This is a genomic window from Pantoea sp. IMH, assembly GCF_000599885.1.
Classification (GTDB): domain Bacteria; phylum Pseudomonadota; class Gammaproteobacteria; order Enterobacterales; family Enterobacteriaceae; genus Erwinia.
Map to the genome: position 1 here is coordinate 517,404 of NZ_JFGT01000006.1, position 55,683 is coordinate 573,086.

At 55.1% G+C, this 55,683-nt stretch carries 58 protein-coding genes (2 of these 58 running past the window's edge); 28 read left to right on the top strand and 30 right to left on the bottom strand.

Annotated elements, in window-relative coordinates; all coding sequences use genetic code 11:
- Window positions 1-711, bottom strand: the 5' portion of a protein-coding gene (purR, locus tag EA20_RS0116870) for an HTH-type transcriptional repressor PurR (RefSeq protein ID WP_024967942.1). The gene continues 315 nt to the left of window position 1, outside the view; only the first 711 of its 1,026 coding nucleotides appear in the window; its start codon is at window positions 709-711; its stop codon lies off the left edge, out of view.
- Between the two features lie 296 nt (window positions 712-1,007).
- Between purR and EA20_RS20895 the strand changes: the two genes are divergently transcribed.
- Window positions 1,008-1,097 carry a YnhF family membrane protein gene (locus EA20_RS20895; RefSeq protein WP_152540249.1) on the top strand — a complete coding sequence of 30 codons (90 nt, stop codon included), beginning with the start codon at window positions 1,008-1,010 and terminating at the stop codon, window positions 1,095-1,097.
- A gap of 43 nt (window positions 1,098-1,140) precedes the next feature.
- Here the strand turns inward: EA20_RS20895 and EA20_RS0116880 are convergent, their stop codons facing one another.
- Window positions 1,141-1,956: a C40 family peptidase gene (locus EA20_RS0116880; RefSeq protein WP_024967943.1), complete on the bottom strand. Its 816-nt coding sequence runs from the start codon at window positions 1,954-1,956 to the stop codon at window positions 1,141-1,143.
- A 367-nt stretch (window positions 1,957-2,323) separates the two neighbouring features.
- Between EA20_RS0116880 and EA20_RS0116885 the strand changes: the two genes are divergently transcribed.
- A complete protein-coding gene (locus EA20_RS0116885) occupies window positions 2,324-2,662 on the top strand; it encodes a Grx4 family monothiol glutaredoxin (RefSeq protein WP_024967944.1) in 339 nt (112 codons plus the stop codon).
- 79 nt (window positions 2,663-2,741) lie between these two features.
- On the opposite strand, the gene rnt is transcribed toward EA20_RS0116885, so the two are convergent.
- From rnt to EA20_RS0116905, 4 genes are all read right to left on the bottom strand, one after another.
- The gene (rnt, locus tag EA20_RS0116890; RefSeq protein WP_024967945.1) at window positions 2,742-3,407 is read right to left on the bottom strand and encodes a ribonuclease T; all 666 of its coding nucleotides are present in this window, start codon (window positions 3,405-3,407) and stop codon (window positions 2,742-2,744) included.
- A 104-nt stretch (window positions 3,408-3,511) separates the two neighbouring features.
- Entirely contained in the window at window positions 3,512-3,919 is a 408-nt protein-coding gene (gene gloA / locus EA20_RS0116895; RefSeq protein WP_024967946.1) for a lactoylglutathione lyase, read from the bottom strand.
- Between the two features lie 149 nt (window positions 3,920-4,068).
- On the bottom strand, window positions 4,069-5,172 hold the full coding sequence (locus tag EA20_RS0116900) for an alkene reductase (protein ID WP_024967947.1): 1,104 nt from the start codon (window positions 5,170-5,172) through the stop codon (window positions 4,069-4,071).
- A 43-nt stretch (window positions 5,173-5,215) separates the two neighbouring features.
- Complete coding sequence (locus tag EA20_RS0116905; protein ID WP_024967948.1) at window positions 5,216-5,812, bottom strand: TetR/AcrR family transcriptional regulator; 597 nt, start codon at window positions 5,810-5,812, stop codon at window positions 5,216-5,218.
- Window positions 5,813-5,992: 180 nt separating this feature from the next.
- Between EA20_RS0116905 and EA20_RS0116910 the strand changes: the two genes are divergently transcribed.
- The 3 genes from EA20_RS0116910 to sodC all read left to right on the top strand — a co-directional run bounded on the left by EA20_RS0116910 (window position 5,993) and on the right by sodC (window position 7,873).
- Complete coding sequence (locus EA20_RS0116910) at window positions 5,993-6,232, top strand: DUF1289 domain-containing protein (RefSeq protein ID WP_024967949.1); 240 nt, start codon at window positions 5,993-5,995, stop codon at window positions 6,230-6,232.
- Window positions 6,233-6,371: 139 nt separating this feature from the next.
- Complete coding sequence (locus EA20_RS0116915; RefSeq protein WP_024967950.1) at window positions 6,372-7,268, top strand: aldo/keto reductase family oxidoreductase; 897 nt, start codon at window positions 6,372-6,374, stop codon at window positions 7,266-7,268.
- A 110-nt stretch (window positions 7,269-7,378) separates the two neighbouring features.
- The gene (sodC, locus tag EA20_RS0116920) at window positions 7,379-7,873 is read left to right on the top strand and encodes a superoxide dismutase family protein (RefSeq protein WP_038381742.1); all 495 of its coding nucleotides are present in this window, start codon (window positions 7,379-7,381) and stop codon (window positions 7,871-7,873) included.
- On the opposite strand, the gene EA20_RS0116925 is transcribed toward sodC, so the two are convergent.
- The 3 genes from EA20_RS0116925 to EA20_RS0116935 are packed head-to-tail and all read right to left on the bottom strand — an operon-like array spanning window position 7,866 to window position 10,986.
- Window positions 7,866-9,896, bottom strand: a complete 2,031-nt coding sequence (locus EA20_RS0116925) for an FUSC family protein (protein ID WP_024967952.1) — start codon at window positions 9,894-9,896, stop codon at window positions 7,866-7,868. The genes sodC and EA20_RS0116925 overlap by 8 nt on opposite strands.
- Complete coding sequence (locus EA20_RS0116930) at window positions 9,893-10,750, bottom strand: HlyD family secretion protein (RefSeq protein WP_024967953.1); 858 nt, start codon at window positions 10,748-10,750, stop codon at window positions 9,893-9,895. The genes EA20_RS0116925 and EA20_RS0116930 overlap by 4 nt, the downstream gene beginning before the upstream one ends.
- Complete coding sequence (locus EA20_RS0116935; RefSeq protein ID WP_024967954.1) at window positions 10,747-10,986, bottom strand: DUF1656 domain-containing protein; 240 nt, start codon at window positions 10,984-10,986, stop codon at window positions 10,747-10,749. The genes EA20_RS0116930 and EA20_RS0116935 overlap by 4 nt, the downstream gene beginning before the upstream one ends.
- Window positions 10,987-11,134: 148 nt before the next feature.
- On the opposite strand from EA20_RS0116935, the gene slyA reads away from it, so the two are divergent.
- A complete protein-coding gene (slyA, locus tag EA20_RS0116940) occupies window positions 11,135-11,572 on the top strand; it encodes a transcriptional regulator SlyA (protein WP_024967955.1) in 438 nt (145 codons plus the stop codon).
- A gap of 33 nt (window positions 11,573-11,605) precedes the next feature.
- Here slyA and slyB read toward each other — a convergent pair whose 3' ends face one another.
- Window positions 11,606-12,073: an outer membrane lipoprotein SlyB gene (gene slyB, locus EA20_RS0116945; protein ID WP_024967956.1), complete on the bottom strand. Its 468-nt coding sequence runs from the start codon at window positions 12,071-12,073 to the stop codon at window positions 11,606-11,608.
- Between the two features lie 284 nt (window positions 12,074-12,357).
- Between slyB and anmK the strand changes: the two genes are divergently transcribed.
- The 5 genes from anmK to pdxY all read left to right on the top strand — a co-directional run bounded on the left by anmK (window position 12,358) and on the right by pdxY (window position 16,879).
- Window positions 12,358-13,479, top strand: a complete 1,122-nt coding sequence (gene anmK / locus EA20_RS0116950) for an anhydro-N-acetylmuramic acid kinase (RefSeq protein ID WP_024967957.1) — start codon at window positions 12,358-12,360, stop codon at window positions 13,477-13,479.
- Between the two features lie 48 nt (window positions 13,480-13,527).
- Complete coding sequence (locus tag EA20_RS0116955; protein WP_024967958.1) at window positions 13,528-13,836, top strand: MliC family protein; 309 nt, start codon at window positions 13,528-13,530, stop codon at window positions 13,834-13,836.
- A gap of 63 nt (window positions 13,837-13,899) precedes the next feature.
- A complete protein-coding gene (gene pdxH / locus EA20_RS0116960) occupies window positions 13,900-14,553 on the top strand; it encodes a pyridoxamine 5'-phosphate oxidase (protein WP_024967959.1) in 654 nt (217 codons plus the stop codon).
- A 133-nt stretch (window positions 14,554-14,686) separates the two neighbouring features.
- On the top strand, window positions 14,687-15,961 hold the full coding sequence (gene tyrS / locus EA20_RS0116965; protein ID WP_024967960.1) for a tyrosine--tRNA ligase: 1,275 nt from the start codon (window positions 14,687-14,689) through the stop codon (window positions 15,959-15,961).
- A 57-nt stretch (window positions 15,962-16,018) separates the two neighbouring features.
- Window positions 16,019-16,879, top strand: a complete 861-nt coding sequence (pdxY, locus tag EA20_RS0116970) for a pyridoxal kinase PdxY (protein ID WP_024967961.1) — start codon at window positions 16,019-16,021, stop codon at window positions 16,877-16,879.
- A gap of 118 nt (window positions 16,880-16,997) precedes the next feature.
- On the opposite strand, the gene gstA is transcribed toward pdxY, so the two are convergent.
- Entirely contained in the window at window positions 16,998-17,621 is a 624-nt protein-coding gene (gstA, locus tag EA20_RS0116975) for a glutathione transferase GstA (protein WP_024967962.1), read from the bottom strand.
- 75 nt (window positions 17,622-17,696) lie between these two features.
- Window positions 17,697-18,638 carry a LysR family transcriptional regulator gene (locus EA20_RS0116980; protein ID WP_024967963.1) on the bottom strand — a complete coding sequence of 314 codons (942 nt, stop codon included), beginning with the start codon at window positions 18,636-18,638 and terminating at the stop codon, window positions 17,697-17,699.
- Window positions 18,639-18,733: 95 nt separating this feature from the next.
- Between EA20_RS0116980 and EA20_RS0116985 the strand changes: the two genes are divergently transcribed.
- Window positions 18,734-19,351 (top strand): glutathione S-transferase, encoded by a 618-nt coding sequence (locus tag EA20_RS0116985; protein WP_024967964.1) that lies wholly within the window; start codon window positions 18,734-18,736, stop codon window positions 19,349-19,351.
- A 2-nt stretch (window positions 19,352-19,353) separates the two neighbouring features.
- Window positions 19,354-20,235, top strand: a complete 882-nt coding sequence (locus EA20_RS0116990; RefSeq protein WP_152540250.1) for a pyridoxamine 5'-phosphate oxidase family protein — start codon at window positions 19,354-19,356, stop codon at window positions 20,233-20,235.
- 54 nt (window positions 20,236-20,289) lie between these two features.
- Here the strand turns inward: EA20_RS0116990 and dtpA are convergent, their stop codons facing one another.
- Window positions 20,290-21,783: a dipeptide/tripeptide permease DtpA gene (gene dtpA, locus EA20_RS0116995; RefSeq protein ID WP_024967966.1), complete on the bottom strand. Its 1,494-nt coding sequence runs from the start codon at window positions 21,781-21,783 to the stop codon at window positions 20,290-20,292.
- 752 nt (window positions 21,784-22,535) lie between these two features.
- Between dtpA and betI the strand changes: the two genes are divergently transcribed.
- From betI to EA20_RS0117015, 4 genes are all read left to right on the top strand, one after another.
- Entirely contained in the window at window positions 22,536-23,132 is a 597-nt protein-coding gene (gene betI / locus EA20_RS0117000) for a transcriptional regulator BetI (protein WP_024967967.1), read from the top strand.
- A gap of 25 nt (window positions 23,133-23,157) precedes the next feature.
- Window positions 23,158-24,615: a betaine-aldehyde dehydrogenase gene (gene betB, locus EA20_RS0117005; protein WP_024967968.1), complete on the top strand. Its 1,458-nt coding sequence runs from the start codon at window positions 23,158-23,160 to the stop codon at window positions 24,613-24,615.
- Between the two features lie 42 nt (window positions 24,616-24,657).
- Complete coding sequence (gene betA / locus EA20_RS0117010; RefSeq protein WP_024967969.1) at window positions 24,658-26,328, top strand: choline dehydrogenase; 1,671 nt, start codon at window positions 24,658-24,660, stop codon at window positions 26,326-26,328.
- 635 nt (window positions 26,329-26,963) lie between these two features.
- Window positions 26,964-28,412: an amidase family protein gene (locus EA20_RS0117015; RefSeq protein ID WP_024967970.1), complete on the top strand. Its 1,449-nt coding sequence runs from the start codon at window positions 26,964-26,966 to the stop codon at window positions 28,410-28,412.
- Window positions 28,413-28,466: 54 nt separating this feature from the next.
- On the opposite strand, the gene EA20_RS20945 is transcribed toward EA20_RS0117015, so the two are convergent.
- The 3 genes from EA20_RS20945 to EA20_RS0117030 all read right to left on the bottom strand — a co-directional run bounded on the left by EA20_RS20945 (window position 28,467) and on the right by EA20_RS0117030 (window position 29,139).
- A complete protein-coding gene (locus EA20_RS20945) occupies window positions 28,467-28,643 on the bottom strand; it encodes a hypothetical protein (RefSeq protein ID WP_161635083.1) in 177 nt (58 codons plus the stop codon).
- Between the two features lie 9 nt (window positions 28,644-28,652).
- Window positions 28,653-28,859 carry a hypothetical protein gene (locus EA20_RS0117025; protein ID WP_024967971.1) on the bottom strand — a complete coding sequence of 69 codons (207 nt, stop codon included), beginning with the start codon at window positions 28,857-28,859 and terminating at the stop codon, window positions 28,653-28,655.
- A 70-nt stretch (window positions 28,860-28,929) separates the two neighbouring features.
- Entirely contained in the window at window positions 28,930-29,139 is a 210-nt protein-coding gene (locus EA20_RS0117030) for a DUF1471 domain-containing protein (protein WP_024967972.1), read from the bottom strand.
- 359 nt (window positions 29,140-29,498) lie between these two features.
- On the opposite strand from EA20_RS0117030, the gene EA20_RS19845 reads away from it, so the two are divergent.
- Together EA20_RS19845 and EA20_RS0117040 are read left to right on the top strand one after the other, a co-directional pair.
- Window positions 29,499-29,966 (top strand): helix-turn-helix domain-containing protein, encoded by a 468-nt coding sequence (locus EA20_RS19845; protein ID WP_024967973.1) that lies wholly within the window; start codon window positions 29,499-29,501, stop codon window positions 29,964-29,966.
- A gap of 120 nt (window positions 29,967-30,086) precedes the next feature.
- The gene (locus tag EA20_RS0117040) at window positions 30,087-31,106 is read left to right on the top strand and encodes an alpha/beta hydrolase (RefSeq protein ID WP_024967974.1); all 1,020 of its coding nucleotides are present in this window, start codon (window positions 30,087-30,089) and stop codon (window positions 31,104-31,106) included.
- Window positions 31,107-31,297: 191 nt separating this feature from the next.
- On the opposite strand, the gene EA20_RS0117045 is transcribed toward EA20_RS0117040, so the two are convergent.
- The 11 genes from EA20_RS0117045 to ydgT all read right to left on the bottom strand — a co-directional run bounded on the left by EA20_RS0117045 (window position 31,298) and on the right by ydgT (window position 40,008).
- Window positions 31,298-31,795, bottom strand: coding sequence for a surface-adhesin E family protein (locus tag EA20_RS0117045; protein WP_024967975.1), 498 nt, complete (start codon window positions 31,793-31,795; stop codon window positions 31,298-31,300).
- Window positions 31,792-32,607 (bottom strand): hypothetical protein, encoded by an 816-nt coding sequence (locus tag EA20_RS0117050; RefSeq protein ID WP_235192664.1) that lies wholly within the window; start codon window positions 32,605-32,607, stop codon window positions 31,792-31,794. Before EA20_RS0117050 ends, EA20_RS0117045 begins: the two co-directional genes overlap by 4 nt.
- Window positions 32,608-32,668: 61 nt before the next feature.
- Window positions 32,669-33,301: an endonuclease III gene (nth, locus tag EA20_RS0117055; protein WP_024967977.1), complete on the bottom strand. Its 633-nt coding sequence runs from the start codon at window positions 33,299-33,301 to the stop codon at window positions 32,669-32,671.
- Entirely contained in the window at window positions 33,298-33,999 is a 702-nt protein-coding gene (locus EA20_RS0117060) for an electron transport complex subunit E (RefSeq protein ID WP_024967978.1), read from the bottom strand. Before EA20_RS0117060 ends, nth begins: the two co-directional genes overlap by 4 nt.
- On the bottom strand, window positions 33,992-34,621 hold the full coding sequence (rsxG, locus tag EA20_RS0117065; protein ID WP_024967979.1) for an electron transport complex subunit RsxG: 630 nt from the start codon (window positions 34,619-34,621) through the stop codon (window positions 33,992-33,994). The genes EA20_RS0117060 and rsxG overlap by 8 nt, the downstream gene beginning before the upstream one ends.
- Entirely contained in the window at window positions 34,621-35,682 is a 1,062-nt protein-coding gene (gene rsxD, locus EA20_RS0117070; protein ID WP_024967980.1) for an electron transport complex subunit RsxD, read from the bottom strand. The genes rsxG and rsxD overlap by 1 nt, the downstream gene beginning before the upstream one ends.
- A complete protein-coding gene (gene rsxC / locus EA20_RS0117075) occupies window positions 35,683-37,977 on the bottom strand; it encodes an electron transport complex subunit RsxC (protein WP_024967981.1) in 2,295 nt (764 codons plus the stop codon). It lies immediately after the preceding gene.
- On the bottom strand, window positions 37,970-38,545 hold the full coding sequence (gene rsxB, locus EA20_RS0117080) for an electron transport complex subunit RsxB (protein ID WP_024967982.1): 576 nt from the start codon (window positions 38,543-38,545) through the stop codon (window positions 37,970-37,972). Before rsxB ends, rsxC begins: the two co-directional genes overlap by 8 nt.
- Entirely contained in the window at window positions 38,545-39,126 is a 582-nt protein-coding gene (rsxA, locus tag EA20_RS0117085; protein WP_024967983.1) for an electron transport complex subunit RsxA, read from the bottom strand. Before rsxA ends, rsxB begins: the two co-directional genes overlap by 1 nt.
- Before the next feature lie 123 nt (window positions 39,127-39,249).
- Window positions 39,250-39,690, bottom strand: a complete 441-nt coding sequence (locus tag EA20_RS0117090) for a DUF2569 domain-containing protein (protein ID WP_024967984.1) — start codon at window positions 39,688-39,690, stop codon at window positions 39,250-39,252.
- 102 nt (window positions 39,691-39,792) lie between these two features.
- Window positions 39,793-40,008 (bottom strand): transcription modulator YdgT, encoded by a 216-nt coding sequence (ydgT, locus tag EA20_RS0117095; RefSeq protein WP_024967985.1) that lies wholly within the window; start codon window positions 40,006-40,008, stop codon window positions 39,793-39,795.
- 502 nt (window positions 40,009-40,510) lie between these two features.
- Between ydgT and ytfQ the strand changes: the two genes are divergently transcribed.
- The 4 genes from ytfQ to yjfF are packed head-to-tail and all read left to right on the top strand — an operon-like array spanning window position 40,511 to window position 45,040.
- On the top strand, window positions 40,511-41,467 hold the full coding sequence (gene ytfQ / locus EA20_RS0117100) for a galactofuranose ABC transporter, galactofuranose-binding protein YtfQ (protein WP_024967986.1): 957 nt from the start codon (window positions 40,511-40,513) through the stop codon (window positions 41,465-41,467).
- A gap of 58 nt (window positions 41,468-41,525) precedes the next feature.
- Complete coding sequence (gene ytfR / locus EA20_RS0117105) at window positions 41,526-43,052, top strand: galactofuranose ABC transporter, ATP-binding protein YtfR (protein WP_024967987.1); 1,527 nt, start codon at window positions 41,526-41,528, stop codon at window positions 43,050-43,052.
- On the top strand, window positions 43,045-44,064 hold the full coding sequence (gene ytfT / locus EA20_RS0117110) for a galactofuranose ABC transporter, ATP-binding protein YtfT (RefSeq protein WP_024967988.1): 1,020 nt from the start codon (window positions 43,045-43,047) through the stop codon (window positions 44,062-44,064). The genes ytfR and ytfT overlap by 8 nt, the downstream gene beginning before the upstream one ends.
- Window positions 44,057-45,040: a galactofuranose ABC transporter, permease protein YjfF gene (gene yjfF / locus EA20_RS0117115; protein WP_024967989.1), complete on the top strand. Its 984-nt coding sequence runs from the start codon at window positions 44,057-44,059 to the stop codon at window positions 45,038-45,040. Before ytfT ends, yjfF begins: the two co-directional genes overlap by 8 nt.
- Window positions 45,041-45,459: 419 nt before the next feature.
- Here yjfF and araA read toward each other — a convergent pair whose 3' ends face one another.
- Window positions 45,460-46,956: an L-arabinose isomerase gene (araA, locus tag EA20_RS0117120; protein ID WP_024967990.1), complete on the bottom strand. Its 1,497-nt coding sequence runs from the start codon at window positions 46,954-46,956 to the stop codon at window positions 45,460-45,462.
- Window positions 46,957-46,966: 10 nt separating this feature from the next.
- On the bottom strand, window positions 46,967-48,649 hold the full coding sequence (locus EA20_RS0117125; RefSeq protein ID WP_024967991.1) for a ribulokinase: 1,683 nt from the start codon (window positions 48,647-48,649) through the stop codon (window positions 46,967-46,969).
- A gap of 360 nt (window positions 48,650-49,009) precedes the next feature.
- Between EA20_RS0117125 and EA20_RS0117130 the strand changes: the two genes are divergently transcribed.
- From EA20_RS0117130 to EA20_RS0117150, 5 genes are all read left to right on the top strand, one after another.
- Window positions 49,010-49,993: an arabinose ABC transporter substrate-binding protein gene (locus tag EA20_RS0117130; protein ID WP_024967992.1), complete on the top strand. Its 984-nt coding sequence runs from the start codon at window positions 49,010-49,012 to the stop codon at window positions 49,991-49,993.
- A 76-nt stretch (window positions 49,994-50,069) separates the two neighbouring features.
- Entirely contained in the window at window positions 50,070-51,590 is a 1,521-nt protein-coding gene (gene araG, locus EA20_RS0117135) for an L-arabinose ABC transporter ATP-binding protein AraG (RefSeq protein ID WP_024967993.1), read from the top strand.
- A 17-nt stretch (window positions 51,591-51,607) separates the two neighbouring features.
- Complete coding sequence (araH, locus tag EA20_RS0117140) at window positions 51,608-52,594, top strand: L-arabinose ABC transporter permease AraH (RefSeq protein ID WP_024967994.1); 987 nt, start codon at window positions 51,608-51,610, stop codon at window positions 52,592-52,594.
- A gap of 13 nt (window positions 52,595-52,607) precedes the next feature.
- Entirely contained in the window at window positions 52,608-53,525 is a 918-nt protein-coding gene (gene araC / locus EA20_RS0117145; RefSeq protein WP_024967995.1) for an arabinose operon transcriptional regulator AraC, read from the top strand.
- Window positions 53,526-53,691: 166 nt separating this feature from the next.
- Window positions 53,692-54,732, top strand: a complete 1,041-nt coding sequence (locus EA20_RS0117150; RefSeq protein WP_024967996.1) for an oxidoreductase — start codon at window positions 53,692-53,694, stop codon at window positions 54,730-54,732.
- A gap of 100 nt (window positions 54,733-54,832) precedes the next feature.
- Here EA20_RS0117150 and add read toward each other — a convergent pair whose 3' ends face one another.
- Window positions 54,833-55,683, bottom strand: the 3' portion of a protein-coding gene (add, locus tag EA20_RS0117155) for an adenosine deaminase (protein WP_024967997.1). Its footprint extends 148 nt past the window's final position; only the last 851 of its 999 coding nucleotides appear in the window; its start codon lies beyond the right edge, outside the window; the stop codon is at window positions 54,833-54,835.

Genomic DNA, 55,683 nt, shown 5'->3' on the forward strand with positions numbered 1-55,683 from the left:
CTTAGCGGATAAAATTTGCTGCATGGCGCGATAGCCAGACTCCGGCTCGAAATCGCCCTGCACCAGCCACTCATCACGCAGAGTGATGCCCGCTTCAGCAAGCGCTTTAAGAAAACCGGCGTGACGACCACCGCCGGTATTCCGCTCCATCTGCCCGGGAATGGCGCCGATATCGCGATGACCACGATCGATCAGATAACGGCCCACCATATAACCGCCCTCAAAAGCGTTATCCAGCACGGTATCGGTAAAATCGCCACGGGATTCGCCCCAGTCCATCACCACCATTGGAATATTACGGCTGTCTTCAAGCATTTTAATCAGCTCATCGGGATACTCAGAGCACATGACCAGCAAACCATCTACACGTTTTTGCGCCATCATGGAGAGATAAGCCTGCTGCTTCTCTAAGTTATTATGGGCATTTCCCAGGATCAGCGTATAGCCCTTAGCGAAGCAGCGATTCTCCACCGCTTCGATAATTTCGGCGAAATAGGGTGCTTCGCTGGAGGTGGCCAGTAAACCGATGGTTTTGGTGTGGTTCACTTTCAGGCTGCGTGCCACGGCGCTGGGCGAATAGTGCAGCGCCTTAATCGCGTCCCAGACGGCTTCGCGCGTATCATCAGCGACAAAGCGGGTTTTATTGATAACGTGGGACACCGTGGTGGTGGAAACACCGGCGCGTTTGGCCACGTCTTTGATTGTTGCCATTAACTAGCTACTCCTTCGCTTATCGTAATCGCTTGATAAGTCAGTTGTTAATCGTTTGCCTGCTGCGGGCATTCTTCCTGACATCTGGGGGCGTTTTTATTAAAATCAGTCAGAGGTGTCAGGAAGGAAAGAAGACAATCGGGGTCCGCTGTTGCGCATTCAGGAATCTATCCGATCGTGCTGTTGCGCAACGAAAACGGGATTCTAACAAGGCTGGCGAGAGAAAACGAGATTTTTACCTGTAACTGTGGGAAAATCTAACCGTCATTAACTGTAAGGGTATTAAGGAGCGCGAAATGGATACCGATCTGAAATTTTCATTGCTGACCACGCTTGGCGCACTGCTGATGATTATTGCTTTTAGTTTTACTGCCGTTCTGCATTAAGTTCACCGGGCCAGCACCACGTCTGGCCCTGCCTCCGCAGCAATTAGCGAACGCTACCCGGCGTCATCACCCGACGCGCACCAATATAATGCTGCCGCCAGTAGTTATCCGCCAGCGCGCTCACCTGGATATCTTTGCCGGTGCTTGGCGACTGGATGAACTTGCCGTTCCCAAGATAAACGCCGACATGGTCGGCCATTCCCCGATCGTGGATGCGGAAAAATACCAGATCGCCTTTTTCCAGATCGCTGTGTTTTACCACCGCCGCATCGCGCAGTTGATACATCTCATTAGCGGTGCGGGGAATTTTAAACTTCACCAGGTCTTTGTAGGCGTACCAGACCAGGCCGCTACAGTCGAATCCGCTATCAGGCGATGCACCTCCCCGTATATAGGGCTTGCCCAGTTGCCCCATCAGCTTGCTCATGGCGGTCTCACGCGCCTTCATATAGCGAGCGCGTTGCGTTTTAGTGAGCCTGAGCGGAGCGGTAGCGTCATAGGTTCCAGCATGCCGGACGCGCCCTTTTGTATGGGGGCGGGCAGCGGCCTTTTTGCTGGCTTTATGCTTGCCAGTTAGCGCTTTGTTTCGTCCCGTGTTAGCTGGTTTCAGTGGGGCTGTAGCGGCTTTAAGCGGCCGGGCCTGCTTACGTTTTGCGTGCAACGGGGCCGTGTCCGGCACTTTACTTTTCCTGGCGGTGATCTGTTTCACTGGCCGCCGCTTGCGTCGGTCATCATCGCGGACGGATTTTCCGTCCAGGTTCTGCTGATTTGCCTTCGCCGTTGCGTGTGGCGAGGCGTGAGCCAGATGAAAAAAGAGCTGGCTGAAGACCAGCATAATAAGCAGGATGAGTGAACGCATCGTTACCGTTAACAGTTTGTGCTCCCGTTGCGGTGGGAAGCTGGCCAAATTTCAAGCTCTGCCTGGCAGCAGAGGGTCCTGGCAATTCTAATCTAACTCTTTCCGCGAAGGTAAGGCCTTTTTTGTATCAATGTTTCATCGTAGAAAATTAACGTAAAAATAAGCTAAATCAGTATGTTATATATACAGTAATGCTGACAGAGGCGATAATTAAGCCCTTCTTTGTGCCGCAATAAACCGTTCAGAGTTGCGTTTGTGCGCGTAAGCCGCACTCGCGTGGTGACCCCGGCTAAAAATGTCGTTTTCAACGGAGGGAGAGAGTCGCTACAATAAACAGACACGAAGTATCCGTTTAAGGAAGGCATTTATGAGTACTGTTGAAAAAATTGAGCGCCAGATTGCAGAAAACCCGATTCTGCTTTACATGAAAGGTTCACCAAAGCTGCCAAGCTGTGGCTTTTCTGCCCAGGCTGTCCAGGCGCTGTCCGCCTGTGGCGAGCGCTTTGCCTATGTCGATATCCTGCAAAATCCGGAAATTCGTGCCGAGCTGCCAAAATATGCTAACTGGCCAACCTTCCCACAGCTGTGGATTGATGGCGAGCTGGTTGGTGGTTGCGACATTATTATTGAAATGTATCAGCGTGGCGAATTGCAGCAGCTGATCAAAGAAACGGCGCAGAAATATCCTTCTGATGCGGCTGAATAAGCCTCAGAACAGCTCCACGGCGGAATAAACCCGTAAAAGATGCTGATGAACCCCACCGACAGGTGGGGTTTTTTTTGATTCAATCCTGGCGTTGCTGCGCGTCATTTTCCGCAACCGGCAGGGGCCAGCCACCCAATCGCTTCCAGCGGTTAACCAGCTCGCAAAACAGGTCAGCAGTCTGCACCGTGTCGTAAAGGGCGGAGTGCGCCTGACTGCTGTCAAAAGGCATTCCGGCCGCGAGACAGGCCTTCGCCAGCACGGTCTGACCCAGCACCAGACCACTCAGCGCGGCGGTGTCAAAAGTGACAAAAGGATGGAAAGGGTTACGCTTCAGCCCGGCGCGTTCGGCGGCGGCATTCATAAAGTTCAGATCGAAGGTGGCATTGTGGGCAACCATAATGGCGCGGTTGCATCCCTGATCCTTAATTCCTTTACGGACCAACTTGAAAATAGCGTGCAGCGCTTCATATTCGCTGACCGCTCCACGAAGCGGGTTGGCAGGATCGATGCCATTGAACGCCAGGGCTTCGGGCTGCAGAATGGATCCCTCAAACGGCTCAACGTGGAAATGCAGCGTCTCATCTTTTTCCAGCCAGCCATCTTCAGTCATCTTCAGGGTGACGGCGGCCACTTCCAGCAGCGCATTTGTTTTGGCGTCAAAACCGGCGGTTTCCACATCAATCACTACCGGATAAAAACCGCGGAAACGGCTACAGAGGGCGTTAAGTTCGTTCGGTTCAGACATCAGGATCTCACAGGCGAAAAAATGCAGGGCGTATTATGGCAAATTTCGGCGTGGGATGCAGCAGAGGAAGAGGGGAGAAGGGTGCATAAAGCACCCTTTACTGATCAGTTGCCGAGACCGTGTCCGGCCTGCTTGTTTTCAATCAGTTCAATTTTGTAGCCGTCCGGATCTTCGACAAAAGCGATAATGGTGCTGCCGCCTTTAACCGGACCTGCTTCGCGGGTGACGTTACCGCCATCTTTACGGATGCGATCGCAGGTTGCCGCGACGTCATCCACGCCCAGCGCGATATGACCGTAAGCGTCACCAAGGTTATAGCTATCCACGCCCCAGTTGTAGGTGAGTTCGATAACAGCACCTTCGCTCTCCTCGGTATAACCGACAAAGGCCAGCGTGTATTTGTATTCAGCATTTTCACTGGTACGCAGCAGACGCATACCCAGAACCTTGGTGTAGAAATCGACGGAGCGTTGCAGATCGCCAACGCGCAGCATGGTGTGAAGTAAGCGCATAACATCCTCTTTTGAGTCGCGTCATCGTCCGATGACGAAAAAACTAAGTATAGCGTTGATTTCTCAGGGCGTTAACCCCGATGCTGGCGGCCGGCATAAGCAACCAGTCAGGCTGCGCAACACGCAGCCGTTAACTCATCCGCTTCTGGTCAGCCAGCCAGGGTCGGATAGTCCGTATAGCCTTTCGCGTCACCGCCATAAAACGACTCGGGCTGAGGCTCATTCAGCGGAGCGTTAGTACGAAGACGCTCAACAAGATCCGGATTGGCGATATAGGCGCGACCAAAAGCAACTGCGTCAATCAAACCCTGTTCGATCAGCGTTTCCGCTTTTTCTGCCGTGTAAGCGCCGGCACCGATGATCACGCCAGGATAGACGGCACGAATGGCTTTGCGGAATTCATCGCTGTAAGGCTTGCCGCCTGCCCAGTCCGGCTCAGAGATATGCAGGAAAGCCAGGTTACGACGTGCCAGCTCACCGATAAAGTAAAGCGCCGCCTCTTCCTGATCTTCACCGTTATCCAGACCGTTAAACGGACCAAGAGGAGAAATACGGATCCCAATGCGATCGGCACTCCAGCCCTCGATAGCCGCATCAACGACTTCCAGCGCAAAGCGGGTGCGGTTCTCAATACTGCCGCCGTAAGCGTCGGTACGCTGGTTGGAGGCCGGCGAGAGGAACTGATGGATCAGATAACCGTGGGCGGAGTGCAGTTCGACCAGGTCAAAATCGGCCTCACGGGCATTAATGACGGCCTGGCGGAAATCATTCACCACGTCAGCGATTTCATTCAGTTCAAGCGCACGAGGTGTGGAGGTGGCTTCACGGATCGCCTGTCCTTTGTCGTCACGCAGCGAGGTCCGGGTTTCTGCATTAATGGCTGAAGCTGAGACGGGCGCTTTGCCGCCAGGCTGTACGCTGGTATGAGAGATGCGGCCGGTGTGCCACAGCTGCACGGCGCTGTGACCACCTTCCTGATGAATACCCTCGTTGATCGCTTTCCAGGCCGCAATTTGCTCAGAAGAATGCAGGCCTGGCGCACCCGCATAGCCTTTCGCCTGAGCAGAAATCTGGGTCGCCTCGGTAATAATCAGGCCGGCACTGGCCCGCTGACGGTAGTACTCGCCCATCAGCGGCGTAGGGATATCACCCGGTTCAATACTGCGCAGACGCGTCAGCGGGGCCATAAAGATGCGGTTTGGCACAGTGATAGCGCCGGTTTTCAGCGGGGTAAATAATTTTTTAATTTCCATAATACTCTCCTGGTAGACCGGTCTTCTAGTCAGGCTGCTTTTTTTAAAGCGGCGCGGGTAGCATGCGGTTAATTTCCTGCCAGGCGCTATTCAGCGGCATGATATCGCGGGAAATTTTACTCTGCAGGCTCGCACCCAGCCATAACATATAGATATTTTGCGCACACCCATCTGATGTGTTGCTTAACAATTTTACCGTCCCTTCACGCTCCGCGCGGTCAATGGCGACGGTAAGTGTAGAAATCAGCGCCTTCGAGCCCGCATTCAGTGCGTTCCGCATCGCTTCCGACAGGTCGCATACTTCAGCAGAAAGCTTCACTGACAGACAGCCTGAAAACGCATGATCCTGGCAGAATTCGGTCATCGACTGCTGATAATAGTCCAGAATACGCTGGCGCTGATTCAGCTGGTGATCGGCCATAAAAACGCTGAATCTCTGATGATAGCGGGCGAAATAGCGCTGAAGCATCGCAACACCAAACGCTTCCTTAGAAGCGAAATAGTAGTAGAAGGAGCCTTTAGGCACTTCAGCCACTTTCAGTAATTCGATCAGCCCCATGCCGGTAAAGCCGCGATGAACGCAGAGCTTTTCACCGGTAATCAGAAGATGTTCACGCGTATCCTGTCGGGTCGTTTTCATGCAGGCTACCTTAACAGACCGATCGGTCTGTTACAAATGCCACGCTGCCACGCGGCACATTCTGCTTAATGCATCAGTTCAGACGATAATGACGATAATAGTGAATTAATGGCCTTCCAGGCTTGCCAGGGCGGAAGAAGCGAACTTCAATTAAAGTCAGTCTATGCATAAGGAGTGACGGTGGCAGAACAGTTAGAGTTTTTTCCCGTACCCAGTCCCTGCCGGGGAATCTGTCAGTCTGACGAACGTGGCTACTGCCGGGGATGCCTGCGCAGCCGTGATGAGCGGTTTAACTGGATGCGCTTCAGCGATGCGCAGAAGCGTGAAGTGCTGCGGCTTTGCCGGCAGCGTTTTCTCAGGCTACAGCGCACCGGCAAACCCGATATGCCTGATGAACCCGAACAACCTTCGCTCTTCTGAGCGGAGCGGCTTCGCAAAACGCCTTCATCGTCAACATTCTTCCATGCTTTCCCGTTATTGCGCTGTCATAATCAGCAGAGCGCTACGGGCAGGGTTTTCCCGTTTTCAGCCAGTTAATCAGAATAATTAAGGATTTTTTATGCTGCAACATTCGCCTATTGCACCACAAGGGCCGGCATTTTCAGAAATGGTTATGGGGTACTGGCGGCTGATGTCCTGGTCACTCAGCCCACAGGAGTTGGTTACCTTTATTGAACAGCATCTGGAACTGGGTATCACTACAACGGATCATGCGGATATCTACGGTGACTATCTTTGTGAAGCGGAATTTGGCCGCGCGCTGAAGCTTGCGCCTGCGCTGCGTCAGCGACTGGAACTGGTCACCAAGTGCGGTATCGCCACAACGGCGGATCCCCGGAACCTCATCGGTCACTATATTACTGATGCCAGCCATATTGAAAAAAGCGCTGAGAATTCGCTTCGTCATTTCGCGACCGATTACCTTGATCTGCTGCTCATCCATCGTCCCGACCCGCTAATGGATGCGGACGAAATTGCGGAAGCCTTTACCCATCTGCATCAAAGCGGCAAGGTGAAGCACTTTGGCGTCTCCAATTTTACCCCGGCGCAGTTCTCACTGCTTCAGTCCCGCCTGCCGTTTACGCTGGCCACTAATCAGGTGGAAATCTCGCCGCTGCATCAACCCTTGCTGCTTGATGGCACGCTCGATCAGTGCCAGCAGCTACGCATCCGGCCAATGGCGTGGTCATGTCTGGGCGGCGGGCGGTTGTTCAGCGAACCGGAATATGGCCCTTTACGCAGGGAACTGGAAGCGGTCAGGGAAGAGTCAGGCGCAGAAAATATTGAACAGATCGTCTATGCCTGGATCTTACGCCTGCCGTCACGGCCATTGCCGGTGATAGGGTCAGGTAAAATCGATCGCGTCCGGACAGCGGTAGGGGCAACCCGCCTCGAACTTTCGCGCCAGCAGTGGTTCCGTATCCGGAAAGCGGCGATCGGTTACGACGTTCCGTAAAGATCTGTCAGCGTTAACGTTTTATCAGGCAAATTTCCTGAAAATGACCAGGCTTAAAGCTCCGGGAATAAAATGAAGGAGAGCCTGTGAAACGATTAACGCTGATTACGATGTTGCTGGCGACGAGCGCATTTGCCAACGCCGCCAGCGAAAAGGTGGACATCAAGCTAGCGACGCCGCAGGGCGCGGGAGAAAGCATCGGTTCCGTAACGGTTAACGAGACGCCCTATGGTCTGACGTTTACACCTGAACTGAAATCGCTGCCGCCGGGTATCCACGGTTTCCACGTGCATGCTAATGGAAGCTGTGAGCCGCAGACCAAAGAGGGTAAAGTTGTTGCGGCCGGCGCGGCTGGTGGTCATCTCGATCCCCAAAATACCGGAAAGCATCTGGGTCCTTATCAGGAAGGCCATCTTGGCGATCTTCCAGCTTTGTATGTCACCAGTGACGGTATGGCGACCTATCCCGTTCTGGCTCCCCGTATCAAAAAACTTTCTGAGATTAAAGGCAAGGCGCTGATGGTCCACGTTGGCGGCGATAACCATGCCGATGAGCCTAAACCTCTGGGCGGCGGCGGCGACAGGCTGGCCTGCGGCGTTATCTGACCCTGACGGGCGCTGTTATGGCTGCCTCAGCCGGCAGCGCCTGGCTAAGCTGTGAAAGCGAACAAAACAGGCGCCAGATTATCCCCGCCAGCGCCTTATCCTCTGCATCTCCACCGGCAAGCTGAGTCACTCTTTTCTGTAATGCATCCAGGGTGGCATCAAGCCTGCCATGATTCACGCCGCGTTCGCTCATGATGTGATGCAAATCCTGTATCGTGCCCTCACGTACCGCGTTATGAGTATAGGAATCCGTTTTCCACTCCCGTAACTGCCAGACAATATGCGAGCAGTTGAGCAGCACGACTCCCCAGCGCAGCAGCCACAACCGGGCATTTTCATCGCGGCTGGCGTTAAGCTGATTGATTCGGTGATAAATCAGCGACTCGAAATGACTCTGGCTCAGGCGGGGATGGCGGCTTAACTGGTCGAGAAATTCGCGGCGTAGTGCACGAATATGGCGTCGGCTGCGACGCTTATCCGAACTGGGGCGCAGGATCTGGAACGCCAGCCAGGCAAGTAATACGCCACATACCTTCGCCAGATTGTCATTTAAAAATTGCCCGAAATCCCAGACCGGCGGATTCGTGACGGCTATAAAGGAACCCAGAAAGACAATCAGTTGCCCCCAGAGACTGGCAAATTTTTTCTGCTGAAGTTTAAAAAGCTGGAGCGTTATCAGCAGCGGAAAAAGGAAAAGTAAAAATTGCCACAGCACATCGACCTGGATCATCAGACCGAACTTAATCAGAAAGCTGAACAATGAGAGCAACAACAACGTTTTCATCAGCAGGGAAACGCTGTCAGAAGGTGACGGCGAGGATGAATAGAGAACGCAACTGATGGCTGCCAGCGTCAGCGCTGCCTCGCCAGCATCCCACTGGGTGGTGAGAGTGAAGGCGCAGCCGAGCAGGATGACGACGAAGGTCCTGAGCGCGCTCCAGCTCGCCTCCGCGCTGTCCGTCTGCCTCGCCAGCGCCGGAACCGGCGGCGGAGAAAGGCGGGTATCCGCATCTGCATGTTCAAACTGACGCAGCCAGCGGCTGGTATTGAGGTAGAGCCAGCAAAAATAGCGCAAACGGTGCCAGAAAGCATGATGCTGGTAGCCTGCCTGATCATCCGGCGCTGCGGTGCGGAGTATTAATGCCAGCCGGTATTTATCGACGGTGGGGCTGGCAAGCTCCTCCAGCAGCTGCGACAGCGCAGTAAACATTACCTCGGGCGGCTCTGACCAGTTCAGCAGCATGCGCCGCAGGCTGGAGATAACGCTGGTCAGGCGAAGCTGCTGATGCAGAATATAGTTCAGCACGTTATTCTGCCGGCGAAAGCGGTAGTGGCTCCAGAAAGCCTGAATACGCAGCAGGTTCATCGTCAGGATCTGGCTGATAACATTTTCATGGGCGCTACGGATCTGTCCGCTGGTTTCGCGCTGCAGCAGTAGCCCGGCATGCGTGAGCAGTTTAACGTGCATCTGTTTCAGGGAGTTTATCAGCGTATCGCCATCTGAAGTGCTGGGCAGAATCATCATCATCAGCCCGCCACACAGTATGCCTGTGATAACTTCACAGACGCGAGCCTGAGTGATGACCCAAAGTTGCGAAATGTCGGTAATATTGACCGTGGTGAAGGCGATGATAGCGGCGGTATAGCCTGCCAGCGAGAACGCATAGGCCACGTTGTTCTGATAGTGGTTAGCAATCCAGGTACACAACGCCAGCCAGGCGGCGATAGCAAAAGCAAAAAGCCAGGGCTCATTCAGCGTATGACCCGCGATCAGCAGGGCGGCAGCAGCCCCCAGCAGGCTGCCAGCGATACGGCCCAGACTTTTGCCGATAGCGCCGCCCAGCGTCGGGAAACTGACCACGGCCGCCGATGTCATCGCCCAGTATGGCTCATCCAGATCGAGCCCGTAGGCGATACTTAGTGCCAGGCACATGGCAATCGTATTGCGAAGCGCATAGCGCCACTGTGGCCCTGTCGCTTTAAACCAGGGAAGCTCACGCCACGTAAGGACTTTCAGGTTCATGGCTGGATGGAGACGGTACAGGTAGTACCGGCGATCAAGGGTAAATGCGCCGGAACGTCAAGAAGGCGGATGCGGACAGGAACACGCTGCGCCAGACGGACCCAGGGCACGTTGGGCTTGATATCCGGTATCAGGCCGCTGTTGGTTTCCACGCTTTGATCATAGATAGCGCGTCCGATACTTTCGACCTCGCCTTTCAGTTCACGATTATCGCTGTAAAGGCGGATGGTGGCGCGATAGCCTGGTTTGATATGGCGAAGTTTGGTCTCTTCGAAATAGCCGGTGACGTAAAATGAGTGGCTGTCTATCAACGCAAAAAGCGGCGTACCGCTGGTGGCGTAATTCCCAGGGCGGATCTGGAGATTACCCACCCAGCCATCGGTGGGGGCGAAAATCTGCGTCTGCGAAAGATTCCATTTTGCCCGAGCGAGCCGCGCCTCCGCCGCTTTTGCCGCCGAGGCCATCGCCTCTGCGTTCAGATTTGCCGCATCAAGTTCTTCAGCGGAAATGGTGTTGCGCGGCAAATTCTGCCGGCGACGGGCTTCATGCTGCGCCTTCATCAGATCGGATCGTGCCTGAGTAAGTGCGGCCTCTGCATCCAGTACTTCGATTCGCCAGGGCTCTTCCTCCAGCGTCACCAGTTTGGCTCCTTTGGCGACAAACTGGTTATCTTTTACCAGCAGTTGCGTAATCTTTCCGGAGACCTGCGGCGAGATGCTGACCAGTTCAGCCCGGACTTTGCCATCGCGGGTCCAGGGAGACTGCATATAGTAGTTCCACAGCCACCAGCCAGCCGTGAGGGCGGCGGCAAAAAAGAACAGCGTTATAAAATATTTAATCGTGCTGAATTTCATGCCATCCCCCTGAGCAGCCACGTCGCGGCGCTGACGCAAAGCACAAACAGGGAGAGATCCAGCAGCGTCGGATGCCAGATTTCACCTGAGTACATCCAGTCACGCAGCAGCCGGTGCAGCAGCAGCCAGAGGAAAAAGCCCAGCAGCACCGCCTTAAACAGCGGTGGAAAATAAACTGAAGCCCCGAAAACCAGGTCAGTTAGCGGTGAAGCAGAAGAAAATAGCCTATTGCTCACGGAAGCGATCCTTCTTTCCGGGCAAGCCGCAGGGAGCCAGTGACGATCCCGGATGGGCGGATGCCGGATTTGTATTTTGTCCTGTAAACTCGCAGAATAGAGTAAAATGCCGATTGATAGCTAGCAAGCTAATTATAAGGAGATGAAATTGGATACCCCTCTTGGCACGGATCTCTCAAGACTGGTTCGCATCTGGCGCTCGCTAATTGACCAGCGGCTTAAGCCTCTGGCGCTCACGCAAACGCACTGGGTGACGCTGCACAACATTCATCAACTGCCGCCAGATCAGTCTCAAATCCAGCTGGCGAAAGCGATCGGTATTGAACAACCTTCGCTGGTGCGTACGCTCGATCAGCTGGAAGAGAAGGGGCTTATCACGCGCACAACCTGTGCAAGCGATCGTCGCGCGAAACGCATCAAACTGACCACGGAAGCTGCACCGGTTATTGCTGAGGTTGAGCACGTCATTGACGCTACCCGCGATGATATTCTGGCCGGCATATCGCAACAGGACATCGATAAAATGGTCACGCTCGTCGCCCGTCTGGAGAAAAATATTCTTGAGCTGCAGCAGCGTGACGAATAAAAAACCGGCTTTCGCCGGTTTTTTTAAAGCGGGTTATCGTGGTGAGACGGTAACCTGGCTGCCGTTGGAGGCGAGCATCACGCGCTGACCCACGGCATAGCGGCTTGCCGCCTGTTTCTGCACAACCAGAATGGTATTGCCGTCATCCTTACGGATCTCCAGTTCCACGCCCTGGGCTTTATTCATTGCGCCCTGAACGCCTTGTCCTGCGACGCCGCCCGCCACGGCACCCGCTGCCGTCGCCAGACTACGGCCTGCACCACCGCCAACAGTATTACCCAGGAAGCCACCCAGCACTGCACCGCCGATAGCACCGATCACATTACTGTCATCACCGCCCTGAATCTGCACCGGACGTACAGAAACCAGCGTACCGTAAGAGACGCTTTGAACCTGTTTAGCTTCGTTGGCGCTATAAACATCGCCCGACAGCGTGTCGGTGTTGGTGCATCCTGCTAACGTCACGCCGGTAAGTGCCACGATTAGTAAACGTTTGAACATCGTCATAACTCCCTTTTTTATCGAAGTGTTGCGGAGACGCATGCAACGACCAGTAGCCCTAATTATATGGCACAAGTCGGGCCTGTTTCATCCAATTACATAAAAAAACTGTTTAAGATCGTAAGTGAGGTGAGTTAAACACCTCTTCAATCGACCTGACAACAGATAAACAGGCAGGCAAGCGATACCAGACTCAAAAAAGCGAGTTAAACATAGAATTACCCCGGCAATTTTGCGAGGCTGTATGAAGAACCTCACTTTTACTGATGCAGGTAAGGCCAACAATGAAATCAGGACGTTATATTGGCGTTATGTCAGGCACCAGCCTTGACGGCGTTGACGTGGTACTGGCGGCGATTGATGAACGGATGGTGGCCCAGCAGGCCAGCTACTGTCACCCCATACCTGGCGCGCTGCGTCAGGAAATTCTGGCGGTGTGCCAGGGGCAAACCCTGACGCTTTCACAGCTTGGTCAGCTTGACACCCGGCTGGGGCGGCTCTTTGCCGAAGCGGTCCAGACGCTGTTAACGCGTCAGGGACTGGAAAAAGAAGATATTACCGCTATCGGCTGTCATGGCCAGACAGTCTGGCATGAACCCCAGGGCGATGCGCCCAACACCCTGCAAATTGGCGATAATAATCAGCTGGTTGCCGCGACAGGTATTACTGTCGTGGGCGATTTTCGTCGTCGTGATATGGCGATTGGCGGACAGGGCGCTCCGCTGGTACCCGCTTTCCACGAAGCGATCCTGATGCATCCTGGCGAACGGCGGATGGTGCTTAATATTGGCGGTATCGCCAATTTATCCCTGCTTATTCCCGGCAAGCCGGTAGGGGGCTACGATACCGGGCCAGGTAATATGCTGCTGGACGCCTGGATCTGGCGACACCGGGGAAAACGCTACGATCAGGATGGCGAATGGGGTAGCCGTGGTCGTGTTGTCTATCCTCTATTGCAGGAGTTGCTCTCCGATCCCTGGTTTGCTCTGTCTGCGCCGAAGTCGACCGGAAGAGAGCATTTTAATCTGATGTGGATTGAACAACGGCTTTCACGCTTTCCGGGACTTGCACCGGAAGATGTACAGGCAACATTGGTTGAACTGACGGCAACCACCATCGCCGAGCAGGTGATGTTAAGCGGAGGCTGCGAGCGCCTGCTGGTCTGCGGCGGCGGCAGCCGCAACCCACTGCTTATGACGCGGCTCGCTGCGCTGCTTGCCGGCACGGAAGTGATGCCGACCGACGAGGCCGGGATCAGCGGTGACGATATGGAAGCGCTCGCCTTTGCCTGGCTGGCTTACCGCACGCTTTCAGGTCAGTCCGGCAATCTGCCTTCAGTCACAGGTGCGCGGGAGCCTTCGGTGCTCGGCGCGATTTATCCGGCAAATACCTCAGGCTGCTTCTAACCTGAGCGCAGAGCAGAACTCAAACGTCCTTACGCGACAGGAGCAATTATGCGTATCTCATTGCTGGCAGGCGTAGCCATGCTGCTTTCAGGCTGTAGCTTGCTGAACGTCCAGGAGCCGCAAAAAACGCTGCATTACACATGCGGTACGATGCCGCTCACCGTACAGCTCGATAACGCGCAACAGCAAGTCCAACTGATTCTGGACGGTAAGCCGCTGACGCTGACGCAGGAGGTTGCCGCTTCAGGAACACGCTACAGTGACGGCACCTATCTTTTCTGGTCGAAAGGGCGTGACGCGTTCATTGAGCGCAACGATAAAGTTATCGTTAATGACTGCCGCCTCAATCCGGGTTAACGCGTTGAAATTCCACCGAGTGAGGCGCACAATGCGCTATCCTTTTCAGCCGAAACCTGAGCCATGAACGAAGAAAACTTACAGCACATTGCCCATCTGCGCCGTGAATATACCCGTGGCGGCCTGCGCCGCAAAGATCTTCCTGCCGATCCGCTGATGCTGTTTGAAAAGTGGCTCGGACAGGCCGTTGAGGCGCAGCTGCCCGATCCGACCGCCATGAGCGTGGCGACGGTGGATGAACATGGTCAGCCTTATCAGCGTATCGTGCTGCTCAAGCACGTTGACCAGCAGGGCATGGTTTTTTACACCAACCTCGGCAGCCGCAAAGCTCACCATCTTGAAAACAACCCACGCATCAGCCTGCTTTTCCCCTGGCACATGCTTGAGCGGCAGGTGATGGTGCTGGGCCGCGTGGAAAAGCTTTCACTGTTAGAAGTGATGAAATATTTCCACAGCCGTCCCCGTGACAGTCAGATCGGCGCCTGGGTGTCGAAACAGTCAAATCGCATTTCAGCGCGCGGCGTGCTGGAGAGCAAGTTTCTGGAACTGAAGCAGAAATTCCAGCAGGGCGAAGTGCCGCTACCGAGCTTCTGGGGCGGCTATCGCATCACCATAGACTCGATGGAGTTCTGGCAGGGGGGCGAACACCGCCTTCATGACCGCTTTTTTTACCAGCGTGAAGCGGATGGCTGGAAAATCGATCGCCTGGCGCCCTGAACCCACGAAATAATGCCGTTAAGCGCTGGCACAGAGCGCGCCTGCGCTTTATTCTATACCCCTTATTTTATCCGCTAGTCAGCGGAAAGCTGTGTACCAGCATAGGTGCAGACTTTTTTTTATGGAGTCACAGATGGCCAGCAGTAACCTGATCAAACAATTGCAAGAGCGGGGCCTGGTAGCCCAGGTAACGGACGAAGAGGCGTTAGCAGAACGACTGGCGCAGGGGCCAATCGCACTCTATTGCGGCTTTGATCCAACCGCGGACAGCTTGCATTTGGGGCATCTGGTCCCGCTCCTCTGCCTGAAACGTTTTCAGGATGCCGGTCACCGTCCGGTTGCGCTGGTCGGTGGAGCGACCGGGCTGATCGGCGATCCAAGTTTCAAAGCGGCCGAGCGTAAGCTAAATACTGCCGATACGGTCAATGAATGGGTGGAGAAAATCCGCCAGCAGGTCGCCCCTTTCCTGGACTTTGATTGCGGTGAAAACAGCGCCATCGCCGCGAATAACTATGACTGGTTTGGCAGTATGAATGTGCTGACCTTCCTGCGCGATATCGGCAAGCATTTCTCCGTTAATCAGATGATTAATAAAGAAGCGGTCAAACAGCGTCTGAACCGCGACGACCAGGGCATCTCCTTCACCGAGTTCTCTTATAATCTGCTGCAGGGCTACGATTTTGCCTGCCTTAACGAACGCTATGGCGTGGCGTTGCAGATTGGTGGCTCCGATCAGTGGGGAAACATCACCTCAGGTATCGATCTGACCCGTCGCCTGCACCAGAATCAGGTATTTGGTCTGACCGTGCCGCTGATCACCAAAGCGGACGGCACAAAATTTGGAAAAACGGAAGGTGGCGCAGTCTGGCTTGATGCCAAAAAAACCAGCCCGTACAAATTCTACCAGTTCTGGATTAATACTGCGGATGCGGACGTTTACCGCTTCCTGAAGTTCTTTACTTTTATGAGCGCTGAGGAGATCGCGGCGCTGGAAGAGGAAGATAAAAACAGTGGTAAGGCGCCTCGCGCGCAGTACGTTCTGGCCGAAAAGGTGACCCGCCTTGTGCACGGTGAAGAGGGTCTGGCAGCCGCGCAGCGTATCACCCAGAGTCTCTTCTCCGGGGCGCTGAGCGAGATGACGGAAGCGGATTTTGAGCAGCTGGCTCAGGATGGTATGCCGATCATCGAACTGGCACCGGGTCAGGATCTGCAACAGGCGATGGTAGATGGCGAGCTGGCGCCGTCACGCGGTCAGGCCCGCAAGCTGATCGATTCTAAAGCCGTCAGCATCAACGGTGAGCTTCAGCTCAGTGCGGAATACGCCTTTGCAGAAAGCGATCGTCTGTTCGGCCGCTTTACGCTGCTGCGCCGCGGCAAGAAAAACTACAGCCTGATTGTCTGGAAATAACAGTAGTATTCAGGCCGGTCTGACCGGCCTTTCTTCAGGCGGGGTAGCAGGGACAACATGAAAAATATACTCTCCATCCAATCACATACCGTTTTTGGCCACGCGGGCAACAGCGCATCAGAATTTCCGATGCGCCGCATGGGCGCTAACGTCTGGCCTCTGAATACGGTGCAGTTTTCTAACCATACGCAGTATGGTCACTGGACCGGCGTGGTGATGCCAGCGACCCATCTCACCGACATTGTTAAAGGCATTGCCGATATCGACAGGCTGAAAACCTGCGATGCGGTACTGAGCGGCTATCTGGGGTCGGCTGAACAGGGGGAGCAGATTCTGGCGATCGTGCGTCAGGTAAAGGAAGCGAATCCTGATGCCTGGTACTTCTGCGATCCGGTGATGGGCCATCCCGAAAAAGGCTGTATCGTGGCGCCCGGCGTGGCTGAGTTTCACACCCGCTCGGCACTGCCCGCCAGTGATATTATCGCGCCGAATTTGCTCGAACTGGAAATGCTCAGCGGCGAAACCGTCACCGATGTGGAACAGGCGGTTAAGTCAGCGCGCAATCTGATTGCCAGCGGGCCGAAAGTGGTGCTGGTGAAGCATCTGGCCCGTGCTGGCCGGCGCAGCGACCGCTTTGAAATGCTACTGGTTACCGCCGGTGAAGCCTGGCACATCAGCCGTCCGCTGATCGATTTTGGCGTTCGCCAGCCTGTGGGCGTGGGCGATCTGACCAGCGGGTTACTGCTGGTCAATCTGCTGCAGGGCAAATCACTGCAGGATGCCCTGGAGCACATTACTGCGGCGGTGTATGAAGTGATGCTGAAAACCCATCAGATGGGCGAGTATGAACTCCAGCTGGTGGCGGCACAGGAAGGTATTGCCAATCCGCAACAGCATTTTGCGGCGGAAAAGCTCTGAACATAAGGTTCCCCTGCGCCGCGCAAGGGAGCCTTTTCCCCATTGTCATTCTCTTCAGGCGATTGATTAAGCCATCACCCATCTGAACGCTAAAAAGCCTCTAATCGCTGGTTTGCGATTAGTGCGCACCGGGAACATCCTCCAGACCTTCCGCCTGCAGCGCCGCCGCCACGGCAGGCCGTTCTGCGACCCGCTCAAACCACACTGCCAGCGCATCCATGCCGGTCAGCGTCAGCTTCGCTGCTTTCGCCCAGCGCACGACCGTAAACAGACAGGCATCTGCGACGGTGAAATGCTGGCCCATCAGCCATTGCCTGTCGTTAACCTCATCATTCAGCCACTGGAAGTTTTTCTGTAATCGATTGCGGATCGTCAGCGAGCACTCGTCAGGAATGTCCTCGCTGTAAAGGAGATAAAAAGGGGCCTGCAGATCGGTGGCGATAAAGTTGAGCCACGCCAGCGTCTGATAACGGCCAACGCAGCCTGCAGGGGCCAGCAGCCGGCGATCGGGTTTCAGATCGGCAATATACTGAACGATCGCCACGGTTTCCGTTAATACCGTGCCGTCATCCAGCTCCAGCGCAGGAACTTTGCCCTTAGGATTAAGGGCGAAGTAATCCTGATTTTGCTCGGTTTTTTTGCTCGTCAAATCGACCGAAACCGCGGTGAAATCAAGCCCCGATTCCCGCAGAACAATATGTGGCGAAAGCGAACAGGCCCCGGCCTTAAAATAGAGTTTCATACATGCTCCTTTAGCTCAGTAGCGAAAGCTCTTATGAGCTTACTGCAACTGGCTAAAAAAAGAGCACGGCAAACGTCAGATTTGCTGATAATCAGACCCTTTCTTAACCGGCGTCATGCTTTCCGTCTGCAGGCACGGCAGGGCCGACAGGGTTTTCCGTGCCATATCCCAGAATACCCGTACTTTTGCGGGCATATATTTCAGGTTTTGCGTCACCAGCTGTACAGGCAGCGCCGCAGGCCGTGAATCCGCTAAGACCTCACACAGCGTACCCTGCTGGAGATCATCATATGCCTGATAGGAGAGCAGTCGCGTAATACCTTTGCCTGCTCTGGCGGCAATCAGCTGCGTTTCCACCTCATTAACCATAAACGTCGGCTGGATACGCACGCGCTCCTGGCTGCTGGCCGGACCAAAACGCCACTCTCTCAGCGAGCTGACCGACGTCCCCGCTATCAGCCTGTGGGCCGCTAAATCCGCCGGGGATTGCGGGCAACCGGCACGGGCCAGATAGTCAGGACTGGCCAGCAGAATGCGCTGCACGGTGCCGGCCTCCACGGCCACCAGCGAGGAGTCACGAAGCTGGCCGATGCGGACCGCGATGTCTAATCCCTGTTCCAGCAAATCCTGATAGCTGTCATTAAGCAGCAGTTCAACCTGGATGCCGGGATAGCGTTCAATAAACTCCAGCACCAGCGGAGTAAGATGCCTGCGTCCAAACTGCACCGGCGCGGTAATACGTAATAAACCATTGAGCTGCGATCGGGAGGCATAACCAATAGCCTGCTGATAGTCGTTTAACACTGTTTTCGCCCGCTCGTACAGCGCGAGACCTGCGGGAGTCGGCGACATATTACGCGTGGTCCGCTCAATCAGGCTTGCGGCAAAACGGCTTTCCAGCGAGGCGAGCGCACGGGTGATCGCAGGCGGAGAGCGTCGCAGTTTTCGGGCAGCGGCGGCCAGACTCCCTTGCTGTACCACCGCCACAAACACCTCAAGTTCATCCAGTTTGTCCATTATTCTTCCGCAGAATGAAATTATGAATTGCCATATTGCAAGTTTCCCGTCGTTTGCTGCAAGAGTAAGCTCGGAAAAAACAAGAGGAGAAAACGATGACGACGCTAACATTCTATAACACCCCGCTATCCGGTCACGGGCACAGGGTAAAATTACTGCTGACGATGCTGAATCTGCCCTATGAAGAAGTGGAAGCAGACGCTTCAGTACGAAAGACAGCGCGCTTTCTGGCACTGAATCCTCTCGGACAGATTCCTGTACTGGTGGCGGGTGACACCACCATTGTTGACAGTAATGCCATCCTGCTGTGGTTAGTCAAACGTTATGCGCCAGAGAGCCACTGGCTGCCAAAAGATCTGCTGCAGGAAGTTGAGGTACACCGGTGGCTGGCGAAAGCGGCCGGCGAGATCCGCTACGGTGTGGCCTCTGCAAGGCTGATTAAGCAATTCTCAGTCCCCGAAAACTATGACTCCGCCCGCCTTGTCGCGGCAAAATTTCTGCCACAGATGGAACAGCACCTGGCCGGTAAACGCTGGCTGGCAGGTGAACAGGCCACGCTGGCCGACCTGGCCTGTTACGCTTACGTCGCCTGCGCACCGGAGGGCGGTATTTCTCTTGCGGAGTATCCCGCTATTTTATCCTGGCTAAAAAATGTCGAGGCGCTGCCGGGGTTCGTCGGTATCCCGACGCTGCCTTATCCGGATATGGGCTGATAATGTTTCATCCCGGCGAAAGTGCCGCGCAGCAGCGGGCGGGTTATGGCGAAGTGAAAGCCGCCATTTATTCCGCGATGCCTGACCAGCATCGCCAGTTCTTTGCCGGGCTGCGGACATTCTATCTGGCCGCATCAGGCGATGATGGCTATCCGGTAGCAAGTCTGATGCAGGGGCAGCCGGGGTTTATCAGCACACCTGATGCTGGCGTACTGACCCTTTCCCATGCCTCGCTTCAGGAGGTTCCTTTATTCCCCTTACTGAAAACGGGCATGGCCATTGGGGGACTGGGCATTGATTTCTCAAACCGCAGGCGAAACCGGGTAAATGGCGTGGTGGGGAAGGTGAATGAAGAGGGCGTTGAACTTCGCGTGGAGGAAAGTTTCGGTAACTGCCCGAAATATATCCAGCGGCGCGAACTGCCGTTTGGTGCCCAGAAAGGCCAGGTCAGGCTGCAACGTCTGGAGGGGATTGATGCCGATGCCCGTTATCTTCTCGGCGCGGCAGATACTTTGTTTGTCGCCAGCGCCGCGCCCAGAAAGGATAACGCAGGCGGCATGGATATCTCACACCGCGGTGGTATGCCAGGGTTTCTTTCGCTGGAACAGGGCAGGCTGAGAATTCCTGATTATACCGGTAATCGCTATATGAATACCCTGGGGAACTTGCTGGTGGACCCACGTTGTGCACTGCTGATAATGGATTTTCAGCAGGGGGCGGCGTTACATATTCAGGGCAGAGCAAAGATCGACTGGCAGACCGGACGGGGCCTGACCGAACGTTGCTGGTATGTGGAAATCGATAAAATCTGGCGCATACGCCAGCTCTTACCCCCCGCTGACCTCAGCGTTGAGTACGCAGATTCGTCACTTATGGCTGAGTGAGGAGAATAAAAAAGGGCGACATCGCTGTCGCCCTTTTACGGTTAAGCAAGCTAGTTACGCTTTAGCGTTCTGGATATCAATTGCATCATCCTGCGTCATTCTGTTCAGCTTCGGCGCTGCCATCATCATCAGCAGGGCAATCACGCCCGTGGCGATACCGATTTGCAGGAACACATCGCCGTAGACATGCAGAGAGAGCAGCGGATCGGTAATATCTTCCGGGACAGCCATCAGATTAGCGACCTTACCGGCGATCATCGCCGCGCCTGCGGTGGTGAGGAACCATGAACCCATGATAAAGCCCATCAGACGCTGCGGCACCAGCTGTGCCACCATCGCCAGGCCCAGGCCAGAGATCATCAGTTCACCGACGCTTTGCAGCGCGTAGCTGAGAATAAGCCAGTTAACGGAGACGATACCCAGGTCGCTGGCAAACTCTGCGCCCAGCGGCAGCACAAGGAACGCACCAGAGCAGAGCACCATGCCCAGCGCAAACTTGTGCGGCATCGGCAAGCGGTCGCCCATCTTGTTATAGATAGCGGCCAGCAACGGGCTGAAAATCATGATCCAGAACGGGTTGAGCGCCTGATACTGCTCAGGTTCGAAGGTAATGCCCAGAATGCTGTGTTCCACGTTGCGGATGGCAAAGAAATTCAGCGAGGTTGGCATCTGCATATAGAGCACAAAGAAGACCACTGCTTCAACCATCAGCAGGAAGGCCACAATCATTTTACGGCGCGCTGCACCCTGCATGGCGAAGGTTTCTTTGGCGAACACCAGTACGATACCAAGAGCGATGACGCCCAGCACGAGGCGGGCAATGCCCTGGTTATGCAGCAGCCAGGTCGCGAGCACGACCAGGGCAACAATTCCGACCAGCGTGGCGAAGAATTTGCCCATATGCAGCGGTTCAAAATCAGGTTTTGAGCCATATTGCTTCACCCATTTGCGGCAAACCATAAAGTTAACCAGGGTAATCAGCATTCCGACGAAGGAGAGCGCAAAGGCGGTGCTCCAGCCGTAATGCGCCGCAAGCCAGGGCGTCGCCAGCATGGAGATAAAAGAGCCGATGTTGATCGCCATGTAATACATGGTGAAAGCGCCATCCAGACGGGGGTCGTCTTTTTCGTAGCAGGTTGAGAGCAGGGCAGACGGGTTTGCTTTAAACAGACCATTACCGACGGCGATGGTGGCCATTCCCATATAGACCATTGCCACATCGTGACCCGACCAGGCAACCATCCCGTAGCCTGCGGCCAGCACCAGCGTACCGAGCACGATAACGCGTTTGGTGCCAAGCACTTTGTCACCCAGCCAGCCGCCGATGGCCACCATGCCATAGACCAGTGCGCTGAAGGAGGAGAAGAGCGTGATAGATTCGGCTTCGGACATCCCCAGCATTTTAACCAGGTAGACCGCCATGATGCCCTGAAGGCCATAAAAGCCGAAACGTTCCCAAAGTTCGATTGAAAAGATCAGATAGAACGATTTGGGTTGCTTAAAAGCGTTGAGACTAGGTGTCTCAGGATGTTTGTTTGCAGTAGACACTAATACCTCTGAAGTTCGTATCCTGGTTCGACATGATAATTAAGTCGCTGTCATACAAGGTGGGCATTCGCCGCATAGTAATAAGATGGGAAAAGCGGCGGTTAATTTCCCCCATTCGGCGGCCTCAGGCAAGACTTTTTTCACTTTTTGTCAGGTGCGGGCGGCCTGGTGTTAATGGGAAGGTTCTTAATTGATAAATAGTATTTTATATTTTATTAACACTCAAAAGCAGTGTTTTAAACCAAATAAATAGAAAGTAACCGATAAAAGTAGAGTTTGATGCTATGTTTGTGGGTGATAGGTAAAAATAATGGCAAAGGCAACTTTCGCGACACAACACACCAGATTGCGCGCTATTTAAGCGTTATATGGCTGTCTATTTCACACTTTCTGGTTTTATTTAGGTTCCAAAGGAGAAATATGTGATTTATATCACGCAAAGCGATCATATTACTGATTGAAAAATAACTATTTAACGCCTTTTCTACAAAACCTTAGTGAAAGTCCCGTCAAAGCCATTTCTGACAGCTTTTCGTAAAAAGAAATGTGCTTTTTGTAACATTCAACCCGCAAATTTGCTGCCTCCGACGGGTGTTGTTCAGCGTTTTTTTTTAACTATTGCGCATTTTTTACGCTTATCAAGCCCACGGCCTCAGTTACCGGAAGTCCTGGCATGTTTATTTTTATTAATTGAGCGTTCAATATAAAACAACTATACTCACTCCTTTCTATCCGTTAAAACCGATGAAATCATGCCAAAAGTAGGAATGAAAGCCATCCGTCAGGCGCAGCTGATCAACGCCACCCTGACCGTTATCGATCGCGTCGGCCTTGCCGAGGCCAGCCTGGCGCTGATCGCCAGAGAAGCGGGCGTCTCTACCGGGATCGTCAGCCATTACTTTGGTGATAAAAATGGTCTGCTGGATGCCTGTATGCGCCAGATCCTCTATGACCTCTATCAGGCGGTAGAGCATCATCGGAAGCAGGCCGATAGCAGTGCGGAAGGGCAAATCCGGGCGATTATCGACGGCAATTTTGACGTTTCACAAATAGAAGCGCCGGTGCTGAAAACCTGGCTGGCGTTCTGGACTAACAGTCTGCATCAGCCAGACCTTAATCGCCTGCAGCGGATTAATGACCGTCGTCTCTATTCAAATCTGACGGCACAGTTTGCCCGCGTCATGCCGGTTCAGGCGGCGCGCGATGCTGGCGCCAGTATGGCGGCGCTTATTGATGGGCTCTGGCTACGAATGACGCTGGCGCCGCAGCCAATGGCGCAGGGAATCGAAGATGCCCGCAGCCTTTGCTACCAGAATCTCGCGCGGTGGCTTATTGACACCGCACACTAATCCTTAAGGAGGAGACATGGCAGATATGCAACGCCGTGGACTTTACATCAATGGCCGCGAAGAAGCCGGTCATGGCGACACATTCACCACGATCAACCCTGCTAACGGAGAGGTCCTGGCAGAGATCACCGCTGCCAGCCAGCAGGATATCGATCGTGCGGTTGCCTCAGCCCAGGCTGGGCAGCGCATCTGGCGCAGCTACACGCCGGTTGAACGCAGCCGGGTACTGCTGAAAGCCGTCGCGCTGCTGCGTGAACGCAATCAGTCGCTGGCGGAGCTGGAAACGGCTGACACCGGTAAGCCCATCAGCGAGACGGCTTATGTCGATATCGTGACCGGTGCCGACGTGCTGGAATATTACGCGGGGCTGGCGGTGGCAGTGGAAGGTGAGTCGATTCCGCTGCGGGAAAGCGCGCTGGTTTATACCCGTCGCGAACCGCTTGGCGTGTGCGCTGGCATCGGCGCCTGGAACTATCCAATCCAGATCGCGCTCTGGAAAAGCGCTCCAGCGCTTGCTACTGGCAATGCGATGATTTTTAAGCCCAGCGAGGTGACGCCGCTAAGCGCGCTTGAGCTGGCAAAAATTTACACCGAAGCGGGACTGCCCGATGGCGTCTTTAACGTTGTTCAGGGCGCCGCCGCTACCGGGCAGGGACTGAGCCAGCATCCGGATATCGCGAAAGTCTCTTTCACCGGCGAGGTGAATACCGGTAAACGCGTGATGGCCGATGCGGCGCTGGCGAATCTTAAGTCTGTGACCATGGAGCTGGGCGGCAAATCCCCGCTGATTATTTTTGAAGATGCGGAGCTTGAGCGTGCGGTTGACGGCGCGATGATGGCCAACTTCTACAGCAGTGGTCAGGTCTGTACTAACGGTACGCGCGTTTTTGTGCATCGTTCACTGCTTTCGGCCTTTGAGCAGCGCCTGCAGGAAAAAATGGCGGGTATCAGGTGCGGTGACCCGCGCGATCCTGACGTCAACTTCGGGCCGCTGGTCAGTGAAGCGCATTGCCAGAAAGTCGTTTCTTATCTGGACATAGGTAAAGAAGAGGGCGCCCGACTGCTTTCGGGCGGTGGTCGTATCACGGAAGGCGCAATGGCAAAAGGCTATTACGTTGAGCCGACCGCTTTCACCGATTGCCACGACGGCATGCGCATCGTGCAGGAAGAGATCTTTGGTCCGGTGATGAGCATTCTGGCGTTTGATGACGAGCAGGAGGTGATTGCCCGCGCCAATGATACGCACTATGGCCTGGCCGCTGGCGTATTCACCACATCGCTTAATCGCGCTCATCGCGTGATCCATCAACTGGAAGCGGGTATTTGCTGGGTCAACAGCTGGGGCGAGTCGCCGGCGCCGATGCCGGTTGGGGGATACAAGCAGTCGGGCGTTGGCCGTGAAAACGGACTAGAAACCCTGCATCACTACACGCGTACCAAATCGGTGCTGATTGAAATGGGCGACTATCCGTCCGCATTCTGAGTAATGGCCGCGGCGCTTACGCCGCGGCGTTCTGGAGGTTTAATGCAGAAATTCGACTACATCATTATTGGCGCGGGGTCCGCTGGAAACGTGCTGGCAACGCGCCTGACTGAGGATGCTGACGTATCGGTACTGTTACTGGAAGCGGGCGGGAAAGATCACCGCTGGGACTTTCGTACCCAAATGCCAGCCGCTTTAGCCTGGCCCCTGCAGGGCAAACGCTATAACTGGGCCTTTGAAACGGACCCGGAGCCAAATATGAATAACCGCCGCATGGAATGTGGTCGCGGTAAAGGCCTTGGCGGCTCGTCGCTGATCAACGGAATGTGTTACGTGCGCGGAAACGCGATGGATTATGATCACTGGGCCAGCAAACCGGGCCTGGAAAACTGGTCCTATCTCCACTGTCTGCCGTATTTCCGCAAAGCGGAAAAACGTGATGTGGGAGAAAACGATTACCATGGCGGCGACGGCTATCTGAGTGTTACCACCTCAAAATCGGGTAATAATCCGCTTTTCCGCGCTTTCATTGATGCGGCAAAGGAAGCCGGACATCATGAAACCGACGATCTTAACGGCTATCGTCAGGACGGCTTCGGGCCAATGGACCGGACGGTCACCGCGCAGGGACGTCGTTCCAGTACCGCACGGGGCTATCTGGACGTTGCCAAACAGCGTCCTAATCTGACCATTATCACCCATGCCCAGACTGACCGTATCCTGTTTACCGGTAAAACCGCCACCGGCGTATGCTGGCTTCGCCAGGGTCGTGAGGAGCGTGCGGAAGCGACGCGGGAAGTGTTGCTGTGTGCAGGTGCCATCGCTTCGCCGCAGATCCTGCAACGTTCAGGCGTAGGTCCGGCAGAGTGGCTGCAGGAACTCGATATTGACGTGGTGCATGCGCTGCCGGGCGTGGGGCGTAATCTTCAGGATCACCTGGAAGTTTATATGCAGTTTCGCTGTAAAAAGCCGGTCAGCCTCTATCCGGCGCTGAAGCTATGGAATCAGCCCGCCATTGGTGCAGAATGGCTCTTTAAGGGAACCGGCACTGGCGCCAGCAATCAGTTTGAAGCGGGCGGGTTTATCCGCAGCGACGATAAGCCGGACTGGCCCGATTTGCAGTACCATTTTCTGCCGGTGGCGATTAACTACAACGGCAGCAGCCCGGTAAAAGAGCACGGTTTCCAGGCGCACGTTGGCCCGATGCGCTCAATGAGCCGTGGACGTGTGAAGCTGACTTCAAAGCACCCTGCTGCCGCACCGTCGATTTTCTTCAATTACATGTCTGAAGAGCGTGACTGGGAAGAATTCCGCAACGCGGTGCGTCTGACCCGTGAAATCATGCGGCAGCCTGCGCTGGCCGACTACTGCGGTGAAGAAATCCAGCCAGGCATTGCAGTGCAGAGCGATGAAGAAATCGATGCATTCATCCGCGATCATGCTGAAACTGCTTACCATCCATGCGGAAGCTGTGCGATGGGCAGCGATGAGATGGCGGTAGTGGATGCGCAGGGCCGCGTACATGGCATGCAGAATCTGCGCGTGGTGGATGCCTCGATTATGCCGCAGATCACTACCGGGAATCTGAATGCGCCAACGGTGATGATCGCCGAGAAGATGGCGGATTTGATCCGGGGTAAAACGCCGTTAACCGTCTCAAAAGCAGATTATTACCAGCTTCAGCGGGAAAAAATGGAAGCTGGTCAGGCTTAACGTTTCCCTGCTGGGCAAGCCGGGTTTCACTGACAGACAACGTTGACGCCTGTGGGCGATGATAAGTGGACAGATAAGCCGGGTCTCTGCCGCAGGGAGGCGGCAGCGAAGCCTCCAGGGAGGGATTCACGGCGTCCCGGTGTTCTGCCACTTATCAGAGCCGGTCCCCGGAGCTGCATTGTTCGTTCGGCAGTGAGGTAAAGCCGCTTCAGGCTCGTGGCAAAGCTGAAGGCGTTGCCTGTAACGCGTGCGTCGTAAAAACCTCCTCCCGACTCACCTCACCCAATCTTCGGTCGCTGTAAGATCGTGCAAAAGCTGAAGGCGTTGCCTGTAACACGGACACGCCGTAAATAAATCCCCCAATGCCCAAATCGCACGTCTCTGCACCCGACAGTTCACAGAACCGCTCAACAACTCCCACCGCCAGGCATTCAGGCTTACTGGATAAAGATAATTAATAAGTTATGTATCCGGCTGGCGCATTCCGCCTTTATGTATACAAACCACTCAATATGGTAAATGCCGTTCAGATCATATGATAAATAAGGTGAACCCTAAGAGTTGCAATAATTACAGGATTCACTGCCTGGTAGCACTTTGCCAGCGGTCAGATTACTTCAATTTGGAACCTGCAAATGACCGATATCGCATCACTTCTAAGCAACTGCCCGGCACGGGAAATTGGCGAGGCCATTGCGGCCGGTAAAATAACCTCCGTTGAAGCGACTCAATGGTATCTGAACCGGATAGAAGCGCTAAATAATGGGACTGGTGGCATCAACTGCGTCCGCAGCATTTCACCCATTGCCCTTGAGGAAGCCAGCCGCGCTGATGCCGAACTTGCTGCCGGAGAGTCAAGAGGGCCACTGCATGGTGTGCCCTATCTGGTAAAAGATAACGTGTTTACCGTTGATGGCAGCTTCGCCTCTGCCGGATGCCGGGCGCTGGCTGAATTTATACCGCCCTATGAGGCCACGGTAGTTGTCCGCCTGCGCGAGGCGGGCGCCGTGCTGTTAGGTAAAACCAATCTGACAGAATTTGCGGATTTCGTCTCTGACACGATGCCATCAGAATTTAGCGGCGCTGGCGGCGTCGTGCGTAATCCGTTGGGGGGGCAGTATGGCCGGGGGCAGGGATCGAGCGTGGGATCAGCGGCAGCCGTGGTGGCGGGGTTTTGTGCTTTCGCAATCGGGTCTGAAACGCAAAACTCATTGCAGGCACCCGCTATTCACAGCTCACTCGTCGGCTTTAAGCCGACAGTGGGACGCGTGAGCCGGCACGGTTTGATTCCGCTGGTCCCAAGTCAGGACTCCCCGGGGCCGCTCACCCGCACGGTAGACGATGCTGCACTTATCTATCAGGCGATCGTGGGTGCCGATATGAAAGACACAGCAACGCTTGCCGCTTTCGCCAACGCCCCCTGGTCTGGCGAGACGCTAAAGGGATTGCGGATAGGCGTGCCGCGTCGGTTTATCGCCGATAGCGCGCTTACAGAAAGCCGGAAAGCGGTTTTTGAGCGCGCTCTGGCCTCACTGGCGCTGTCGGGTGCCACCATTGTCGACCCCTGCGATCTGCCGGCTGCGGAACAGCTCAATGAAGTGCGATCCTGCGTTTTTCGTGCTGAGTTCAAAGCAAGCCTTAACAGCTTACTGACAACGCTTCGCCCCTGTGGCATGCATTCAATGAACGATATTATCAGCTGGAATCACGCCCATCCTGAAGCTATTCCTTACGGACAGTCTCTTCTCGGGGCCGCTAACGCCTCGCCGGACGTCCGTTCGCAGCAGTATATTGAAGACCGCCAGCGTGATATTGCACTGAGCCTTGATGCCGGTATCCTGGCCGCGATGAAGGCTGGCAGAGCGGATATCCTGCTTTCGCCTATGGCAGCCGCGGCCAAATGTACTGGCAAAGCGGGTGCGCCAGTGGTGGCTCTCCCTGTTGGTCAGGACGCAGAAGGCCTACCCTTTGGCATAACGCTTTTCTCGGCACCGGGGCACGATAATGCCGTGCTAGAGATAGCAGGTGCAATTGAACGTGTTATTGGAAAACGGCTTCAGCCCACATTTGACGATATCCGGTAGGCCCGCTCTTTCAGCCAGAACGAATGTCACCTGAGCGCCGCTGTTGATGCGGCCTTATCGTCGGCTTTTTCTGTCCAGCGCTTTACCCGACAGGGTGACCATAAATAATGCCAGAGCAGTCAGGACGATAATTGCTTTCAGACCCTCCAGCATTACGCTGCTGCAATGTACCAGCGCCAGGCCCGTAGCCGCTACCGCTTTCACGAGCGGTGAAGTAGTACTCGTCAACATACTATGTCCTTACCGGTTAAGTGCTGCTGGCAGATAAGCGCGATTGATCAGGCGTATATCGGTGGCGTTGTCTGAAGCATCTGATGACAGCGCCACCGTGGTCACGGCACTGTACAGCGTTGACGTTATCGCGGTGAAACTTTGCGCGAAGCTGCCGTAAGAGATCAGTGAAAGCGTCACAGCGGCGACAAGAGAGGTGAGAGATTTCATGGCCATGCCTTATTCCGGTTCAGTAATGCTTCAGGGTCAATCATCAGAATCTGAAGCGGGCGTCAGAGCTGGCCGATCATTTAAGCAGTCTGGCGGTAACGTAAGCACGGTTATCAACGCGGGCGCCGGTAATCGTGTAGGAACTTCCTGACTGAGCGGCCAGCGATGCGACTTTAGCTTCCGCATCCTCAAGCGTGGTGGCCGTTGCGGTAAGGCTCTGAGCAAAGCTGGTAAATGAAATCAGAGAAAGAACGGTAACTGCGGCAAAATTTTTGATCGATATCATGGTGATTTCCTCGGTTGTGTCAGGTTTTCATGGGGCGCTGTGCCCCGATGGAATGCATAATAAAGCGGAGCAGGGATAATCAAAATAGGTCAACTTTGCCGAAGAAAATCAGAAAATTTGAACAAGTGGATGAGGCTTCCCGGATGTGGAAGGAACCAGATAAAGCGCATAATACCGGCCATATCAAAAATCAATTATCCGATCGTATACCTATCCATCTGTATACTTATCCGTTTGTATAAGTTTCTTTTTACCGCCCCCCATCTGATAATTACCTCTCACTTTGTTATAAGACTCCGTCGCGATGACTTTACGCGCTTCGTCGCTTTTGATACGCACTAATATCAGGCAGGACGTTTATGAACTTTGTAAATGATGAATTTAATGAGTCGCTGCTCATGGACGCTAACCGTAATAAAATAATGTGTTCCGTAGTGAATGATATTATCCCGTGGATTGAGGACCATCTCTACGATGAAAATATTCGCGTGCGTAACGTTACGCAGAGAAGTGGCTATGGACACTGGCATTTTCAACGCATCTTCAGGGAGCATACAGGTTACAGCCTGGGTGAGTATATTCGTGTCAGAAGAGTGATCAGGGCGGCTATCTCAGTTATCTATACAAAGAAAGGAATTATTCAGATTGCCATAGATAACGGGTTTACCAGTCAGCAAACTTTTTCCAGGACATTCCGTAAATATCTTCATGCGCCACCCGGCAGGTTCAGAAAAAAATATATAAACCGCGAAAAAGATTTCTGCACGCTTATGAGCAGGGTTTTCAGGGTTAACTACGATGACCAGCGAATGCTTAGCGTGGCTTAAATGTTCACGCAGTAGCGATAAAATGGTTTTTTGGCTGGGGATAGCGGGTTTATCCGCCCGTTGAAGCTATCTGACCGCATATAACACAACACTTACTGCAATTGATAACAGGGAATAATAATGAATTTAAAAATAAAACTCGGTGCACTCTTTCTGGCTGCGCAAATGACTCACGCATTTGCGGCAACGACTGAAAACACACCTGCGCCAACGGCAGGCGTGGCCAGTTTTCTTCAGGTGCTGAACAGCGGCGGCGGTAAGCCGATCGAGCAGCTGTCACCCGGGGATGCCCGCGAAGTCCTTATTGGCGCGCAAAAAGGCGTTACGCTTCCTCCCGCTCAGGTCTCAGAGAAAGTGATCACCGCGCTGGGTAAACCTTTAACGCTGACAATTGTAAAACCTGAAAAGGCCACGGGCGCGCTACCGGTCTTTATGTTTTTCCACGGTGGCGGCTGGGTGCTGGGCGATTATCAGACGCATGAGCGCCTGGTCCGCGATCTGGTTAACGGATCTGGTGCCGCTGCGGTATTTGTTAATTATACGTCTTCGCCGGAAGCCCATTATCCTGTGGCGATTACGCAGGCCTATGAGGCGACCAAATGGGTCGCTGAGCACGGCGCTGAGATTGGCGTTGACGGTTCACGCATCGCGCTGGTGGGGAACAGCGTTGGCGGCAATATGGTGGCGGCGGTTGCGCTACAGGCGCAGCGTTATCACACGCCTGCTATCCGCTACAATGTTATGCTGTGGCCAGTGACCGATGCCCGTTTTGACAATGCCTCCTATCATCAGTTTGCGGAAGGCCACTTCCTGACCCGTAATATGATGAAGTGGTTCTGGGATAACTACACAACATCTGAGCAGGATCGCAGCAATATTCTGGCCTCTCCGTTACGCGCGACAACGGAGCAGCTGAAAGAGCTATCCCCGACACTGATCCAGACCGCCGAGTTAGACGTTTTGCGTGATGAAGGCGAAGCCTTTGGCCGTAAACTTGACGCCGCAGGCGTACCTGTGACAGTGACGCGCTATAACGGCATGATTCACGATTATGGACTGCTTAATCCATTGAGTAACGAGCCTACTGTACGCACGGCGCTTGAGCAGGCTTCGGCAGAACTGCGTGCGCATCTGAAGTAAAGGTTTCCAGGTTCAGGAGTGGTAAAGACTGTTCGCCCCTCATTTCCGTGCGAATAAACGGGGAATTAACGGCAGGCGGGAGTAAATAAAAAGCCGGACGGAGATCGCCGTCCGGCTTTAATTTTTACGTTCTCAGCACCCTGAAATGGTTATCCTCTGTAACTCTGCTGACGCGTTGTCGACAGGGACACTTAAAAGTCCAGCAAAGGTTGCCGAGTCTCAGCGGCAGGCTCAGGCTTGAGTTTTTCGGCAGGAATCTTACAGAGAAAACCAGCCAGGATACCGATAAGGGAATCTTCCGGGAAACTTTGCCACTGTCCAATTGAGGTGCCTTTACTCATTAATTTCCCTTCAGCAAAAGGTTCCGAGAACATATTGCGCGCCATAACAGCACGCTGGTTATTGGTGCAGTTAATGACATTCACCGCACGTGAACTGGCAATAGAGGTCGGCGGATTTTCAGATAAACGGGCTGGCTTGGCGTAGTTATTGATCATATAAAACCGGCGCAGATTGCTGTTTCCCTGATAGGCAGAAACCACACGAAGATCCGCATAGCTTGTAAAATCTTTGCCAGTCAGAATTTTGAAAAAGCCGGCAGGAGGTTTTCCCGTAGCGGGAGGCGACGTTTCAGGTGAATTCGTACAACCAGCCAATAATAAAGCGGCCAGAATAAATAAACCCCTCATGGCCGTTTCTCCTCAGCTAAATCCGGGCGAACAGTGTAGAGCAGTTCAGGCGGAACATCGCCCTGAATCGAGCACAACAATTTTGTCTGGTTGCCACTCTTGCTCAGCATCAATAATTTCTCAGTACTTCCCTTTGCTGGTGCAATGCTTCCTACTGCAGCGGGATTTTTTTTCCAGTCATGCTCACCGGGGTCTTTAATCAGCGCCTGACTGTAATATTCATCGTCTGCCCTGGACCAGCTGAGATGATTTAGCTGAGTCATGACGATCTCAGGTGATTCTTTAAGAATGAAACCCCAGTAATAATATTTACCCATATTGAGCGCTTCAAGATTACTGGTTTGCAGATAATATCCAAGGATCGTTAAGTTCGAATCAAGGAGTGGCTGGGTGAACCAGAGAGTTCCGTTATCAGCTGACGGGACTTTAAACCATGCATGATGCTGGTGACCAGCGATCACCGGGGCTACCGGCTTAATTTCATTTTGCCGATCGTGGATTGCGCTAAAGAAGCTGTCGTCGCAGTTTGCAAGACTTTCCATCAAAGTAGCAGCATGTGAAGAAGAGGCCGCACCCGTAAGGGCTAAGATCAAAGAACAGATTGTTTTATGCACAGAATATCCCTTCTGTCGGAGTAAATCCTTTATATCGGCAGGCATGCCGGGCGCTTTAACGTTAACCAATGAAGTCAATAAGGCCGAGCCACTCTTTCTGAAGCCATTTAACAGACTTTCAGCGAAAGCGACATCATAACCACCCAGTCCAGGGCTGACGTAAGATAGAACGTTAAAGAGACGTAAAGCGTCTTTCACCCATCAAGGCCGGGGGGGATTTGGGTTCACCAATACTCAAAGGCTGAAAACCACGTTTCCGCTATTCTACCTTATCCGGATACTCGCACAAATCCTCAATCAGGCAGGAACCACAGCGGGGTTTACGCGCCACGCAGGTATAGCGACCATGCAGGATAAACCAGTGGTGACAGTCCACCTTGAACGCCGTTGGCACAACTTTCAGCAGTTTCTCCTCCACCTGCTCAACATTCTTACCGGGCGCGAAATTCGTGCGGTTACAGACGCGGAAAATATGGGTATCCACGGCGATAGTTGGCCAGCCGAAAGCGGTGTTTAACACGACATTAGCGGTCTTGCGACCCACGCCGGGTAGCGCTTCGAGCGCTTCACGATTTTCTGGCACTTCGCCCTGATGCTTATCCAGCAAAATACGGCAGGTTTTGATCACGTTTTCTGCCTTGCTGTTAAACAGGCCGATAGTTTTGATGTACTCCTTTACGCCCTCCACGCCAAGCTCCAGCATCGCCGCGGGCGTATTAGCGACGGGATAGAGTTTTGCCGTGGCTTTATTTACGCTGACGTCGGTAGCCTGCGCGGAAAGCAGCACCGAAATCAGCAGTTCAAAAGGGGAGGTGTAAACCAGTTCCGTGGTGGGATGCGGGTTGTTATCCCGCAGCCGGGTTAGAATAAGCTCTCTTTTTTCCTTGTTCACAGCGCGCTCGCTTTTCCTTCTGGCAGATTTTCCTGCGCTTTGCTGGCGGCGCGTGCCGCCCGTGCTGACATTTTCTGATCGATAACGTATTTTGCCGCCAGCAGCATGCCAAGGCCGATAAACGCGCCCGGCGGCAGCATTGCCAGCAGCATCGGGGAGTCGAAATGCACGATCTCAATCCGTAATGCTTTCGCCCAGGGACCGAGCAGCCGATCGGCACCGTCAAACAGCGTGCCACTCCCGATAATCTCGCGCATCGCGCCCAGCACAACCATGACGCTGGTGGCGCCAGCGCCGATAGCCAGCCCGTCCAGCGCGGAGAGCGGCACGGTATTTTTCGACGCCACCGCCTCGGCGCGGCCCACGACGATACAGTTAGTGACGATCAGCGGAATAAAGATGCCTAATGACTGATAAAGTTCGTAAGCATAGGCATTAATCAGTAGCTGCACGCAGCTGACCACCGAAGCGATGATCATCACATAAATCGGGATACGGATCTCGGATGGCACCCAGCGCCGTGAGGCGGAAACCGCTGAGTTAGTGCAGATCAGCACCAGCGTGGTTGCCAGCCCAAGCCCTAACGCGTTGGTCGCTGTAGAGGTGACGGCCAGTAGCGGACAGAGGCCCAGCAGCTGAACCAGCGCCGAGTTATTCTTCCACAGCCCGCCGACGATCAGGCTTTTTGCTTCACTCATTGGCATCTCCGCAGGTTGGCAACGAGGCAAGCTGCCCCGGTAAGGTTTCACTAAAGAGCGTGGCACGTTTGGTCGCGTTTACCACGGCGCGGGGGGTGATGGTTGCCCCGGTAAACTGATCGAATTCGCCGCCATCCTTTTTCACCGCGAAGCGGGCATCGTCAGGGCCGTTCAGATGTTTACCGCGAAAGTGAGTGATCCAGTCAGAAATACGCAGGTCGATTTTATCGCCCAGTCCCGGCGTTTCATGATGATCGACCACGCGCACACCGAGTACCGTGCCGTTAAAGTCGGCCCCAACAAGCATGTGAATGGCACCAGAATACCCGTCCGGCGCCGTAGCCTCAATCGCGACCGCGACGGGATGCATATCTTTTCGCGCCACATAGAGCCTGTGTGGTCCGCTGCCGAGTGCAGCATCGGTGACAACGTAACATTCATTCTGCATGGCGTTATTATAGCGTTCAGGCGGAACAACCTGATCCAGCAAGATTTTTTGCTGTAAAACACTCTGATGCGCAATGGTCGGTTTGGTTACCGTATTCACTACTGCCGTCAGGCCCGTGGTCACGGCAGCGAAAATCGCCAGGGTGACGCCATTTTTACGAATCGCGTTCAGCATTACGGCTCCTTCCTGTGACCGTAGACGCGGGGCTGCGTATAGTAATCAATCAGCGGTACGGCGATATTCGCCAGCAGAACTGCAAACGCCACGCCGTCCGGATAGCCGCCAAACCGGCGGATTAGCCAGACCAGCAGGCCAATCAGCACGCCATAGATCAGCCGGCCCTTATTGGTGGTCGAGGCGGTAACCGGGTCGGTAGCGATAAAAAAAGCGCCGAGCATAGTCGCGCCGGAAAAGAGATGGATTACTGGCGAGACCTGGCTTTCCGGTGACCAGAGCCAGCCGAGAGTGGAAAACAGCCCGAGCGAGAGCAGAAAGCTGGCCGGAATATGCCAGCGTATATTCCCGCTCCAGAGTAAAAACAGGCCGCCGGCCAGATAACCCACGTTCACCCACTGCCAGCCAAGACCCGCTAACACGCCGCCGTAGATCGGCTGTGCCAGCAGTTGCTCAGCGCTGTGTCCGGCGCGCAAACCGGTTTTGAAAGTGTCGAGCGGCGTGGCCTGGCTTATGCCATCAACGCTGAGCTGAAGCTGCTGCATCGTCGCGCCATCAAGCGTGTGGCCGTGGAAGATCATGCTTAATGTATCCATCAGACCAGGTGTCACCGCCTGCAGAGCTTCCGGTGGTAACCAACTGGTCATCTGCACCGGAAATGAGATCAGCAGCACCACATAGCCCACCATCGCCGGGTTAAAGGGGTTCTGGCCTAATCCACCGTAAAGCTGTTTAGAGATAACAATAGCGAATACCGTTCCCGTAACAATCACCCACCAGGGCGCCAGCGGCGGAATACTGATACCAAGCAGCAACGCGGTGAGCAGGGCAGAGTTATCGCCAAGCGTCCTGCGCAGCGGCAGCTTACGCAGCTTCAGCACGGCCGCCTCAGCGGTAAGCGCGGCGGCGGCGGCAATCACCACCTGAATCAGGTTGCCAGGGCCAAAAAAGTAACACTGGGCGGCAAGGCCCGGTAGCGCGGCAAGCAGTACCAGCAGCATTATGGTACTGGTACTGCGGTGGTTATGCGTGTAAGGCGAACTAGCGATGCGAAAAGCCATTTAATCCTCTTGCGTGGAGTGCTGCGCCTTGCGCGCTTTTACGCGGGCGATGGCGGCTGCCACGGCAGCTTTACGGGGATCGTCGGGGGGCTCCGGCGTATCCTGATGAGTAGTGTGCTGTGCCGGAATTTCCAGCGGTTTGTTGTTATTTTCAATTGCGGATGTCGCCGCACCGCTCTGGTCAGCGTCTTTTGCTGCCGCGTTTTCAGCCGCTTTCGCTGCCTTCTTCGCTTTGGCACGGGCGACGGCGGCTTCCACTGCCGCTTTACGGGGATCGACCGGCGTTTGCGGTGCGGTAGTTGCCGGAGAGGATGCCGTAGTAGCTGCATCCCCTGATTCAGGCTCTGCTGCCGCGTTTTCCGCCGCTTTCGCCGCTTTCTTCGCTTTGGCACGGGCGATGGCGGCTTCCACTGCCGCTTTACGGGGATCGACCGGCGTTTGCGGCTCGTTATGCTCCGGAGCCGCCAGGGCGTTATCCGCTTCTTTCTCTGCCTTCTTCGCTTTAGCGCGGGCGATGGCGGCTTCCACTGCTGCTTTACGCGGATCGACCGGCGCGTCTGAGGCGGCCTCATTCGCTTCCGGTGCCGGGGCTTTTTTCGCTTTCGCCCGCGCAATGGCGGCTTCAACGGCAGCCTTACGGGGATCGCCGGCCTGACGGGTGGCCGGTTCAGTTTCTGACTGCGTTTCAGCCTGGTGCGCCCGTGCCATCGCCTTCCGGGCTTCACGCTGTCTGATGACCGTGTCGCTCTCTTCTGCTGTTTCTGCCGGCGCTTCAGCGGCCTGCTGCTTCGCCTTCACTCTTGCCAGCGCGGCGGCTACTTCGCCGTTATCGTTACCGCTGACGGTGCGTTTCGCCTGCTGATGGCGCGCCTCGCGGGCCTGTTTTTCCCGCTCCAGACGGGCCAGACGGGCTTCAAAACGGGCCTTCGCCTGCGCGGTGCGTTCTGCTTCCAGATCGATAGCCCGGATCTCCGCTTTCTCCTGACGGTAATACTGCACCAGCGGAATATTGCTGGGGCAGACCCAGGCACAGGCGCCACACTCAATGCAGTCGGCAATATTATGGCTGCGGGCCTTATCGTGATCGCCGCCGCGACTGTACCAGTAGAGCTGCTGCGGCAGTAGCGCGGCGGGGCAGACGTCGGCACAGGCGCTGCAGCGGATACAGGATTTCTCTTCTTCTGGTTCTCCCATCTCGCTCGCAGAGGGGGCCAGAATGCAGTTAGTGATTTTCACTACCGGCACGTCGAGCGTCGGCAGAGTAAAGCCCATCAGCGGGCCGCCCATCACCACCATCTGGCGTGGACCCGGCATAAAGTCTGCATTGTGCAACAGGTGGCTGATTGGCGTGCCCAGACGCCCCCAGACGTTGCCCGGCTCTCTGACCGAGCCGCCGGTCAGCGTGACCACACGTTCGGTCAGCGGCTCGCCGTCAATAATGGCGCGCTTGACGGCAAAGGCAGTCCCCACGTTCTGCATCAGAACGCCAATATCCGTTGAACGTCCTCCGTGAGGCACCTCAAGTCCGGTCAGAATTTTGGTCAGCTGTTTTGCGCCGCCTGAAGGGTATTTGGTTGGGATAACGCGAACCTGGAGATCTTTTGCGCCACCCAGTGCTTTTTTAAGCGCGCTGATAGCCTGCGGTTTATTATCCTCAATACCAATGAGTACGCGATCGGCATGCAGCACCCAGGCCAGTATCCGGCAGCCTTCCAGCACCTCCTCAGCGTAATCCTGCATCAGACGATCGTCAGCGGTGATATAGGGTTCACACTCAGCCGCGTTGATAATCAGCGTCGCCACGCCGTTCAGGCCGCCTTTCAGTTTGGTGGCCGTGGGAAAACCGGCACCGCCCAGTCCGGCCACGCCAGCCTGATGGATCCGGTTAACCAGCTCCCCGCGGTCAACGCTGCGGTAATCCTCCAGCTGCTGACGCTCGCACCAGCGATCTTCCCCATCTGGAGAAATGAAGACGCATGTCTCCGTCAGCGCGGAAGGATGAGCTGTGGTATGCGGGGCGATGGCTTCAACGGTGCCGGAGGTCGGCGCATGGACCGGCAGCATCCTGCCGCGACCAAAGGTCAGCGGCTGGCCGCGCAGGACTTTATCGCCCGGACTGACCAGCAGCTCGCCCTCATGACCAATATGCTGCTTGATCGGGACGATAAACTGCGACGCCAGCGGCAGATGGCGTACCGGCATGCCGTTAGAGAGGGTTTTCATTTCTGGCGGGTGGATGCCGCCCTGAAAATCCCACAGAGGCTCTTTCTTAAAAAAGTTGAACAGATTACGCATGATGTTCCACGGGAATGACTTTGACCGGGATCGTTTGCAGGTCCCACTTCCAGTTTGCGGGCGTGGTGGCGACCGGGCGCATCTCAATACAGTCGGTAGGACAGGGCGCCACGCAGAGATCGCAGCCGGTACAAACATCGCTGAGCACGGTATGCATCGCACGCGTCGCGCCCACGATGGCATCTACCGGGCAGGCCTGAATACATTTGGTGCAGCCGATGCAGTTTTCTTCGTCGATCCAGGCGACTTTCCGCTCTGGTTCACGTGCTTCTTCATCGCCCAGCGGCTGGGGATCAACGTTCAGCAGCGCCGCCAGCTTTAGCATCGTCTGCTCGCCGCCAGGGGCGCACTTGTTGATCATCTCGCCGTTATTCCCTACAGCATCCGCGTAGGGGCGGCAGCCAGGGTAGCCGCACTGGCCACACTGGCTTTGCGGCAGGATCGCATCAATCTGCTCGACGATGGGATCTTCTTCAACCTTAAAACGGCGTGAGGCATAGCCCAGCAGGCAACCAAAAACCAGGCCCAGCGCGCTCAACACGGCAACAGCAATCCATACAGCGCTCATTAAAATCTTACCAATCCGGAAAAGCCCATAAACGCCAGCGCCATCAATCCTGCGGTGATCAGGGCGATTGAGGAGCCTTTAAAAGGCGCAGGCACGTCGGCCAGCACCAGGCGTTCGCGAATACCGGCAAACAACACCATCACCAGTGAGAAGCCGACGGAAGCGCTGAACCCATACAACGCGGCCTGCAGAAAGCTGTGGTTAAGGTTCACGCTCAGCAGCGGAACGCCCAGCACGGCGCAGTTGGTGGTGATCAGCGGCAGGAAAATGCCCAGCAGGCGATAGAGTTCGGGGCTGGTTTTACGCACCACCATTTCAGTGAACTGCACCACGACCGCAATCACCAGGATATAAGACATGGTGCGCAGATAAACGAGATCCAGCGGCAGCAGAATAAGGTGGTTGACCAGCCACGAACAGATCGAGGCCAGGGTGATAACAAACGTTGTGGCCAGTCCCATGCCAATCGCCGTTTCCAGTTTTTTGGAAACGCCCATAAAGGGACAGAGGCCGAGAAACTTCACCAGAACGAAGTTATTCACCAGCACTGTGCCAATAAAGAGAAGCAGGTAGTCGGTCATGAGTTCGCCTGAGAAAATGAAAGCCGCCTATTATCGGCCATTGGCGACGTGACGACAACACGTCAAGGCTAAGGATAACGGAATACCGCACTGAGGATTAAATTCTGGCGCTTTTTTTCCGCATCAGGATTCAGTAAAGGTATTTTTGACGCGCTCTGAGCGCTTAAAGTAGGGCACCAACACCGCAGCAGCCAGCAGGGCGATCAGCAGCGTGCGGATGGCGGCGGCATCGCTGACCGGGGAGAAGGCAAAGGTTTTGATCGCCAGCAGCACCGTTATCAGCAGCCAGATAATATAGTGACGAGGTAGTTTGCGGGAGCGTTTGCAGAAAATCCAGGTCACCCAAACGCTGTAAGCCCATACCAGCAGAGAGACGATCAGCGAAACGCTCCACTGGAAGGTGAAGGCCTGCGTATTGTTAAACAGCGCGTTACGCAGTTCCGGGTTCATCAACGCGCTCAGATACATGGCGATCACCAGCGCGCTGGTCAGCATGGTCATAATCAGCCAGGCAAGCGGGATAAGCAGAAGACCGGCAATACGCGTTTTTGAATCAGAAGCCACGTTAAATCCTTAAATAATAAGCGGCGCTGGCAGAAAGACAGGCCACATAACATAAAAAGGATTATACGGGAAAATCGGGGCAGGTCATTAATAAGCTGGCGATTAAACGACGTAGCGCCAGACGGATTTCGGCACGCGACCGAGATCGAACAGCCGGCCTCCCGACGTCAGTTCCGCACGGCGATGATCGGCAGCGCGATACATATTCATCAGTTCGAGATTATCAGTCAGGGAATAATTGAGATGATCGTACAGCTTTTCGAGGCTTTCCAGCGAACTCACTTTGCGAAATTTTAACAGATAGTCTTGAACCGTCATGATGGCCGTTACAGGTCAGAATTAAGAGGCTCCGAGTATAAGACGGGTCTGCTTTCTGTCCAGCAAAGAGCGGGCGTGAACAGCAAATTCAGAATAGAGAGTAAGGAATATGCCAGTAATAACCCTTTAATTTGCAGGGCTTATGGCGCAATTTTACTGCTTTTATGGCACTGATGCTCTGTGGTGTTAATCACATTTCTGAATATTGCTGTTAGTCCTTAATCAGGGGCGGGAAATGGCAGAAGCGCACCCGGTGCTGTAATCGCTTCCATCGGGTTGTGGGTTAAACGCTTATGTTTATTACAATTATTTACACCTCTGGCCGGTCACGGACAGTCAGTTTGTCCATATGCATTTCTGGTGTTCTGAGTGCAACGCTTCACGTAACCTCCTTGAATTATTGCGTTTTGTGAGCATTGTCGACATTGCGGTCGGCGGTTTAGTCCAGGCTTGTGGGGCTGTTGACCCTACATCACTGAATCCCACCAGAGGAAAACTGACCATGTGGAAGCGTTTACTTTTAACCACCCTTATCAGCGCCAGCCTTTCCGGCACCGCGCTGGCTGATGCCATGACGGTAGGCTTTTCGCAGGTCGGTTCCGAATCCGGCTGGCGCGCGGCGGAAACCAGCGTGGCCAAAAGCGAAGCTGAAAAGCGTGGCATCACGCTTAAAATCGCCGACGGCCAGCAGAAGCAGGAGAACCAGATTAAAGCGGTACGCTCGTTTATAGCGCAGGGCGTGGACGCCATCTTCATCGCGCCTGTGGTGCAAACAGGCTGGGAACCGGTGCTTGAAGAAGCAAAAGATGCTGAGATCCCGGTTTTCCTTCTTGATCGCGCCATCACCGTAAAAGATAAATCCCTCTATATGTCGGTGGTCACTGCGGACAATATTTATGAAGGCAAGCTCATTGGCGAGTGGCTGGTGAAAGAGCAGAACGGCAAACCTTGTAATGTGGTTGAACTGCAGGGCACCGTGGGCGCCAGCGTGGCGATCGATCGTAAAAAAGGCTTTGCGGAGGCGATTGCCGGCGCGCCAGGCATCAAAATCATCCGCTCCCAGTCTGGTGATTTTACGCGAAGCAAAGGCAAAGAAGTGATGGAGAGCTTCATCAAGGCGGAGAATAACGGCAAAAACATTTGTATGGTGTACGCCCATAACGATGACATGGCGATCGGCGCTATTCAGGCCATCAAAGAAGCTGGCCTGAAGCCGGGCAAAGATATACTGATCGGCTCTATCGATGGGGTGCCGGATATCTACAAAGCGATGCTGGCTGGCGAAGCGAACGTTAACGTCGAACTGACGCCAAATATGGCTGGTCCGGCCTTTGATGCGCTGGAGAAGTTCAAAAAAGAGGGCACGCAGCCGCCGAAAGTGATCAAAACCGAGTCTAAGCTTTTCCTGCCTGCGGATGCCCAGACCGAGCTGGATAAGAAAGACGGCATGGGTTACTGAGTTAACACGACCGCACCGCCCAGCCCTGGGCGGTTTTTTTACGGTGAGGCGACGCATTATGACCACCCAATCTTCAGTTTCTGCGCCGCTGCTCAGCATCAGCGGCGTCAGCAAAGCCTTTCCCGGCGTTAAGGCGCTGGACAACGTCTCTTTTGATATCCGGCCTGGCGAAATTATGGCGCTGCTGGGAGAAAACGGCGCCGGAAAGTCAACGATGATCAAAGTTCTGACCGGCGTTTACCAGCGCGACGCCGGGTCCGTCGAGCTTGATGGCAGGCAAATCACGCCACACAACACCGCAGAAGCGCAGGCGTTCGGTATCGGCACCGTTTATCAGGAAGTGAATCTGCTGCCCAATATGTCCGTAGCGGATAACCTGTTTATCGGGCGCGAACCGCGCCGGTGGGGATTTATTGATCGTGGCACCCTGGTCCGCAAATCGCGCGAACTGATGAACAGTTATGGATTTGAACTGGATGTGACCCGTCCGTTGGGGCAGTTTTCCGTGGCAATGCAGCAGATTATCGCCATCTGCCGCGCGGTCGATCTCTCCGCCAAAGTACTGATTCTGGATGAACCGACCGCCAGTCTCGACGCCAGCGAAGTGGAAATGTTGTTCACCCTGATGAATCAGCTGAAAGCGCGAGGGATGGGGCTGATTTTTGTCACCCATTTTCTCGATCAGGTTTATAAGGTCAGCGACAGGATTACCGTTCTGCGTAACGGCCAGTTTGTCGCCACGCGGGCAACGCGCGATTTGCCACAGATAGAGCTGATCAAGTTGATGCTGGGGCGAGAACTGCTGGAAACAGCGCTTCAGCGGGCGGGAAGCACGCTAAAAAGCAATCAGCCGGTCGTTGAATTCAGGGATTACGGCAGGAAAGGAACTATTGCGCCATTCACGCTGAGCGTCCGGCCTGGTGAGGTGGTGGGACTGGCAGGTCTGTTAGGATCGGGACGCACGGAAACCGCCGAGCTACTGTTCGGCATTCGGCGGGCCGACAGCGGTAGTGCCTGGATCAAAGGGAAAAAGCACACCATCCGCAGCCCGGCGCAGGCTTCGCGACTGGGCATGGGATTCTGTCCTGAAGATCGCAAAACTGACGGCATCATCGGGGCCGCCTCGGTGAGGGAAAACATTATTCTGGCGCTGCAGGCACAGCGGGGCTGGCTCAGGCCGATCAAGCGGCGTGAACAGCAGCAGATTGCGGAACGCTTTATTAAAAGCCTGGGTATCCGCACGCCCCACGCTGAACAGCCGGTTGAGCTACTCTCCGGCGGTAACCAGCAGAAGGTGTTGCTCTCTCGCTGGCTGGTCACGCGCCCGCAGTTTCTGATCCTCGACGAGCCCACCCGCGGTATTGATGTGGGCGCCCATGCTGAAATCATTCGCCTGATTGAGACACTCTGCGCCGATGGCCTGGCGCTGTTAGTGATCTCTTCTGAACTGGAGGAGCTGGTGGGCTATGCGGATCGCGTGTTGATCCTGCGGGATCGTCAGCAGGTCGCGGAAATCCCGCTTGAGGCGCTTTCTGTCTCCGCTATTGTCAATGCGATTGCGGTGGGAGGGGAGCAACATGCTTGAATCACATCTGGTGCCGGGGAAAACGCCCATGTTAAAACGCAAATTCCCGCCGGGAATGCCGCAAATTGCCGCGCTGCTGCTGGTGCTGCTGATTGACAGCCTGGTCGCGAACAGTTTTTTCTCTATTCATCTTCAGGACGGGCGGCTGTTTGGCAGCCCGATCGATATTCTTAACCGGGCCGCGCCCGTTGCGCTGCTGGCCATTGGGATGACGCTGGTTATTGCAACGGGCGGCATAGATCTTTCGGTCGGCGCGGTGATGGCGATTGCAGGTGCGACCGCCGCGACGCTGACCGTGTCCGGCCATAGCCTGATTTTCGTGGTGCTGGCGACGCTGGGAACGGGGATTTTGTGTGGGCTCTGGAATGGTGTGCTGGTCTCGCTGTTAAAGATCCAGCCGTTCGTTGCCACGCTGATTCTGATGGTGGCGGGGCGCGGTATTGCTCAGTTGATCACGCAGGGTCAGATTGTCACCTTTAACCATGATGCGCTGGCCTGGTTTGGCAGTGGTACTTTTCTGCTGTTTCCCGTCCCGGTCTGGATAACCCTTGCCGTGGCGCTGTTTGTCTGGCTCCTGACACGCAAAACCGCACTGGGCATGTTTATTGAGGCCGTAGGCATCAACCTGCGTGCGGCGCGTAATGCTGGCGTCAGCGGCTGGCTGGTGGTGATGACAACTTATGTGATAAGCGGGCTCTGTGCCGCCGTGGCGGGATTGATTGTGGCGGCAGATATTCGCGGTGCCGACGCTAACAATGCCGGGCTGTGGCTGGAGCTGGACGCGATTCTCGCCGTGGTGATTGGCGGTGCGTCGCTGATGGGCGGCCGTTTTAATCTGATGCTGTCGCTGATTGGCGCGCTGATTATCCAGTCCATGAATACCGGCATTCTGCTGTCGGGTTTCCGGCCCGAACTCAACCAGGTCGTTAAGGCCGTCGTGGTGATGGCGGTACTGTTACTTCAGTCCCCACGCTTTATTCAACTCTTTAAAAGAGGGCGCAAAGGTGGTTAAACGTCATTTGCCATTAATGATTACGCTGCTGGTGTTCGTGGCGGGCTATCTGTTCTGTTTATCGCAGTATCCCGGTTTCGCCTCTACACGTGTTATTGCCAATATCCTGACTGATAACGCCTTCCTGGGCATTATCGCCGTTGGGATGACCTTTGTGATCCTCTCCGGCGGCATTGACCTGTCTGTTGGCGCGGTGATCGCCTTTACTGGCGTATTTCTGGCGCGAGTTATTGGCGATTTGCATCTCGATCCCTGGCTGGCGTTTGCGCTGGTGATGGTGATGGGGTCAGCGTTTGGCGCGCTGATGGGCTGGCTGATCGATGCCCTGAAAATTCCGGCCTTCATTATTACGCTGGCCGGGATGTTTTTTCTGCGTGGCAGCAGTTATCTGGTTTCGGAAAGCTCAATCCCTATCGACCATCCGCTTTACACCACGCTCTCTTCAATGGCCTGGAAGTTACCCGGCGGCGGCCGGCTCAGCCTGCTGGCGGTAATTATGCTGGCGGTGGTGGTGTTTGGTATCGTACTGGCGCACCGCAGCCGGTTTGGTAATCAGGTCTATGCCATTGGGGGAAATGCCACGTCGGCGCAGCTGATGGGTATTTCCACACGCAGCACCACTATCCGGGTCTACATGCTTTCTTCTGCGCTCGCTACGCTTGCCGGGATTGTCTTCTCGATTTACACCTCTGCGGGTTATGCGCTGGCGGGAATGGGCGTGGAACTGGATGCGATTGCGTCAGTGGTGATTGGCGGCACTTTGCTTTCCGGCGGCGTGGGGACCGTGCTGGGTACGTTGTTCGGCGTCCTGATTCAGGGGTTAATCCAGACCTGGATCATTTTCGACGGCACGCTCAGCTCCTGGTGGACCAAGATAGCGATTGGCGTTCTGCTGTTTGCTTTTATCGCTCTCCAGCGTCTGCTGACGGTGATGTGGGATCGCCAGCAGAGCGCGCCGGTCAAGCGGCTGGCCTAATAACAAGCGGTGCACAGAAGGCGTTATGCTGTGCACCGTATCAGCGGCTATAACCCGTTGCCTGGTTCAACTTCATACTGCTCAGCAGGCCACAGGCGACGGTAAGTGGACAGATAAACCGGATATCTGCCGCAGAAGATACGACAGCGAAGCCTCCATGGAGGGATTCACAGCGTCCCGGTGTTCTGCCACTTACCGGGGCTGGTCTCCTCTGCCGCAGAAAGCCCTGGCGGCCAACTCAGAACCCGAGCGCGATGCCAGGGAAACATGCCGTCACTTACTAATAAGCCGGTAAAAATCCCAGCGAATCGTGGGCACAATCCCCTAAGGATATTAGTTACAACATACTAATAGCCTCTGGCCAAGGAGAAAAAAAACCTGTGGGAAGAACCCCGCAGGTTTTTTTTAGTTTTTGCAGGCTAACGCTGATTCAAACGGTAATAAGCTTCGTTCCAGCGCAGCGCATCCTTAAAGCCGTGCAGCGTGGTTTCCTCATCGATCACTACCACCTCAATACCGTGCATTTCACCGTACTGACGCATATCGTCAACCGTTAACGCCTGGCTGAACACCGTATGGTGCGCGCCGCCGCCCAGTATCCAGGTCTCAGAGGCTGTCGCCAGTGAAGGCTGGGCGCGCCACAGCGCGCGGGCCACCGGCAGTTTCGGCAGCGGATTCGGCTGTTCAATCGCATCCACCACGTTAACCAGCAGACGGAAGCGATCGCCCATATCAATCACGCTGGCATTGACCGCGCGCCCTGCTGGCGTGGAGAAAATCATCCTGGCCGGATCGGCTTTACCGCCAATGCCCAGATACTGCACGTCTATCAAAGGACGTGTCTCTTTGGCAATGGAAGGGCAGACTTCCAGCATATGGGAACCCAGCACCAGTTCATTTCCCGGCGCGAAATGATAGGTGTAATCCTCCATAAAAGAGGTACCGCCAGGCAGACCGGTCGCCATGACTTTGAAAATATGCAGCAGCGCTGCCGTTTTCCAGTCACCTTCACCCGCAAAACCGTATCCCTGCTGCATCAGGCGCTGCACCGCCAGACCAGGCAGCTGCGTCATACCATGCAGCGTCTGGAAATTAGTGGTAAAGGCCATGCAGCCTTCGTCTTGCAGAAAGCGCTTGATGCCCAGCTCGATACGCGCAGCATCCAGCACGTTCTGACGCTTATCACCATTGGCGGCAGCCGCCGCTGTGAACTCGTACAGGCTTTCATATTCATCTATCAGCGCATTGATATCGCCTTCACTGACGCCATTGATCACCTCAACAAGATCGCCTACCCCCCAGCCGTTCACCGAATAGCCGAACTGAATCTGTGCGGCGACTTTATCCCCCTCGGTTACCGCCACTTCACGCATGTTGTCGCCAAAACGCGCTACCTTCAGCGTCTGGCTGGCCTGCTTCGCCGCTGCCGCCCGCATCCATTTGCCGATGCGTGTCTGTGCCGTTTTATCCTGCCAGTGACCGGTGATTACGCTGTGGGGCAGACGCATTCTCGCGCCGATAAAGCCGAACTCGCGACCACCGTGTGCGGTCTGGTTCAGGTTCATAAAGTCCATGTCCATACTGTCCCAGGGGATCTCGGCATTGAACTGGGTATGGAACTGCAACAGTGGTTTGTTGAGGATGGAGAGGCCGCCAATCCACATTTTGGCTGGAGAAAAGGTGTGCAGCCAGGTCATGATGCCCAGACAGGACTCATCATGGTTTGCCTGACGGCAGAGGGAAAGGGCCTCATCCGGGCTTTTGACCAGCGGTTTCAGGGTCAGCTGAAACGGCAGATTACCCTCACGGTTAAGCCCGTCCATGACCTGCTGAGCATGATGTTCCACCTGGCGTAGGGTCTCCGCGCCATACAGATGCTGAGTCCCTATCACAAACCAGACATTAAGCTGAGCCATATACTTCTCCTTAAACATGTGAATAGCGCGCGGTGAACTGAGGTTCAGCCACCTCACACCACTGAAGATAACGTTGATAAAGTTGCTGATAGCGTGCAACACGCTCAGCATCAGGCTGGAGCGTGGTTTCGATCGGGCTGGCCATCTGCCGCTGGGCGGAAGGCACATCGGGATAAACACCTGCCGCAACGGCCGCGAAAATGGCTGCGCCAAGCGCACAGCATTCGTCTGAAGCGACGATATCGAGCGGTCTGTTCATGACGTCGCAGCACACCTGCATAATTGCCGGCGATTTACGCGCGATGCCGCCCAGCGTCAGGATGCTTTCCACTGGAATATCCTGCTGCTCAAAGCACTCCATAATAGCGCGTGCGCCAAAAGCGGTGGCGGCGATAAAGCCACCAAACAGCGTTGGCGCGTCGGTGCCGAGATTAAGATCGCTGATCACGCCTTTCAGACGCTGATTTGCATAAGGGGTACGGCGACCGTTAAACCAGTCGAGGACAACCGGAAGATGATCCAGCTGAGGATCGGCAGCCCAAGCCTGCGTGAGATCGTTCAGTAAGCTTTTCTGTATGCCAGCGAGTTCGCTACGCAGGTGAGGGTGCTGCTCTGCGGCTTTCACCAGCGGCCAGCTCAGCAGGCGGCTGAACCAGGCGTACATATCGCCGAAGGCTGATTGCCCCGCTTCAAGTCCGATTACCTGTGGAATGACGCTGCCATCTACCTGACCACAAATGCCTTTAATAGCACGGTTACCAACGCGCTCAGGATCGGCAATCAGAATATCGCAGGTTGAAGTCCCAATGACTTTAACCAGCGTGTAAGGACCTGCGCCCGCGCCGACCGCGCCCATATGGCAGTCGAAAGCGCCGCCTGAAATGGCCACGCCAGTATGCAGACCAAGCCGTTCCGCCCATTCCGCAGTAAGGTTGCCGACCGGCAGATCCGCAGTCCAGGTCGCTTCAAAAAGCGGCGAGTCGAGATCGGTGGTCAGCAGGGGATCGAGCGCATTGAGAAAATCATTGTCCGGCAATCCCTTCCAGTCGGGGTGCCACAGCGATTTATGTCCGGCGGCGCAGCGTCCACGGCGGATAGCCTCTGGGCGGGTCGTGCCGCTAAGCAGTGCTGGCACCCAGTCACAGAGTTCAATCCAGGAGACGGCGGCCTCGCGTACGGCGGCATCTTCACGGCTGACGTGCAGAATTTTGGCCCAGAACCACTCGGAAGAGTAAATGCCGCCGATATAGCGTGAATAATCTTCGAAGCGGCCGCTGTGACAAAGCGCAGTAATCTCTTCCGCTTCTTTTATTGCCGTATGATCTTTCCACAACACAAACATCGCATTGGGGTTTTCAGCAAACTCAGGGCGCAATGCCAGCACTCGTCCCTCACGGTCGATCGGGGCGGGTGTTGAGCCGGTGGAATCGACGCCAATACCCGCGACCTTCTGCCGCTGTTCAGGCGTTAGCTTGGTGACAACGTCACGTATGGCCGCTTCGAACGCATCAATATAATCCTGCGGATGATGGCGAAACTGGTTGATGCGGCTCTGGCAATATTTTCCTTCCTGCCAGCGGGAATAGTTCACGACATGCGTCTGTAGCTCTTTGCCGCTGGCGCAGTCTACTGCCAGGGCACGCACCGAGTCGCTGCCAAAATCCAGTCCAATAGTGATGGCACCCAACTGCATTTTCTCTCTCCAGACGGTTTCTGTGTTTGGTCTGAATACCCTAAGAAGTTGCGGCGCGGGGCGTTAGGTTAAGCTCGCTGTAGATATGCACTTTTCTGTCATCGCACTCGCTTTTGTGATGCGCTTCAAATGTTACTTTACGGTTAAAATGGCTGAATATATGTAAAAAACTGCTGTAATTGCAGGGTGTGATAACGCTCTCCCTTTCTCCTGAAACTTCCCGTTAAAACTAGCTGCTGTCGGCGGCGCTAAATGCATCTGAGCGGAAACGTCAGCCGTTTTAAGCCCCTTGTGGGCACTATTCCGATTGTTACCGTTTACATCACACCGCAAAAAGCGGGTACTGAGCCGGAGAGCCTCATGCACAAAATTACTCACGCGCTGGCCGCCGTTGGCCTCGCCGCGCTTATGTCACATTCGGCTATCGCCGAAACGATGAAGTTAGGTTTTCTCGTCAAGCAGCCAGAGGAACCCTGGTTCCAGACTGAATGGAAATTTGCCGATAAAGCGGGCAAGGAGATGGGCTTCGAGGTCATCAAAATCGCCGTTCCGGATGGTGAAAAAACGCTTAACGCTATCGACAGTCTGGCGGCAAACGGCGCCAAAGGTTTTGTGATTTGTACGCCGGACCCCAAGCTGGGCTCAGCCATTATGGCGAAAGCGCGCAGTTACGATCTGAAAGTGATTGCGGTGGATGACCAGTTTGTCACGGCAAAAGGGAAGCCGATGGACACCGTACCGCTGGTGATGATGGCTGCTACCAAAATCGGTGAGCGTCAGGGGCAGGAACTCTATAAAGAGATGCAGAAGCGCGGCTGGGATGCGAAAGAAACCGGCGTAATGGCGATCACCTCAGATGAACTTGATACTGCACGTCGTCGTACCACCGGTTCGATGGACGCCCTGAAAGCGGCGGGCTTCCCGGAAGCGCAAATCTATAAGGTGCCAACGAAATCAAACGATATTCCGGGCGCGTTCGATGCCGGCAACTCACTGCTGGTTCAGCATCCTGAAGTGAAGCACTGGCTGATTATCGGTATGAATGACAATACCGTACTGGGCGGCGTACGTGCGACGGAAGGACAGGGCTTCAAGGGCGCGGATGTCATCGGCATCGGCATTAACGGCGTGGATGCGGTCAGCGAACTCTCCAAAGGCCAGGCGACCGGTTTTTATGGATCGCTGCTGCCAAGCCCGGACGTGCACGGCTACAAAAGTATCAAAATGCTGCATGACTGGGTGACGAACGATGTTGAACCGCCAAAATTCACCGAAGTGACTGACGTGGTGCTGATCACCCGTGACAACTTCAAAGAGGAACTGGCGAAAAAAGGCCTGAATTAACAGCGGGTAAACCGGGTGCGGGGCGGTCACAGGACGGCCCCGCAAGTCTGTACGGCAATGTTTGCAGGAGTTATTCATGTCTCAATCCCCGTACCTCAGTTTTCACGGCATTGGTAAAACCTTTCCCGGCGTCAGGGCGCTACATGAGATCAGCTTTGACTGCGAAGCAGGCCAGATCCACGCGCTGATGGGTGAAAATGGCGCCGGCAAGTCCACGCTGCTGAAAATTCTCAGCGGCAGTTATCAGCCCTCCAGTGGTGAAATCCGTCTTAAAGGCGAACCGGTTCGCTTCACGCATACCACCGATGCGCTGGATGCAGGCGTGGCGATTATCTATCAGGAGCTGCATCTGGTCCCTGAGATGTCGGTCGCGGAGAATATCTATCTGGGACAGCTTCCCCAGCGGGCCGGTTTCGTTAACCGTTCGCTGCTGCGCCATGAGGCTGGCTTACAGTTACAGAATCTGGGAATGGATATCGATCCGGATACGCCATTAAAGCATCTGTCGCTCGGCCAGTGGCAGATGGTGGAGATCGCCAAGGCGCTGGCGCGTAACGCCAAGGTTATCGCGTTTGACGAACCAACCAGCTCGCTCTCCGCCAGGGAAATTGAGCATCTGTTTCGTGTGATCCGCAAGCTGCGCGAGCAGGGGCGTGTGGTGCTCTATGTGTCGCATCGCATGGAAGAGATTTTTGCGCTGAGTGACGCCATCACCGTGTTTAAAGATGGGCGTTTCGTGCGCACCTTCCGCGATGTGCCCGGCACCAGTCACGATCAGCTGGTGGAAGCGATGGTGGGCCGTGAGATTGGTGATATCTACGGCTACTCGCCGCGTCCGCATGGCGAAGTCCGTCTTCAGCTTGATAACGTCCAGGCTAAAGGGGTTCGCACGCCCATCTCCCTTAGCGTACGTGCCGGCGAAATTGTTGGCCTTTTTGGGCTGGTTGGCGCGGGTCGCAGCGAACTGATGAAGGGGTTGTTTGGCGCCACCCGTATCACCGGCGGCGAGGTTCGTATTGATGGCGAACGCCTGGATATCCGGGAGCCGGCCCATGCGATCCGTGCCGGACTGCTGCTCTGTCCGGAAGATCGCAAGGCCGACGGCATAATCCCCGTTCATTCCGTGCGCGATAACATCAATATCAGCGCCAGGCGCAATAACCTCACCGCGGGCTGCCTGATCGATCATCAGTGGGAAAGCAAGAATGCTGACTCCCATATCCGCTCTCTGAACATCAAAACCCCCTCCGCCGACCAGGCGATCATGAACCTCTCAGGCGGTAATCAACAGAAGGCCATTCTGGGGCGCTGGCTGTCGGAAGAGATGAAAGTGATCCTGCTGGATGAGCCGACCAGGGGCATTGATGTGGGCGCGAAAAATGAAATTTACAGCCTGATTTATGCGCTGGCGGAGCGGGGCATTGCGGTCCTTTTTGCCTCTAGTGACCTGCCGGAAGTGATGGGGCTGGCGGACAGGATCGTGGTGATGCGTGAAGGTGCTATCGCCGGAGAACTCAGCCACGACGCCGCCACAGAAGCCCAGACGCTGGGGCTTGCCATGCCAAAAACAACTCAACAAGCCGCAGCCGTGGCCTGAACGGAAGGAGCAACCTGATGTCTTCAACAACCTCTTCAGCCGTGCCGCCAAAAGCGTCACAGCGCGCTAGTCTCAGCCGGGTCTGGGACAATTTCGGTATGCTGGTGGTGTTTGCCGTGCTGTTTATCGGCTGTGTCATTTTCGTGCCTAACTTCGGCTCGCTGATCAATATGAAAGGGCTGGGGCTGGCGATGTCGATGTCCGGCATGGTCGCCTGCGGAATGCTGTTCTGCCTGGCCTCCGGTGACTTCGATCTCTCTGTCGCCTCGGTGATCGCCTGCGCTGGCGTCACCACGGCGGTGATCATTAATATGACCGAAAGCCTCTGGATCGGCATCAGCGCTGGCTTGCTGTTGGGTATCGCCTGCGGCTTTGTGAACGGCTTTGTTATTGCCAAACTGAAGATCAACGCGCTGATTACCACCCTGGCCACTATGCAGATTGTCCGCGGTCTGGCCTATATCTTTTCCGACGGTAAGGCGGTCGGGATCGAGGATGAGCGCTTCTTTGCGCTGGGCTACACCAACTGGCTCGGTGTGCCGGCGCCGGTCTGGCTGACCATCGCCACCATGCTTATCTTTGCCTTTCTGCTGAATAAAACCACCTTTGGCCGCAATACGCTGGCGATTGGCGGTAATGAAGAAGCGGCAAGGCTGGCCGGTGTGCCGGTGGTACGTACGCGCATCATTATCTTTATGCTCTCCGGCCTGGTATCAGCGGCGGCAGGCATTATTCTGGCCTCACGTATGACCAGCGGCCAGCCGATGACATCGCTCGGCTATGAGCTGATCGTCATCTCCGCCTGTGTGCTGGGTGGCGTCTCGCTGAAAGGCGGCATCGGCAAAATTTCCTATGTTCTGGCGGGCGTGCTGATTCTGGGTACCGTTGAGAATGCGATGAATCTTCTGAATATTTCACCTTTCTCACAGTATGTTGTGCGGGGTCTGATACTGTTGGCGGCGGTGATTTTCGATCGCTACAAACAGAAAGCCAGAACGGCCTGAGAAGGGAGGCGGTATGTATCATCGTTTAACGCCGGTAGCGCAGTCGAATCCGCTGCTGCCGGGCTATCCGTTTAACGCCTGGCTGGTGGCCGGGCTGACGCCGATTAACGCTGGCGACTCGCTCGATTTTTTTATCGACCGTCCCGCTGGCATGAAAGGGTTTATTATCAATCTGACGGTGAAAGGGCGTGGTCAGGTTTTCAGTGGTGAGGATGCGTTTGATTGCGAACCGGGCGATCTGCTGCTTTTCCAGCCACAAACGCCGCATTTTTACGGACGTTCGCCGGAGAGCGACTGCTGGCATCACCGCTGGATCTACTTCCGTCCGCGTGCCTACTGGAGCGACTGGCTGATGTGGCAGGATGAGAAGCGCGGCGTAGGACGACTGCGGTTGCCGGAAAGATTGCGCGGCGAGTTTGACCGGCTGTTTGCCAATATTGAACAGACGCACACCTCCGGACGGCGCTTTGCGGAAGAGCTGGCGATGAACCTGCTGGAGCGACTGCTACTGCGCGCCGTTGAAGAAGACCCGCGCACTCATCAGCAGATCCGGGATCCGCGTGTGATTGAGGCCTGTCAGTATGTGACGCAGAATCTGGCAGGGGAAGTGAAGATCGACGAGGTGGCTAACCACGTCTGCCTCTCACCGTCACGGCTGGCGCACCTTTTCCGTGAACAGATGGGCGTGAACCTGCTGCGCTGGCGGGAAGATCAGCGGGTGATCCGCGCTAAGCTGCTGTTGCAGACCACGCAGGAGCCGATCGCCACCGTGGGTCGCATTGTCGGTTATGACGATCAGCTCTACTTCTCACGGGTGTTCCGTAAACGGGTCGGCGTCAGTCCAAGCGATTTCCGCCGGCGCTCGCTTGATGCCCATGACGCGCTGGTGGCGCAGGAAACCTGGGATATTCCCAGAAGCGCCAACGAGTAAGACGTAAACGACAGGCCCCGGCAGAAAAGCATATCGCTGCCGGGGTTTTTTGTCGCTAACCTCTGTTCCCATTATGGGATTTCTTGTAATGATTCAGTTAATTCCCGCTTGTCCTAACCTGGTTGATAGTCTTAAATGAGCAGAGTGTGAATCAGGAGGATGAGAGATGAGCGACAAAATTCGTACGGGACTGGTCGGCTACGGCTTCGCCAGTAAGACCTTCCATGCACCGCTGATCGCGGGCACCGCCGGGCTGGAACTGGCAGCCGTTTCCAGCAGCGATGCAGCAAAAGTCCACGCCGACTGGCCTTCGCTCCCGGTCGTTTCCGACCCTCAGGCGCTGTTTGAAGATCCCTCCATTCAGCTTATTGTTATCCCGACCCCTAACGATACCCATTTCCCGCTGGCAAAAGCGGCGCTGAATGCCGGTAAACATGTGGTTGTCGATAAGCCTTTTACCGTTACGCTGTCTCAGGCGCACGAGCTGGACGCGCTGGCAAAACAGAAAGGCCTGCTGCTCTCCGTTTTCCATAACCGCCGCTGGGACAGTGATTTTCTTACGCTCAAAACGCTGCTGAAAGAGGGAACGCTGGGAGACGTGCGCTATTTTGAATCCCACTTCGACCGTTTTCGGCCTGAAGTCCGCAACCGCTGGCGTGAGCAGAAAGGGGCAGGCAGCGGAATCTGGTACGATCTGGGGCCGCACCTGGTCGATCAGGCGCTGCAACTGTTTGGCTCCCCGGTGGCGATTAACGTGGATCTGGCCGAACTTCGCACCGGTGCCCAGACAACGGATTACTTCCATGCGGTTCTGACTTATCCGCAGCGCAGGGTGGTGCTTCATGGCAGCATGCTGGCCGCGGCGGAATCACCGCGCTATCAGGTGCATGGCACGCGCGGCAGCTATGTGAAGTATGGTCTTGATCCTCAGGAAGATAATCTGAAGGCGGGTGCCAGGCCACCGCAGGAAGACTGGGGTTATGACATGCGTGACGGCGTGCTGACGCTGGCCGAGGGCGATATGATGGCGGAAGAGACGCTGCTGACCGTCCCTGGCAACTATCCGGCTTACTATGCAGCCATTCGTGACGCTATCACAGGTGACGGCGCCAACCCGGTATCGGCGGAGGAAGCCATTCAGGTGATGGAACTGATTGAGCTTGGCCTGCAGTCGGCGGCAAAACGCCAGACGCTGTCGCTGAAATAATAAATAATCAGGACGACGCTATCGTCCTGAAAAAAAGCCCGATCGGGGACATACTCGATCGGGCTTTTTTACGTCTTAACCTGACTGGCCTGTCAGCGCGTTATGCGGCAACCTTCGCCCGGATAGCGGCTTTCTCCGCCTCGCTCAGGAAGGCGATTTTCAGGCCGTTTTCCTGGGCGGTGCGGATTTGTGCCTGACTCAGGCCAGCCTGCGGCGCGGCTTGCTCATACTCATACGCCAGTTCAATGCCCTGCACGGCCGGGTCGTCCGTATTGATGGTGGCCAGAATACCCTGTTCAAGGAAGGTGACTAACGGATGATGGGCCAGCGAAGAGACGGTGCTGGTCTGGATGTTAGAGGTCAGACAGGATTCAATGCCAATCTGGTGCGCGGCAAGGAAATCCATCAGCGCCGGGTCTTCCACTGCTTTTACGCCATGACCGATGCGTTCTGCGCCCAGTTCGCGAATGGCCTGCCAGATGCTTTCCGGACCTGCCGCTTCGCCTGCATGGACGGTAATGCGCAGACCGGCGTCGCGGGCGCGGGTAAAGTGACTGAGGAACTGACTGCCAGGGAAGCCGAGTTCGTCACCCGCCAGATCGAGAGCGGTGATATGATCGCGGTGTGCCAGCAGACCGTCCAGCTCCTGAAGGCAGGCGTCTTCGCCGAAGGTACGGCTCATGATGCCGATGAGGCGGACATCAATGTCATGCTGCTGACATCCTGCCCGGATACCATCGATAACCGCTTCAACCACGCCCGCCACGGGCAGATTATGGGTCATCGCCATATAGCCTGGAGAAAAACGTAGCTCCGCATAATGAATGCCCGCTTTTGCGGCATCCTCCACGTTTTCCAGCGCCACGCGGCGGCAGGCCTCCAGCGAACCAAGCACTTTTACGCCCCAGTCCAGTTTCTGCAGGAAGCTCACCAGATCCGGCTGCGTTTCTG

What these genes read in the sequence shown, in the direction of transcription:
- EA20_RS0116905 (WP_024967948.1), bottom strand. Translation starts at nt 5,812, where the DNA reads ATGAAAACGACCCGACAGGATACGCGTGAACATCTTCTGATTACCGGT.
- EA20_RS0117125 (WP_024967991.1), bottom strand. Translation starts at nt 48,649, where the DNA reads ATGCAGTTGGGTGCCATCACTATTGGACTGGATTTTGGCAGCGACTCG.
- pdxY (WP_024967961.1), top strand. Translation starts at nt 16,019, where the DNA reads ATGAAAAATATACTCTCCATCCAATCACATACCGTTTTTGGCCACGCG.
- araH (WP_024967994.1), top strand. Translation starts at nt 51,608, where the DNA reads ATGTCTTCAACAACCTCTTCAGCCGTGCCGCCAAAAGCGTCACAGCGC.
- ytfQ (WP_024967986.1), top strand. Translation starts at nt 40,511, where the DNA reads ATGTGGAAGCGTTTACTTTTAACCACCCTTATCAGCGCCAGCCTTTCC.
- betA (WP_024967969.1), top strand. Translation starts at nt 24,658, where the DNA reads ATGCAGAAATTCGACTACATCATTATTGGCGCGGGGTCCGCTGGAAAC.
- anmK (WP_024967957.1), top strand. Translation starts at nt 12,358, where the DNA reads ATGAAATCAGGACGTTATATTGGCGTTATGTCAGGCACCAGCCTTGAC.
- EA20_RS0117040 (WP_024967974.1), top strand. Translation starts at nt 30,087, where the DNA reads ATGAATTTAAAAATAAAACTCGGTGCACTCTTTCTGGCTGCGCAAATG.
- ytfT (WP_024967988.1), top strand. Translation starts at nt 43,045, where the DNA reads ATGCTTGAATCACATCTGGTGCCGGGGAAAACGCCCATGTTAAAACGC.
- slyB (WP_024967956.1), bottom strand. Translation starts at nt 12,073, where the DNA reads ATGTTCAAACGTTTACTAATCGTGGCACTTACCGGCGTGACGTTAGCA.
- pdxH (WP_024967959.1), top strand. Translation starts at nt 13,900, where the DNA reads ATGAACGAAGAAAACTTACAGCACATTGCCCATCTGCGCCGTGAATAT.
- gstA (WP_024967962.1), bottom strand. Translation starts at nt 17,621, where the DNA reads ATGAAACTCTATTTTAAGGCCGGGGCCTGTTCGCTTTCGCCACATATT.
- tyrS (WP_024967960.1), top strand. Translation starts at nt 14,687, where the DNA reads ATGGCCAGCAGTAACCTGATCAAACAATTGCAAGAGCGGGGCCTGGTA.
- ytfR (WP_024967987.1), top strand. Translation starts at nt 41,526, where the DNA reads ATGACCACCCAATCTTCAGTTTCTGCGCCGCTGCTCAGCATCAGCGGC.
- EA20_RS20895 (WP_152540249.1), top strand. Translation starts at nt 1,008, where the DNA reads ATGGATACCGATCTGAAATTTTCATTGCTGACCACGCTTGGCGCACTG.
- rsxB (WP_024967982.1), bottom strand. Translation starts at nt 38,545, where the DNA reads ATGAGCGCTGTATGGATTGCTGTTGCCGTGTTGAGCGCGCTGGGCCTG.
- rsxG (WP_024967979.1), bottom strand. Translation starts at nt 34,621, where the DNA reads ATGCTGAACGCGATTCGTAAAAATGGCGTCACCCTGGCGATTTTCGCT.
- araA (WP_024967990.1), bottom strand. Translation starts at nt 46,956, where the DNA reads ATGGCTCAGCTTAATGTCTGGTTTGTGATAGGGACTCAGCATCTGTAT.
- rnt (WP_024967945.1), bottom strand. Translation starts at nt 3,407, where the DNA reads ATGTCTGAACCGAACGAACTTAACGCCCTCTGTAGCCGTTTCCGCGGT.
- gloA (WP_024967946.1), bottom strand. Translation starts at nt 3,919, where the DNA reads ATGCGCTTACTTCACACCATGCTGCGCGTTGGCGATCTGCAACGCTCC.
- EA20_RS0116880 (WP_024967943.1), bottom strand. Translation starts at nt 1,956, where the DNA reads ATGCGTTCACTCATCCTGCTTATTATGCTGGTCTTCAGCCAGCTCTTT.
- EA20_RS0116985 (WP_024967964.1), top strand. Translation starts at nt 18,734, where the DNA reads ATGACGACGCTAACATTCTATAACACCCCGCTATCCGGTCACGGGCAC.
- EA20_RS0117015 (WP_024967970.1), top strand. Translation starts at nt 26,964, where the DNA reads ATGACCGATATCGCATCACTTCTAAGCAACTGCCCGGCACGGGAAATT.
- EA20_RS0116980 (WP_024967963.1), bottom strand. Translation starts at nt 18,638, where the DNA reads ATGGACAAACTGGATGAACTTGAGGTGTTTGTGGCGGTGGTACAGCAA.
- EA20_RS19845 (WP_024967973.1), top strand. Translation starts at nt 29,499, where the DNA reads ATGAACTTTGTAAATGATGAATTTAATGAGTCGCTGCTCATGGACGCT.
- EA20_RS0116900 (WP_024967947.1), bottom strand. Translation starts at nt 5,172, where the DNA reads ATGGAAATTAAAAAATTATTTACCCCGCTGAAAACCGGCGCTATCACT.
- EA20_RS0116915 (WP_024967950.1), top strand. Translation starts at nt 6,372, where the DNA reads ATGCTGCAACATTCGCCTATTGCACCACAAGGGCCGGCATTTTCAGAA.
- ydgT (WP_024967985.1), bottom strand. Translation starts at nt 40,008, where the DNA reads ATGACGGTTCAAGACTATCTGTTAAAATTTCGCAAAGTGAGTTCGCTG.
- araC (WP_024967995.1), top strand. Translation starts at nt 52,608, where the DNA reads ATGTATCATCGTTTAACGCCGGTAGCGCAGTCGAATCCGCTGCTGCCG.
- EA20_RS0116930 (WP_024967953.1), bottom strand. Translation starts at nt 10,750, where the DNA reads ATGAAATTCAGCACGATTAAATATTTTATAACGCTGTTCTTTTTTGCC.
- EA20_RS0116990 (WP_152540250.1), top strand. Translation starts at nt 19,354, where the DNA reads ATGTTTCATCCCGGCGAAAGTGCCGCGCAGCAGCGGGCGGGTTATGGC.
- rsxD (WP_024967980.1), bottom strand. Translation starts at nt 35,682, where the DNA reads ATGGCTTTTCGCATCGCTAGTTCGCCTTACACGCATAACCACCGCAGT.
- EA20_RS0117130 (WP_024967992.1), top strand. Translation starts at nt 49,010, where the DNA reads ATGCACAAAATTACTCACGCGCTGGCCGCCGTTGGCCTCGCCGCGCTT.
- EA20_RS0117150 (WP_024967996.1), top strand. Translation starts at nt 53,692, where the DNA reads ATGAGCGACAAAATTCGTACGGGACTGGTCGGCTACGGCTTCGCCAGT.
- betB (WP_024967968.1), top strand. Translation starts at nt 23,158, where the DNA reads ATGCAACGCCGTGGACTTTACATCAATGGCCGCGAAGAAGCCGGTCAT.
- EA20_RS0116925 (WP_024967952.1), bottom strand. Translation starts at nt 9,896, where the DNA reads ATGAACCTGAAAGTCCTTACGTGGCGTGAGCTTCCCTGGTTTAAAGCG.
- rsxA (WP_024967983.1), bottom strand. Translation starts at nt 39,126, where the DNA reads ATGACCGACTACCTGCTTCTCTTTATTGGCACAGTGCTGGTGAATAAC.
- rsxC (WP_024967981.1), bottom strand. Translation starts at nt 37,977, where the DNA reads ATGCGTAATCTGTTCAACTTTTTTAAGAAAGAGCCTCTGTGGGATTTT.
- EA20_RS0116955 (WP_024967958.1), top strand. Translation starts at nt 13,528, where the DNA reads ATGCGTATCTCATTGCTGGCAGGCGTAGCCATGCTGCTTTCAGGCTGT.
- EA20_RS0117030 (WP_024967972.1), bottom strand. Translation starts at nt 29,139, where the DNA reads ATGATATCGATCAAAAATTTTGCCGCAGTTACCGTTCTTTCTCTGATT.
- EA20_RS0117060 (WP_024967978.1), bottom strand. Translation starts at nt 33,999, where the DNA reads ATGAGTGAAGCAAAAAGCCTGATCGTCGGCGGGCTGTGGAAGAATAAC.
- EA20_RS20945 (WP_161635083.1), bottom strand. Translation starts at nt 28,643, where the DNA reads ATGTTGACGAGTACTACTTCACCGCTCGTGAAAGCGGTAGCGGCTACG.
- EA20_RS0116885 (WP_024967944.1), top strand. Translation starts at nt 2,324, where the DNA reads ATGAGTACTGTTGAAAAAATTGAGCGCCAGATTGCAGAAAACCCGATT.
- EA20_RS0117045 (WP_024967975.1), bottom strand. Translation starts at nt 31,795, where the DNA reads ATGAGGGGTTTATTTATTCTGGCCGCTTTATTATTGGCTGGTTGTACG.
- betI (WP_024967967.1), top strand. Translation starts at nt 22,536, where the DNA reads ATGCCAAAAGTAGGAATGAAAGCCATCCGTCAGGCGCAGCTGATCAAC.
- sodC (WP_038381742.1), top strand. Translation starts at nt 7,379, where the DNA reads ATGTTGCTGGCGACGAGCGCATTTGCCAACGCCGCCAGCGAAAAGGTG.
- EA20_RS0117025 (WP_024967971.1), bottom strand. Translation starts at nt 28,859, where the DNA reads ATGGCCATGAAATCTCTCACCTCTCTTGTCGCCGCTGTGACGCTTTCA.
- araG (WP_024967993.1), top strand. Translation starts at nt 50,070, where the DNA reads ATGTCTCAATCCCCGTACCTCAGTTTTCACGGCATTGGTAAAACCTTT.